The sequence below is a fragment of the Streptomyces sp. NPDC002776 genome, assembly GCF_053592195.1.
In genome coordinates this window covers 336,845-393,473 of the sequence record NZ_JBSFVG010000002.1, presented here as the reverse complement: position 1 = coordinate 393,473, position 56,629 = coordinate 336,845, and the positions used below count along the sequence as shown (strand labels likewise).

Below are 56,629 nucleotides of genomic sequence, written 5' to 3'. Positions count from 1 at the left end.
ACTTGTCGACGCGGTCCGCCGTACCGCCGTCGGCGACCCGGTGTTCACCCCGGGCCTGGCCGGACTGGTCCTCGGCGAGTACCGGCGCCTGGCCTCCGAACCCGCGCCCGCCGACCGCGACGCCGGCCGGCCGGGTGCCCCGCAGCTCACCGACCGCGAGACCGAGGTGCTGCGGCTGGTCGCCAAGGGCCTGAGCTACAAGCAGATCGCCGAACGGCTCGTCATCTCCCACCGCACCGTGCAGAACCACGTCCAGAACACCCTCGGCAAGCTCCAACTGCACAATCGCGTGGAACTCGTTCGGTACGCGATAGAGCGCGGACTTGACGACGAGTAAACGAACATCCTGACGTTTCACCGGAATTGCGGCTCCGACCCATCCCTGAGTGACCTGGATCACTATTAGCGTGGCCTTTCCAGGCAACCGCGGCGAAGGGACATTTCCATGCGGGTCGGAGTACTGACCGGAGGCGGCGACTGCCCCGGTCTCAACGCCGTCATCCGGGCCATCGTCCGCAAGGGCGTACAGGAGTACGGCTACGACTTCACCGGCTTCCGGGACGGCTGGCGCGGTCCGCTCGACGGCGACACCGTCCGTCTCGACATCCCCGCCGTGCGCGGCATCCTGCCCCGCGGCGGCACCATCCTCGGCTCCTCGCGCACCAATCCGCTCAAGCACGAGGACGGGATCCGGCGGATCAAGGAGAACCTGGCCAAGCAGGAGGTCGACGCGCTCATCACGATCGGCGGCGAGGACACCCTCGGGGTGGCCGCGCAGCTGTCGGACGAGTACGGCGTGCCCTGTGTCGGCGTCCCGAAGACCATCGACAACGACCTGTCCGCCACCGACTACACCTTCGGCTTCGACACCGCCGTCGGGATCGCCACCGAGGCCATCGACCGGCTGCACACCACCGCCGAGTCCCATATGCGCGTCCTCGTCGTGGAGGTGATGGGCCGTCACGCCGGGTGGATCGCCATCCACTCCGGCCTCGCGGGCGGCGCCAACGTCATCCTCATCCCCGAACAGCGCTTCGACATCGAGAAGGTGTGCGCCTGGGTGACCTCCCGCTTCAAGGCGTCGTACGCCCCCATCGTGGTCGTCGCCGAGGGCGCCATGCCGAAGGACGGCGACATGGTCCTCAAGGACGGGTCGCTGGACTCCTTCGGGCACGTCCGGCTCTCCGGCGTCGGCGAGTGGCTGGCCAAGGAGATCGAGCGGCGCACCGGCAAGGAGGCCCGTACGACCGTGCTCGGGCACGTCCAGCGCGGCGGCACCCCCAGCGCCTTCGACCGCTGGCTCGCCACCCGCTTCGGGCTGCACGCCATCGAGGCCGTCCGCGACGGCGACTTCGGCAAGATGGTCGCCCTGCGCGGCACGGACATCGTCCGCGTCCCGATCGCGGACGCCACGGCGAGGCTGAAGACGGTCGATCCGGAGCTCTACGAGGAGGTCGGGGTCTTCTTCGGCTGACCGGGCAGCCGGGGGTCATGGGCCGTATATTCGGCCCATGACCCTCTGAGCCGGGAGCCTGACGTGGAGATTCTCGCCTTCGGTGTCCAGGCGGACGAGAGGCCCCTGATCGAGCACGCCTTCGCCGGCCACCACGAGGTCCGCTGCCTGGACGTCTTCCTCAACGAGGACACCGCTCCGATCGCGGCCGGCTACGAGACCATCTCCACCAGCGTCAACGCCGACCTCGGCGCGCGCGTCCTGGAGCTCCTCGCGGCGGGCGGCACGCGGATGGTCGCCCAGCGCTCCACCGGGTTCAACAACATCGACCTTGACGTCGCCGAACGGCTCGGCATGACGGTCGCCCGGGTGTCGTACTACTCGCCGTACTCGGTGGCCGAGTTCGCCTGGACCCTCGCCATGGCCGTCAACCGCCGTGTCGTGCGCGCCTCCACCCGCACCCGGGACTTCGACTTCCGGCTCGACGGGCTGATGGGCCGCGACCTGCACGGCCGTACCGCCGGAGTCCTCGGCACCGGCAAGATCGGCGAGGCATTCGCCCGCATCGCGCACGGCTTCGGCATGCGGCTGCTGGGCTGGGACATCGCCGAGAACCCGGCCTGCACGGAACTTGGCATGCGCTACGTCCCCAAGGACCAGCTGCTCGCCGAGTCCGACCTGGTCAGCCTGCATGTGCCGCTGATGCCCGAGACCCGGCACCTGATCGACGCACCCGCCCTGAAGGCGATGCGGGACGACGCGATCCTGGTGAACTCCAGCCGCGGCGGCCTGATCGACACCGCGGCCCTCGTCGCGGAACTGCGCGAGGGCCGCTTCACCGGCGTCGGCCTCGATGTGTACGAGGCGGAGGCGGGCCTGTTCTTCCTCGACAAGTCCCTCCAGCCGATCGAGGACGACGTCCTGGCCCGGCTGGTCACCTTCCCGAACGTCCTGGTCACCTCGCACCAGGCGTACTACACCGTGGACGCCGTCGGCCAGATCGTCGACGCCACGGTGCAGAACGTCCTGGACTACACGGAGGGCCGCCGCTCGGAGAACGTGCTGGTGCCGCGCAGCTGACCGACCAGCTCCCGCACGATCGAGGCGCCGTTCAGGGTCAGCACCGACTCGGGGTGGAACTGCACCCCGGCGAAACCGGGCCCGCGCAGCGCGTGGACCTCGTACGACGGGCTCCGGCTGATCTCGACGCCGTGCGCGGCCAGTTCGCCGGCCGCCTCGTCGTCGCAGCGGGCCACGAAGCTGTTGTAGAAGCCGACGGTCTCCGGCCGCCCGAACAGATCGACTGACGTCTGCGCCCCCTGGTACGGGATCTCCTTGCGTACGATCTCCAGCCCCAGCTCCGCCGCGATCAGCTCGTGCCCGAGGCAGACGCCGAGGACCCCGTGCCGGTGGCCGCGGAGCACCTCCGCGGTCAGGGCCCGCAGCAGGCGCATCTTGGGATCAGCGGTGTCGGCCGGGTCGCCGGGACCCGGGCCGAGCACGAGAGGTCCCTCGTGCGCGCGGACGGCTTCCGTGAGGCCCGGCTCGTCGTAGCGCCGGACGGTGACCTCCAGCCCGCCGGAGCGCAGCACGTGCGCGAGCATCGCGGTGAAGGTGTCCTCGCCGTCGACGACCAGGGCGTGCCCGGTCAGCTCCGCGGCCCGCTCCTGCATCCGCAGCCAGAACGGCGCGAGGAACGCACGGCGTCCGTCGAGCGCGGCACGCACGCGGGGGTCGTCGGCCAGCCCGGGGCGCGCGCTGTCATGGCGGGGCCGGGACGGGCGTACGCCGAGGGCGGCCAGCACTCCCGCCGCCTTGGCGTGGGTCTCCGCGACCTCGCTCTCCGCGTCCGAGCCCCGCACGAGGGTCGCGCCGACCGGCACCCGCAGCCGCCCGTCCGCGTCGATGTCCGCGGTGCGGATGAGGATGGGGGAGTCGAGGGTCTGCGCGCCGCCGGAGTCCCGGCCGAGCAGCGCCAGGGCGCCCGCGTAGTAGCCGCGCCCGCCGACCTCGTGGCGCTCGATGACCCGGCAGGCGTTCTGCACGGGGGAGCCGGTCACGGTGGCCGCGAACATGGTCTCCTTCAGCACCTCCCGCACGTCCAGCGAGGACTTGCCCCGCAACTCGTACTCGGTGTGCGCGAGATGGGCCATCTCCTTCAGCCGGGGCCCGATCACCACCCCGCCCATGTCCCCGACGGTGCACATCATCTTGAGCTCCTCGTCGACGACCATCGACAGCTCCTCGATCTCCTTGCCGTCGGCGAGGAAGTCCAGCAGATGCTCCGGGGTCGGCCCCTCGGCGGGATAGCGGTACGTCCCGCTGATCGGGTTCATCACGACGGTGCCGCCGGACATCCGCACGTGCACCTCGGGGCTCGCGCCGACCAGGGTCCGCTCCCCGGTGTGCACGACGAACGTCCAGTACGCGCCCCGCTCGCCCTCCAGCAGCCGCCGGAACAGCGCGAGGGCGTCGGCCCTGCCGAACCCGGGGATGTCCCCCTCGTACGTCCGCCGGATCACGAAGTTCGCGCCCTCGCCGCGCCCGATCTCCCCCCGCAGCACGCGCCCGACGATCTCGGCGTACTCCTCGTCGCCGACGTCGAACCGGCCGCCCTGGACGTGTACGTCGTGGGCGGGGAGCTGGTCCAGTGCCTCGGCGATCGGGATCTCGTGGGTTTCCCGGGGGATCAGCACCGTCAGGGGCGTGCCGTCGTCCCGGACGTCGAAGCCCCGCTCCCGGATCTGGCGGAAGGGCACGAGCGCGAGGCCCTCGTCGGGCAGGTCGGCGAGGTGGTCGCAGGAGCGGACCGGGCCGAGGAGGACCTCGACGGTGTTCTCGTCATGGCCCGGCGTGCGGCGGCGCAGCAGGGCGAACGGGCGGGGATCGTCGAGCAGGTCGAGCAGCTGCATGGGTCCGTCTTCCTTCTCCTGAGAGGACGCCTGAGAGGACTCTCCCGAGAGGAACGGACCCCGGAAAACACCGAAGGCCGCCCCTCGGGCGGCCTTCGCGAAGTCTGAGTACGCGCAGTCAGCGGGCCGCCGGAGAAGCGGTCCACCACCAGTTCTGGTTCTGGGTCGAGTGCGCGAACATGCCCCGACCCTAACGCATCAGCAGCAGATCCAGGGCGCGGTCGAGATAACCCGTCAGCCCGTCCCCCTCCGGCAACGTGGCCGGGACGGCGTGGGCGAGCTGGGCGTGCCCCAGGTAGACGCTGTACGCGAGCAGTCCGCGGCGCCGGGCCTCCGGCTCGGGGAAACCTGCCTCGGCGAAGAGCCGCGCCACATAGGCGACCCGGCGCTCGGTGACCCGGCCGAGCACCGCCGCGACGCGCGGGTCGTCCGCGGTCGCCAGCAGGGTCACCTCCAGCACGTCGTCCGCGGCCGCCCCGATCGCCTCGGCGAACAGCAGGCGCAACCGCCGCTCGGGGTCGGGCTCCGTCTCCAGCTCGGTGATGAGTGCCTCGGTCTGGGTCTCGGCCCAGCGTTCCAGCGCCGCCTCGATCAGCGCGTCCCGGTTGGCGAAGTGCCAGTAGAAGCTGCCCTTGGTGGTGCCGAGCCGGGTGGCGAGCGGTTCCACGGCGACCGCGGCGAGGCCGCCCTCGCCCATCGCGAGGAGCGCGGCGTCCGCCCAGTCGTCGGCACTGAGCCGGGCCTTGCCGGGGGTCTTGCCGGGGGTCTTGCGAGGGGGGCGTTGCACCATGACCGTACGGTACCGTACGGTTGACCATACGCCACCGTATGGAGGTGCTCCGATGGGCACTGTACGCAATGTTCACGACCGCATCCTGGCCGCGCCCGCCGAGCGGGTCGGCCCCCTCCTGGACCGCCTCTCCGGCCCCGACGACCCGCTGTTCCCGACCCCCGCCTGGGCCCCCCTCCGCCTCGACCGGCCGCTCGCCGTCGGCGCCGCCGGCGGACACGGCCCGGTGCGCTACTCGGTCGCCGAGTACGACCCCGGCCGCCGGGTCCGCTTCGCCTTCGACCCGCCCGGCACCGGGTTCCACGAACTCTCCGTCGAGCCGCTCGGCCCCGGCCGCTGCCGCATCCGGCACGTTCTGGAGCAGTCCCTGCCGCCCCGGGAGCGCCTGGGCTGGCTGCTCGCGGTGCGCGCGCTGCACGGCACGGTCATCGAGGAGCTGTTCGACAACGCCGAGCGGGCCGCCACCGGCTCCGTGGCCCGCCCCGTGCGCCGGGGCCGCTACGTGCGCCTGCTCCAGCGGCTCACCTGGGACCGCCCGACGGCCGTCGCGGTGCCCGAGGAGGCCGCCCTGCTGCACGCCGCCTTCCCCGCCACCGACTACGCCGACGCCTACGCCCTGGACCTGCGCCCGGGGATGCCGACCGACGCGGAAGCCTGGGAGGGCACCCTGCCGGGCACCCCGGTGTTCGGCCGTACGGACCACGAGGTCCTGCTCGGCCAGGACGCGGGGCATCTCGACTACCGGGTCTCGGTCCTGATGGACCCGGCGGCCCGGACGGTGACCCTCGGCTCGGTGGTCCGCATCCACAACCGGCGGGGCCGTCTGTACTGGTCGGTGGTCCGCCACGCGCACCCCTTCATGGCCCGGCTGATGCTCCGGCGCACCCACCGGCGGCTGGCCCTGGCGGCCCGCGGCGCGTCTCACTTGGTGAGCCAGGGAATGGACGGCGGGGACAACCCCGTAGTGTTGACGTCGTGACCGTGAACGCTAAGACCAGCGCGAGCGCTGGCAACACCTGGCGAAACCTGCCCGCGGCGCAGCAGCCCGAGTACCCCGACACCGAGGCTCTGCGCGCAGTGATCGCGGACCTCGAGTCGTATCCGCCGCTCGTCTTCGCGGGCGAGTGCGACCAGCTGCGCGCCCGGTTGGCGGCCGTCGCCAAGGGAGAGGCGTTCCTCCTCCAGGGCGGCGACTGCGCCGAGGCGTTCGACGCGGTGTCCGCCGACCAGATCCGCAACAAGCTCAAGACCCTGCTCCAGATGGGCGCCGTGCTGACGTACGCCGCCTCGGTGCCGGTCGTGAAGGTCGGCCGCATCGCCGGTCAGTACTCCAAGCCGCGCTCCAAGCCGACCGAGACCCGCGACGGCGTGACGCTGCCGACCTACCGCGGCGACTCCGTCAACGGCTTCGACTTCACCGAGGCCGCCCGGATCCCGGACCCCGAGCGCCTGAAGCGGATGTACAACGCCTCCGCCTCCACGCTCAACCTGGTCCGCGCCTTCACCACCGGCGGTTACGCCGACCTGCGCCAGGTGCACGCCTGGAACCAGGACTTCGTGAAGTCGTCCCCGTCCGGCCAGCGCTACGAGCAGCTCGCCCGCGAGATCGACCAGGCGCTCAACTTCATGCACGCCTGCGGGGCCGACCCGGAGGAGTTCAAGACGGTCGAGTTCTACTCCTCGCACGAGGCGCTGCTGCTGGACTACGAGTCGGCGCTGACCCGAGTGGACTCCCGCACCGGCCGGCTCTACGACGTCTCCGCGCACATGGTGTGGATCGGTGAGCGCACCCGGCAGCTGGACCACGCGCACATCGAGTTCGCCTCGAGGATCCGCAACCCCATCGGCATCAAGCTCGGCCCGACGACGACGGCCGAGGAGGCGCTGCAGTACATCGAGCGCCTGGACCCGGAGCGCGAGCCGGGCCGGCTGACCTTCATCGTCCGCATGGGCGCCGACAAGGTCCGCGACAAGCTCCCGGAGCTGATCGAGAAGGTCACCGCCTCGGGCGCCACGGTGGCCTGGGTGACCGACCCGATGCACGGCAACACCTTCGAGGCGGCCTCCGGTCACAAGACCCGCCGCTTCGACGACGTGCTCGACGAGGTCAAGGGCTTCTTCGAGGTCCACAAGGCGCTGGGCACCCATCCGGGCGGCATCCATGTCGAGCTCACGGGTGACGATGTCACCGAGTGCGTGGGCGGTGGCGACGAGATCTTCGTCGATGATCTCCACCAGCGCTACGAGACGGCCTGCGACCCCCGCCTGAACCGCAGCCAGTCCCTTGACCTGGCCTTCCTGGTCGCGGAGATGTACAGGGACCAGTAGCCGGTTCGGCTGTTGCACAGGAGCTCAGTGGGGCGCGGATCACATACGATCCGCGCCCCACGCCACTTTTCGGGTTCCTGTGCGCCGGGTAAGGTTAGGTTAGCCTCACCGACCATGAATCGGGACGGCACCACGTATCGATCCCGGCGGGAGGTGAACCGCGTGTACGTCTGCAGTTGTTTCGGCATCACCGAGCAGCAGGTGAAGAAGCACGCGGAGGACGGTGCCTGCACCCCCCGCCAGATAGCGTCGGCCTGCAAGGCGGGCACCGACTGCGGTTCGTGCGTACGCCGGATCCAGGCGCTGCTGGGCCGGGGCGCGTGCCCCCGCCGTGAGCTGGCCGACCAGGGTCGTCCGGTCCTCGCCGGGCTGGAGCAGCTGGAAGAAGTCGCGTAGCGGTTCGGCCCGGGGGCGCTGCTCAGGGGCTCCCGCTCAGCTCGGCTGCTCGATCTGCTGGGCCAGGTAGAGCGCCTCGCCGAGCTTGTCGATCAGCTCCAGCTGGGTGTCCAGGTAGTCGATGTGGTGCTCCTCGTCCTCGAGGATCGACTCGAAGAGATTCGCGGACGTGATGTCGCCCTTGGTGCGCATCACCTCGATCCCGCGCTTGAGGCGGTCGATCGCCTCCACCTCCACCTGCCGGTCCGCCTGGAACATCTCGGTGACCGTCTGGCCGACCCGGACATGGAACAGCCGCTGGTAGTTGGGCAGACCGTCGAGCATCAGGATGCGCTCGGTGATCTTGTCCGCGTGCTTCATCTCGTCGATGGATTCTTCACGCGTGTACTTGGCGAGCTTGGTCCAGCCCTTGTTGTCCTGGATCCGGTAGTGCAGCCAGTACTGGTTGATCGCCGTCAGCTCGCCGGTGAGCTGCTCATTGAGGAATTCGATGACCTCGGGGTCGCCCTGCATCGCAGAGGCTCCTTCCAAGAGAACGGGGGAACTGGGGAACTGGCAGGTTGCGCCGCATCCTTGCACCGGTATCGAAGATCGTCCAGTAAGTCTTCACTTAGTAAGTAAGTGCATGCTTAGTTTGAATCTGACCGCTTTGCCTCTTTTGTCGCACCGCTGGTCAAGTGCACTGCCTCGGGTCTGTCAGGATGGATACATGGGTCAGCCGGTGGAGAGCGCATCTGGAGGAGCGGTACAGCCGGAGCTCCCGCCGGGGCAGCGCCTGCAGCGCGGCTGGCCGGTCACCCACTACGGACCGGTCCCCAAGTTCCGCCCCGAGCGCTGGGAGTTCAGGGTCTTCGGCGCCACCGCCGACGGCGAGAAGCGCTGCTGGAGCCATGAGGAGTTCGCGGCCCTGCCGTACACCACCGTGGTGGCCGATCTGCACTGCGTCACCAAGTTCAGCATGCTCGGCGCCGAGTGGGGCGGGATTCCGGCCCGGACCATCCTGGAGCTCGCCCCGCCCGCCGACACCGTCACCCATGTGATGGTCTGGGCCGAGTACGGCTTCAGCTCGAACCTCCGCCTGGAGGACTTCGCCGACGAGCGCGCCATCTTCGCGACGCACAAGGACGGCGAACTGCTCACCGCGGAACACGGCTTCCCGCTCCGGCTGGTGGTGCCTCACCTGTACGCCTGGAAGGGCCCCAAGTGGGTCCGGGGCGTGGAGTACATGACCACCGACCGCCGCGGGTTCTGGGAAGAGCGCGGGTACCACAACATCGGCGACCCCTGGAAGGAACAGCGCTACTCCTACCAGGAGGGGCCGGGGGACGGGCCCGAGCTCTAGGTCCCCTCTAGCGCTTCCCGCTTTCCCGCAGCTTCTTCAGGCGCTCCACGTCCGCCGCGTGCCCCTCCTTGCCGCCGGGCGTCTCGATGATCAGGGGTACGCCCTCGGTGGCGGGGTGGGTCATCAGTGCGCGGAACGGGTCCTCGCCGATGTGTCCGGAGCCGATGTTCGCGTGCCGGTCCTTGTGTGCGCCGACCACATCCTTGGAGTCGTTGGCGTGGATCAGCTTCAGCCGCCCCTCGCCGACCGTCTCCACCAGCAGATCCAGGGTCTGGTGCATGCCGTCCGGGCCGGTCAGGTCGTGCCCGGCGGCGAAGATGTGGCAGGTGTCCAGGCAGACGCCCAGCTTGGGATGGGCGTCCAGCGCCTCGAAGTACGGCCCGAAATCCCAGGTGCGGGAGCACAGCGAGGAGCCCTGGCCGGCCGTCGACTCCAGCAGCAGGAACGGGTCGTCGTCGTGGGTCAGCTCGTCCAGCAGCGGCAGCAGGTACTCCCGGACCTGCCGCAGCGCCACCGAGCGGTCCCGGCCGCCGGTCGCGCTGCCCGTGTGCGCGACCACGCCCAGCGCCCCGATCTCCCGCCCGCGGCGCAGGGAGTGCCGCAGCGACTCCACCGACCGCTCGGCGGTCGCCTCGGTGTGCGAGCCGAAGTTGATCAGGTACGGGGCATGGACGTACGCCGGGATGGATCCCTGCGCGCAGGCCGCGCGGAACTCCTCGTCCTGCCGCGGGTTCCCGGCGGGCGTGGCCCAGCCGCGCGGGTTGGCGACGAAGACCTGCACGGTCTCCGCCTTGAGGTCACGGGCGTAGGCCAGGCCGACGGAGTTCAGTCCGCCGGCCACCGGGACATGGCCGCCGACGGGGTTGCGGAGGTGCGGAACGGTCATCGGTGCGTGCGTCCTGTCAGCGGATCTCGATGGTGATCGTCGAGCCCTTGGGAGCGGTGTCGCCGCCCTCCACGGACTGGCTCTCGACCGTGTCGCCGAACAGCCCCAGCAGCCCGCGGTCCTCGTCGACCTCGAAGCCCGCGGCCTCCAGAGCGGCCGTGGCGTCGTCGACGCTGTCGCCGACCACGTCCGGGACCTCGATCATCTCCGGGCCCTTGGACAGCGTCAGCGTCACGGTGTCGCCCGCGACGGCCTGGGTGTCGGCCTGCGGCGTCTGCTCGGCGACCTCACCCTTGTCGTACTCGGACGAGGTGACCTCCTCCGTGGCGACGCGCACCTTCAGGCCCGCCTCCGTCAGCTCGGCCCTGGCGTCCTCCAGGCTCTCGCCGGTGACGTCCGGGACGTCGACCGGGCGGCCCTTGCTGAGCACCAGCGCGACGGCGGAGCCCGAGCGGCGCTCGGTGCCGGCCTCGGGGCTGGTGGAGATCACGGAGCCCCGGGCGACGCTCTCGCTGAACTCCCGGGTGACCATGCCCGGCTCCAGACCCGCGCTCTTCAGCAGCTCCTTCGCCTTGTCCAGCCGGTAGCCCTCCAGGTCGGGCACCTCCACGACCTGCGGGCCCTTGGAGACGACCAGATTCACCGCGTCGTTGTGCCGGATACGGCTGCCGACGCCCGGGTCGGTGCTGATGACCCGGCCGCGCTCGACGGTGTCACTGAAGGCACGCTCGACCGAGCCGACCTCCAGACCGGCATCCCCCAGCCGGTCCTTGGCCTTCGCCTCGGTCTGGGTCAGCAGCGCCGGGACCCGGGTGAACTGGCCGGAGTTGATGTACCAGACGCCTGCGCCGACGCCGAGGACCAGCAGCACGGCGACGACCAGGGCGAACGGGCCGCGCCGCGACACCCGGCGTCCGGCCGGGGAGGGCGGGAGCGGGGCGGCGGACTCCAGCCGGCTAGTGCGGTGGAACCGGTCCTCGTCCTTGTCGACCGGCAACGGGCTCGGCACCGTCAGCGAGCGCGGGATCACGCTCGTGCGGTTCTCGGCGCCGTCGTGCTCGGCGGACAGGGCCTGCGGAGGGAGCGCGTCCAGCTGGGCCTCGCTGAGCGTGGCGCGGGCCGCGAGGGCCTCGGAGAGCAGCGCCACCGCGTCGTGCGGGCGGACGTCAGGGGTGCGCGCGGTGGCCGAGGCGACCAGCGCGTCGAGCTCGTACGGCAGGCCGGGCACGGTGGCCGACGGCGGCGGGACGTCCTCGTGCAGATGCTTGTAGAGCACGATCGCGGGGGAGTCCCCGTCGTGCGGCTTCTCGCCGGTCAGCATCTCGTACAGCACGACACCGCACGCGTACACGTCGACGCGGGCGTCGGCGGTGCCCGGCTGCTCTATCTGCTCCGGCGCGAGGTAGGAGACGGTGCCGAGGACGGCACCGGTGGTGCTGGTGACCGAGCCCACGGAACGCACCAGCCCGAAGTCGGCGACCTTGACCCGGCCGTCGTCCCCGATGAGCACGTTCTCCGGCTTCATGTCCCGGTGCACGAACCCCGCCCGGTGCGCGGCGCCGAGCGCGGCGAGGACGGGCTCCAGGATGTCCAGGGCGGCACGCGGCTGCAGCGCCCCGCGGTCGCGCAGCACGTCACGCAGGGTGCAGCCGGCGATGTACTCCATGGCGAGATAGACGTACGACCCGTCGGTCCCCTGGTCGAAGACCTGCACGACATTGGGGTGCGCGAGCCGGGCGACCGACTTGGCCTCGCGGATGAACCGCTCCACGAAGGTCCCGTCGGCGGCGAGCCCGGGGTGCATCACCTTCAGCGCGAGCACACGGTCGAGCCGGGTGTCCACGGCCCGGTAGACCGTGGCCATCCCACCGACGGCGATCCGCGCATCGACGCGGTAGCGTCCGTCGAGCACCTGCCCGACCAGCGGGTCCTGAAGGGTCGTATCCACGCAGGCGAGTGTACGAGCAGCGACTGACACCCCCGGCTCTCCGTCCGGGACAGTGGCGGGACTGAAGCCGACCTGTGACGCAACCCACGGCCGTTCAGAACGCCGGCCGCTCCGGATCCAGCACCGCCCGTCCCGCCACCGGGGAGGACGCCTCGGCGAAGTGCCGCCGGGGAATCCGGCCCGCCCGGTACGCCAGCCGGCCCGCCTCCACCGCGTGGCGCATCGCGTCGGCCATCAGGACCGGCTCCTTGGCCCGCGTCACCGCCGAGGCGAGCATCACACCCGCGCACCCCAGCTCCATCGCCAGCGCCGCGTCCGAGGCCGTACCTGCTCCGGCGTCCAGGATCACCGGCACGCGCGCGTGCTCCACGATCAGCTGAAAGTTGTGCGGGTTGCGGATCCCGAGCCCGGAGCCGATCGGCGAGCCCAGCGGCATGATCGCCGCACAGCCCACGTCCTCCAGCTTGCGGGCCAGCACCGGGTCGTCGTTGGTGTACGGCAGCACCGTGAACCCGTCGTCCACCAGGGTCTCCGCCGCGTCCAGCAGCTCGATCGGGTCCGGCAGCAGGGTTCGCTCGTCGGCGATGACCTCCAGCTTGACCAGATCGGTGCCGAGGGCCTCCCGCGCGAGGCGGGCCGTCAGCACCGCTTCCCCGGCCGTGAAGCACCCCGCCGTGTTCGGCAGCACCCGGATGCCGAGCCGCTCCAGCACCGACAGCACCGAGCCGTGCACCGAGGCGTCCACCCGCCGCATCGCGACCGTGGTCAGCTCGGTGCCGGACGCGGCCAGCGCCCGCTCCAGCACCTCCAGGGAGGGCGCGCCGCCCGTCCCCATGATCAGCCGGGACGAGAAGGACGTACCGCCGAGGACAAAGGCATCGTCGGCCATGGGTCAGCCTCCTTGGACGGCGGTCAGGACCTCGACGCGGTCCCCCTCGGAGAGGGACGTCGAGGACCACTGCGCGCGCGGGACGACGGTTTCGTTGAGCGCGGCGGCCACTCCGGAGGGCGCCGCGGTGAGGGACTGCACGAGCGTGTCGAGAGCCGTGCCCGGCTCGATCCGCCGACGCTCGCCGTTGACCGAGATGTTCATACGGGCTGCTCCGTGCGTGCGAACCGCTTCGGACTGAAGGGACGGGCCTCGTCGGTGAGTTCACCGGTGGCCAGGGCGTGCGCGAGGGCGTCCCCGGTGATCGGGGTGAGCAGCACGCCGTTGCGGTAGTGCCCGGTCGCCAGCAGCAGGCCGTCCAGCTCGGTCGGGCCCAGCAGGGGCGCGTTGTCGGGGGACCCGGGACGCAGCCCCGCGCGGGTCTCGGTGAGCGGCAGCTCGGTGATGCCGGGCATCAGCTCGTGCGCGTCGCGCAGCAGCTCGTACACGCCTCCCGCGGTCACCGTCGTGTCCCAGCCCAGCTCCTCGCTGGTCGCGCCGACGACCAGCTCGCCGTCGGCCCGCGGCACCAGGTAGACCTGGCTGCCGCGCACCACCGCGCGGACGGTCCGGCTCAGGAACGGCGCCTGCCGCTTCGGCACGGTCAGCCTCAGCACCTGCCCCTTGACGGGCCGTACGGGAGGCAGCACGGCCTCCGGGACGCCCGCCAGCCGCCCGCTGAGGCTGCCGGCCGCCAGGACCACCTGCCCGGCGCCGAGCACGGTGCCGTCGTCCGTCACGCACCCGGCCGCCCGCCCCTGCACCACCGACAGCCGCGTCGCCCACGCCCGGTGGAAGACCACGCCCGCCCGCTCACAGGCCGTCACCAGCGCCCGCGCCAGGCGCCGCGGGTCGATCTGGTGGTCGCCGTCCACCCGGAGCCCGCCGCGCACGCCCGGCGCGAGCATCGGCTCCAGCCGCCGGCACTCCCGCCCCGACAGCCACTCCGAGTCGAGGCCCGACTCCCGTTGCAGCGCGTGCAGTTCCCGCAGATGCGCCCGGTCGTCGGCGTCCAGCGCGACCGCGAGGGTGCCGCACTGGCGGTACCCGAGGTCCTGTCCGGTGAGGTCGGTCAGCTCGGCCGCGAACGCGGGATAGCGGCGCGCCGAGGCCAGATTCAGGCCGAGCAGCGTCTGCTCGCCGTAGTGCAGTTCCGTGACGGCGGCCAGCATGCCGGCCGCCACCTGGGCGGCGCCGCCGCCCGGCTCGGGGTCCACCACGGCCGTGGCGAACCCGCGCTGTGCGGCCCGCCACGCCGTGACCAGGCCGATGATTCCGCCCCCGAGGACGAGGACGTCTGACGAACGCGTAGGCGACATGGGCGTCCAGCCCCTCCCTTCGCCGGCATGACCCGGATCAGGTTCGTACGGTCGGAGGCCGCCAGCCTCCCTCTCAGCCCGGTGCGTCCGGGCTCCCGCGAGTGCTTGTACGTTGGCCACCCTAACCGCTCGTTCCGCGCCTCTGCAGGGAGCCTCGCCCCATGCCCCGCTCGCTCGACGGCCTCGTCCTCGCCCCTGTCGCCGACCAGGCCCCAGGTCAGGTGGGCACGCGGACCCGCTTCACCTACCACGAGAAGGACGGGGAGATCTGGGCCGATTACGCGGGCGGCGATGTCGTACGCGGGCATCTGGTGGGCACGCGCGAGGGTGACCGGCTGGACTTCCGGTACGTGCAGCTCAAGCGGGACGGGACCACTGCGTCCGGGCACTGCGTGTCGACGGTCGTGGAGCTGCCCGACGGGCGGGTGCGGCTGGAGGAGAGCTGGCAGTGGGAGTCCCGGCCGGGCCGGGGAACCAGCGTTGTGGAGCAGGTCACGCGGCACGACGGCTGACTGACAGTTTGTCAGTTGACTATGGTGATCAGGTGAGCGAGCAGACGACGATGTCGCAGCGGCGGGTGGTGGTGGTCGGCGCGGGCATGGCCGGCGTGCAGACCGCGGTCGCCCTGCGTGAACAGGGCTTCACGGGCACGGTACGGGTGATCGGCGCCGAGCCCCACCAGCCCTACGACCGGCCCCCGCTGTCCAAGGCCGTCCTGCTCGGCAAGGCCGAGGGATCCGCCTTCGACGTGGACTTCGAGGCACTCGGCATCGAACTCGACCTCGGCCGCGAGGTCCTGGGCGTCCGCCCGGCCGACCACGAGCTGGACACCGCCGCGGGCCCGGTTCCCTACGACGTCCTGGTCGTCGCCACCGGCGCCGAGCCGATCCGGCTGCCGGGCGCCGAGGGCGTGCCCGGAGTCCATCTGCTGCGCACCCTCGACGACGCCGAGCGGCTGCGGCCCGTGCTCGCCCGCCAGCACGACGTCGTGGTCGTCGGTGCGGGCTGGATCGGCGCCGAGTTCGCCACCGCCGCGCGTGAGGCGGGCTGCTCGGTGACGGTCGTGGAGGCGGCGGACCGGCCGCTCGCGGGCGCGCTGCCCGCCGAGGTGGCCGCGCCGATGACCGCCTGGTACGCCGACAGCGGGGCCGAACTGCGTACCCGCGCGCGTGTGGCGCGCGTCGAGCCCGGCGCGGTGGTCCTCGACGACGGCTCGGTGCTGCCCGCGGGGGCCGTCGTGGTCGGCATCGGCGCCCGCCCCGCCACCGCCTGGCTGGCCGGCTCCGGCGTCGAGCTCGGCGCGCACGGCGAGGTGGTGGCCGACGACCATCTGCGCACCGGCGTCCCCGACGTGTACGCGGTCGGCGACTGCGCCTCCTTCCCCTCCGCCCGCTACGGCGAGCGCCTCCTGGTCCACCACTGGGACAACGCGCTGCAGGGCCCGCGCACGGTCGCCGCCGACATCGTCGGCGAGGACCCGCTGGTCTACGACCCGGTCCCGTACTTCTGGTCCGAGCAGTTCGGCCGCTTCGTCCAGTACGCCGGCCACCACGCGACGGCCGACACCACCGTGTGGCGCGGCGACCCGGCCGGCCCCGCCTGGACGGTCTGCTGGCTCCGCGAGGGCCGCCTGATCGCCCTGCTCGCGGTCGGCCGGCCCCGGGACCTGGCCCAGGGGCGCCGCCTGGTCGAATCGGGCACCCGCATGGACCCGGCCCTGCTGGAGGACCCGGCCAGGCCCCTGAAGAAGGCGACGGCCTAGGTTCTCCCGTCCGGACCATCCTGAGGTCCTGGCTCGGAGCGGCCTGGCTTCCTGATGTCAGTGCGGGATGGCAGGCTTGGTTCCGTGACCGAGATTGACGCAAAGATCGATGCTCTCGTCCCCGCCTGGCTCACCCTCCCCGACATCGCCGAACAGCTCGGCGTCGAGGTGACGCGTGTGCGGCAGCTGGTCAAGGACGGCCAGCTCATCGCCGTACGCCGTGGTGAGAACCGCGCGCTGCACGTCCCCGCCGCCTTCATCGACGGAGCCGAGCAGAAGGTCGTCAAGGGCCTGGCCGGGACCCTGACGCTGCTCCGGGACGACGGCTTCACCGACGAAGAGATGCTGGAGTGGCTCTTCACGCCCGACGAGAGCCTGCCCGGCACCCCCGCGCAGGCCCTGAGCGAGAATCGCGGCACGGAGGTGAAGCGCCGCGCCCAGGCGCTCGCCGTCTGAACCGATCAACAGTCCCGGTGTACGGGCCGCGGGTCGCCCGGGGCCCGTACACCACCGAGCACGGGGGAACACATATGCCCGCCACCGCACGCGACCGCTTCAGCGACGCCCGGCTGTACCTCTGCACGGACGCCCGCAAGCGCCAGGGAGACCTCGCCGAGTTCCTGGACGCGGCCCTGGCGGGCGGGGTCGACATCGTGCAGCTGCGCGACAAGGGCATGGAGGCCGCCGAGGAGCTGGAGCACCTGGCGGTCCTCGCCGACGCCTGCGCGCGCCACGGCAAGCTGCTCGCGGTCAACGACCGCGCGGACGTCGCCCATGCCGCGGGGGCCGACGTCCTCCACCTCGGCCAGGGCGATCTGCCCGTGTCGGCCGCCCGGGCGATCCTCGGCGACGACGCCCTCATCGGCCGCTCCACGCACGCCCTGGCCGAGGCCGAGGCCGCCGCGGTCCAGGAGGGCGTGGACTACTTCTGCACCGGCCCCTGCTGGCCCACGCCGACCAAGCCCGGCCGTCATGCCCCCGGCCTGGAGCTGGTCCGGCAGACCGCCGCCCTCGGCACCGGCCGCCCCTGGTTCGCCATCGGCGGCATCGACCTGGGCAACCTCGACGAGGTGCTCGAAGCGGGCGCCCGGCGGGTCGTCGTCGTCCGGGCGATCACGGAAGCGGACGACCCCGGCGCCGCGGCGGCGGAGTTCGCCAAGCGGCTGCGGCAGGGGTAGCGGCTCCTCCCGGGCCACCGTCTGTCCACGGACTGGACAACAACCCGACAATTCGGGCAAATATCCGGCATCCGGTTGGGGGACCGTCGCCCCCTGGCTAACCTGCGGGTATGGCCCTCGGCACCGCATCCACCAGGTCGGACCACGCTCGTACCGTGCGCGACATGCTCGCGACCGGCAAGACGACGTACTCGTTCGAGTTCTACGCCCCCAAGACGCCGAAGGGCGAGCGGAACCTGTGGAACGCGCTGCGCCGGGTCGAGGCCGTGGCGCCCGACTTCGTCTCCGTGACCTACGGCGCGGGCGGCACCACCCGCGCCGGCACGGTCAAGGCGACCGAGGCCATCGCCTCCACCACCACGCTCACCCCGATCGCCCACCTCACGGCGGTCGACCACTCGGTGGCGGACCTGCGCAACATCATCGGGCAGTACGCCGACGCCGGGATCCGCAACATGCTCGCGCTGCGCGGCGACCCGCCCGGCGACCCCATGGGCGACTGGGTCCCGCACCCGCAGGGCCTGACCTACGCCGCCGAACTCGTCGAGCTGATCAAGGCGTCCGGCGACTTCTGCGTGGGCGTCGCGGCCTTCCCGGCGATGCACCCGCGCTCCGCGGAGTGGGAGACGGACGTCCGGCACTTCGTCGACAAGTGCCGGGCCGGCGCGGACTACGCGATCACCCAGATGTTCTTCGACCCGGAGGACTATCTGCGGCTGCGCGACCGGGTCGACGCGGCCGGCTGCCCGACCCCGATCATCCCCGAGATCATGCCGATCGCCAGCGTCAAGACGCTGGACCGGATCCCGTCCCTCACCAACGCGGCCTTCCCGGCGGCCCTGAAAGAGCGGATCCTCACAGCCAAAGACGATCCGGCCGCTGTACGCTCCATTGGCATCGACTTCGCCACGGAGTTCTGCGCACGGCTGCTGGCCGAGGGAGTGCCGGGTCTGCACTTCATCACGCTGAACAACTCCACGGCGACCCTGGAGATCTACGAGAACCTGGGCCTGCACCATCCTCCGCAGGCCTAGACCGGCCGCACCGGTGTACGACACACTGCGTAACGGCCACTGGGAGAGGGGCGTACATGGGCTGGACGGTCCTCTACATCGCGTTCGGCATCGTCGCGCTGTGGCTGCTCGGTGAGGTGCTGCTGCAGTACAAGGCACGCCTGCGCTGGCGGCTGCTCGCCTTCGTCGGCTTCCTGGGCGTAGTGCTCGGGGTGTTGATCCCGTCCGTGATCGTCATCGGGCTGGGCGCCGCCGCCTTCGCGGTCGGCCAGACCTACGTCACGCTGTCGTTCCGCCGCGGCTTCGCCTCCGGCTGGGCGGTGAACGCTCCGGCGCTGGCCGGCTCCAAGCGCCGCCGCGGCGAGCCGGAGCACCAGGAACCGACCCTGGAGGTCTCCGGCCTCGAAGCGGGCGAGGGCCGCTACGGCGACGACGGCGGCTACGGCCGGGACCGCGCCGACTACGGCCAGGACGACTCCTACGACCGCGACGACGTCTTCACGCCCGCCCGCCCGGCGGGGCCCTCGGCCGCCGAGACCACCGCGATCTACGAGCCGCAGCCCCTCCCGGACGACACCGGCTCCTACGGCGTCTACGGCACCCAGCCGGACCCCTCCTACGCGGCGGCGGCCCAGCCCCAGGACCAGTACGCCGCCACCGCCCAGGGCGCCGACCAGGGCTACGGCTACGACGGCTACACCGGGTACGACCAGCAGCAGTACGGCTACGACGCGACCGGTCAGCAGCAGTACGCCGCCTACTCCGACCCGTACATCGGCACCCAGACCTACGGCGGCGGCTCCTACGACGCGGGCTACGGCCAGCAGTACGGACAGCAGGGCTACGCCCAGGACCAGTACGTCACCGGCACCTACACCGGCGAGGGCACCCCGCCCGGCGGTGTGTGGGTCCCGCAGCAGCGCAACACCGACGACCCCTACGGCGGTGAACTCCCGCCGGAGCAGCCGTATCCCTACCAGGGCGGCCAGGGGCAGCAGGGCGGGTACGACGAGCAGTACCGCTTCTAGCGGCCTTTCCGGCGGCCCGTCGTCACTGAGAGCCCCGGAAGTCCGGTCCCTCCACGATCAGTCCGGCGACCAGCGCGCCCGACATGCCCGCGTGCGCCAGGCCGCCGCCGGGGTGCGACCAGCCGCCGACACCGAACAGGCCCGGTATCCGGGTGCTGTTGGACGGGTACAGGAAGCTCCCCTCCGCCGCGGCCAGCGCGGGCGCGGGCACCCCGCCGCCCTCGGCGCCCGTCTCCGCCTCGGTGTGCACCGGGGTGCGCACCTCACGCCACAGGGTCCGCTCGCGCAGTCCCGGTACCGCGCGCTCGGCGGCCTCGGCCATCCGGTCCGCGAAGGAGCCGGCGGCGCCGGGCGCGGCCCAGTCGTACACCGCCCGTGAGGGCACCGTCGCGGTGAGGACCACCGACTCGTGCTCCTCGTCGGGCCGCAGGGCGGGGTCGTCCGGGCGGTCGACGCGGACCGTCGGCCGGGCGGGCGGCTCACCGCGCCCGAGGGCGTCCAGCTCGGCCCTGCGGTCCGGGGCATGCACCACCGTCCGGTGCGCGGCACCCGCCTCGCGCGCACCGCGCAGCGCCAGGCAGACCACGACCCGGCCAGGGGCGGCCCCCTCCGGCCGGGGCCCGACGTCCGCCGTCCCGTACAGCTGATGGCCGGTCAGGCGCCAAGGCCGGGTGCCGACCACGAAATCCGCCTCCGCCACGGTCCCGTCCGCCAGCTCGACCCCCGCCGCCCGGCCGTCCTTCTCCAGGACCCCGGTCACCTCGGCGCCGAAGTGAAACGCGACCTTCCGGGCCAGGCACCGCTCGTGCACCGCGCGCGCCAGCTCCCGGGCACCGCCGAGGACGTACCAGGTGCCGAAGGCGTGCTCCATGTACGGCAGCACGGCCGCGCTCGCCGGGGCGGCCTCGGGATGCAGGCCGTACCCGAGCGCGTGGCTCTCCAGCAGGGCGGTGAGCCGGGGGTCGCGCAGCTCCCAGGCGCCGACCTCGGCGAGGGTGGCGGCCCGGCGGGTGCGCAGCAGCCGCTTGTGCGGGACCGCCGGATAGGGCTCACGCCCGGCCAGCACCTCCCAGTTGGGCCACAGGGGCTCCTCCAGGAGCGGTCTGCGGCTGCGGTCCCAGGCCTCGCGGGCCCGCACCAGGAAGTCGCCCCAGCGTCCGCCCGCGCCCGCGCCGAGCGCCTGGTCCAGGGCCGCGACCACTCCCGCGCGCGAGGCGTTCGGCAGGGACACCTCGGTGCCGTCCGCGAAGACATGCCGCGAGGACGGGTCGACCTGGACCAGCTCGACGCAGTCCTCCACGGGCTCCCTGCCGGTCTTGACGAACAGATCGCGCCAGACCGCGGGCAGGGTCAGCAGACCGGGGCCGGTGTCGAAGGCGAAGCCGTCCCGCTCGAAGCGGCGCACCGCTCCGCCGTACGTCTGCGTACGCTCGTACACCGCCACCCGGTGGCCCGCGACGGCCAGCCGGGCGGCGGCCGCCATCGCGCCCGTCCCGGCGCCGATCACCGCAATCCGTGCCATGCCAGGGACTTTATCCGCCACCACTGACAGTCACGGCGGCGGAGGCGGCCCGGACCCTGCCGCCAGCCGTCTCTCCTCCCGCCGCTGGGCCCTGCGCCGCAGGAACCGCCGGATCCGCGAGGCGAGGAGGACCAGCACGGTGAGACCGGTGAGCAGCAGCACACCGGCGATGACCGCGGCCGCCTCCGGGTTGAACATCGCGAAGGTGACGATCCCGGCGACCCCGAGATCCTCGGCGACGCTCACGATCACGTTGCTGAACGGCTCCGGGGAGGTGTTGACCGCCATCCGCGTCCCGGCCTTGACGGCATGGCTGGCCAGCGCCGAGGAACCGCCGACCAGGCCCGCCGCCACGTCCGACAGCGAGCCGCTCTGCCCGGCGAGCAGCGCGCCCACCCAGGCGCCGGCGGCCGGGCGGATCACGGTGTGCACCGAGTCCCACGCCGAGTCGACGTACGGGATCTTGTCGGCGACCGCCTCGCACAGGAAGAGCACGCCCGCCGCGATCAGCACCTCGGGGCGCTGGAGCGACTCGGGGACCTCGTCGCTCAGTCCCGTCGCGCCGAACAGGCCGAGGAGCAGCACCACCGCGTACGCGTTGATGCCGCTGGCCCAGCCGCTGGTGAAGACCAGAGGGAGTACCGACACGGACGCGATCGTAACCAGTGGGCGGCGGCCCGGTGTGGGCCCGCGCACGCAGGGCTGAGTACGCGTACCTAGCCGGTGAGATGAGTACGCGCGCGGATGGGCCGCGACCTGCGGGAACGAGACAGTGGAGGCACGGAGAAAGGGACCGGCTCCGGCACCGGCGACACGGGGCGCCGGAACGGAGCCGCCCTGGATCCGCTCCTTCCGCCGGCCCGCGCGTCGGCGGAAGCGAGACACGGGGAACCCGGGGGAACGACCGGACGGGGGCCGACGGGGGAACGGGGGAGTACGGCGGAAGCGCCGGTTCGCATGGCACGCGGGGGACGCTGCCACCGCGGACCGGCGCTTCCGTATGCCCGGTTCGGATCCCCCGGCGTCGCGGGCCTAGCCCCGGCCGCTGACCCGGCCCTGGAGCAGCCGGGACAGGGCCGCGTGCACGTCGTCCAGGGAACGCTCCGGCTGGAAGGACTGCCAGTCCAGGGCGGCCACCAGGACCATGCCGACCAGGGCGGCCGCGGTCAGCGGGATGTCGATCTCGTCGCTGAACTCGCCGTTGGCCACCCCGTCGCGCAGCACGCCCTCCACCACGGCGACGACGTCCTGCCGGACCACCATGAGCGTGGACTGCCAGGCCCGGTTGGTGCGCCACAGCTCGGCCACGTAGAGCTGGGTGAAGGCTGGGTAGGCGGCGATGAAGCCGAGCCCCGCGCGGATCATCGCGTCCAGGGCGTCCACCTTGCTGCCGCCGTCCCGGGCCGTGCCCTCGGCCGCCTCCTTCAGGGAGGCGGCGAGCAGGCCCACACCGTGCCGCAGCAGCTCCTCGAAGAGGACGGACTTGCTCGCGAAGTTGTAGTAGACGGTGCCCTTCGCGACCCCCGCCCGCTCGGCGATCTCGTCCACGGTGGTGGCGGAGAAGCCCTGCTCGGCGATGAGCGTGACGGCGGCCTCGTAGAGCTTCTGCCGGGTGGCCTCACGGCGGGTGTTGCCGCCCGACGCGGCGCTGCTGCTTTCCATGGCCACGATTGTCCCGCGCGCGGTCACAGGGTCAGCTCCGGGTGCAGCCGGTCGAGCGTCCACACCTGGCGGCGGCGGGCCGACAGGGCGGTCAGCGCGAGGGCGCCCGCGGTGAAGGCGACGAGCACCACGCACGCGTGCCAGACCGGTCCCAGGCCGCCGCCCGTGATGAGCCTTCTGAGGGCCTCCACGACATAGCTCATCGGCAGGAAGGGGTGCAGGGCGTTGAAGAAGCCCGGGCTGGTCTGTACGGGGTAGGTGCCGCCCGCGGACGTCAGCTGGAGCATCAGCAGGGCGAGGACGAGGATCCGGCCCGCCGCCCCGAAGCGGGCGTTCAGCCACTGCACGAGGGCCGCGAAGCACGCCGTCACCAGGAACAGGAAGCCCACCGTCCCGGCCGCGCGGGCCATCTGCAGCCCGACCGCCCAGTGCAGCACCGACATCAGGGCCACCGTCTGGGCCACCCCGATCACCACCACCGGAAGCCAGCCCGCCAGCGCGATCCGCCACGCGGAGGCGCCCGCCGCGAGCGCACGCCGGTTCATCGGCGCGATCAGCATGTACGCCACCATCGCACCCACCCACAGGGACAGCGGGATGAAGTACGGGGCGAATCCGGTGCCGTAGTTGGGCGCCTTGTGCAGGTCCTCGGAGACGAGCCGGACCGGGTCCGACATCACCTCGGTGCGCTCGTCGCGGTCCCGCTCGTCGTAGTCGGGGATCTGCCCGGCGCCGTCGTGCAGCCCGTCCGAGAGGTCCCCGGAGCCGTCGACGAGCTTGTACAGGCCCGCCTCGAGGTCCCCCGCGCCGGTCTTGAGGTCGCCGACGCCCTTGTCCAGGTCGGTGGCACCGGTGTGGGCGGTGCCGAGGCCCGTGTGGAGCTTGTCGGCACCGGCGGCGACCTTCGCGGCGCCCTCATTCAGGTCGTTGATCTTGGTGACGGTGTCGTCGAGGTCCTCGGAGAGGTGGGGCGCGCGGTCGGCGAGGGCCTGCGCCTGCTTCTCCAGGGTGGCCAGGTGCTTGTCGAGCTTGTCCAGGCTGCCGTCCTGGTCGCCGATCAGCGTGTTGACGTCGTCGGCGATGCCGGCCACGTCCGCGGCGGCGTCCCGGGCGGTCTTCAGGTCCGCGCAGGCGGTGTCGGGCAGGGCGGCGTCCTCGCAGCGCGCCTTGTGGACGCTCGCGAGGTCGTCGGCGGACGCGCGGGCCTCCTCGGCCGCCGTCGGCGCGCGCTCCACCAGGGCGTCGAGGTTGTCGCGGATCGCGCCGGAGGTGTCGGCGACCAGCTGGGCGGTGTCCCCGATGCCCTTCTCGTTGTCCTTCAGGAACGGGCCCACCTTCTCAGCGGTCGCGTTGACCTTGTCGGCGAGCGCCTGGGTGCCCTCGGCGACCTTCTTCGAGCCGTCCTCCAGATCGCCCGCGCCCTTGTCGAGCTTCTTCAGCCCCTTGGCCAGCTTGCCGCTGCCGCTCTTGGCGTCCTTCAGCCCGTCGGCGAGGTCCCGCGAGCCCTTCTCGGCCTTCCCGATGCCGGTCTCCAGCTTGTCGGCGCCCTTGGCGGCCTTCACCGTCGCGCCGTGGATGTCGGAGAAGGAGATGAAGATCCGGTCCAGGAAGGACCGCGAGGCCTTGGTCGACGCGGCGTCGCGCACCTCGCTGAAGACCGTCCGGGAGATCTGCCCGACGATGTAGTTGTTGGCGTCGTTGGTGCGCACCTGGAGGGCGCCGGTCTCCGGGGAGTCGCCCGAACTGGACGCGATCCGCCCGCTGAAGTCGGCCGGCAGGGTCAGCGACAGGTAGTACCTGCCGTCCTCCACGCCCGCGCGTGCCTCCTCGGCGCTCACCTCGTGCCAGTCGAAGACCTCGCTCTCGTGCAGGCCCCGCACGATGTCGTCGCCGGCCGTGATCTTCTTCCCGTCGGCCTTCGCGCCCTTGTCGTCGTTGACCAGAGCCACCGGGATCCGGTCCAGCCGGCCGTACGGATCCCAGAAGGACCACAGGTACAGGGCGCCGTAGAGCAGGGGCAGCACGAGCAGCGCGACCAGGGCGGCACGCGGCAGCTTGCCGCGCCCGAAGCGCCGTATCTCAAGCGCGGCCAGCTTCGGCGAGCGCATCGGCGGGCACCTCCTCCGTCTCGTTGCGGGGCGTGGTGGACACCGCGACGGCGTCCTCGGGGGCCTCGCTGCACACCGCCGCCACCGTGGTCCCGGCCTGCGCGATCGACCTCAGCAGCACCCAGACCTCGGCCCGCTCGGCCGCGGAGAGCTTGAGGTCGGTGTCGTCGACGCCGAGCAGCCCCGGCTCGCCGATCAGCGCCAGCGCCACGGACAGCCGCAGCGCCTCCACCCGCTCCAGATCGCGTACGGCGGTCCTGGAGCCCTTCGGCAGGGCCTCCCGGTCGAGCCCGGCGGCGGCCAGGGCACGCTCCATCCGCAGCCGGGTCAGCGCGGCCCGCTCCGCGCGCGGGCGCAGCAGCCCGCGCAGCGAGCCGCCGTACCGCCGCTGGAGCAGCGCCCGCTCGTGCAGATGCTCGGCGACCGTGAGGGCCGGGTCGAGATCGGTGACGCCCGGGACATGGGCGACCGCGGTGAACCGCCGTACCGCCGACAGCTGCTTCGGCAGCCCGGCCCCACCCACGGTGGCGGTGCCCTCGGTGGGCTTCATCCGTCCGGTGAGCGCGAGCAGCAGACAGGTGCGCCCGGATCCGGACGGCCCCTCCACCGCGATCAGTGAGCCCGGCTCCGCCTCGAAGGAGACCCCGCGGAACGCCCATCCGCGGGGCCCTTCGGCACCGAGGCCCCGGACCGTGACGCCGACTCCGGCCACGGTTCCCCCACCCCCCTGCTTTTGAACTGACTGGTCAGTGCAAAAGCTAGCCCGAACTGTCGATCGAGGCAAAAGTCCAGGTCAGAACGGATTGTCAGTGCCATACCTCACGATGGGCACATACGGCACCCATTGCCGTCACGACGACAGGAGGTTCGTCATGGCCAGCTACCACGCAGCCGCCGCCCGCCGGCGCCGCGCCACCGGCCCTGCCCCCTCACTGACCGGCCCGGCAAGCGATGTGCACCCCGTGCTGCGCCGGGCCACGGCCCCGCCCGCCGCCCTCGACCTGCTCGCCCAGGCCCGTGCCGGACTCGACGAGGCCGCCGTCCTGGAGACCCCCAATGAGCGCTATGCGACCGCCCACCTCGCCGCCCTGCGCACCGCCGCCGCGGTCCTCGCCGCGCGGGGACGCCCGGAGCCCACGTCCCGACGCCGGGCCCGCATCCGGAGCGCCTGGGAAGTGCTCCCCGAGATAGCGCCCGAGCTCTCCGAGTGGAGCGCGCTGTTCGCCTCGGGGGCCCGGCGCCGCGCCCGGGCCGAGGCGGGCATCCAGGGCGCGGCAAGTCGCCGGGACGCCGACGACCTGATACGCGACGTGGCGATGTTCCTGCGCCTCGTCGAGCGGATGCTGGTCCTCCAGCCGGTCCTGCCGCAGCCCCGCCAGGACACCGATCACGAGGAGGGGGAGGCCCCGGGCCACCGCTTTCCGGACGTGGGGTGACGGCACCGCGGTGACCAGGACCGGCACCGGAGGCAATAGGGTGGGACACGCCTGAAGCCGTCCCGCTCCGGTACTCCGGGCCGGTCGGCACCCCGATCGCTCCGCCGTACCAGAGGCGGTGCCGCGCCGAGGAGTCAACAGCCGTGTCGGACCCGATGCGACCCCGCGCCTCTCTCCGTACCGCCGTGGTCTGGGAGGTCCTCAAGGACGCCCTCGACCGCCAGGTCAAGGCCACGGGCCGGGAGGCGCTGGACGTCCTCGACGCCGGCGGCGGCAGCGGCAGGTTCGCCGTGCAGGTCGCCCGCCTCGGCCACCGCGTCACCGTCGTCGACCCCAGCCCCAACGCCCTGTTCGCGCTGGAGCGCCGCGCCGCCGAGGCCGGCGTCGCCGACCGGGTCCAGGGCGTCCAGGGCGACGCCCACGGCCTGCTCGACGTGGTCGAGCGCGGCGGCTACGACGCGGTGCTGTGCCACGGCGTCCTGGAGTACGTGGACGACCCGGCCGAAGGGGTGCGCAACGCCGTGGCCGCCCTGCGCCCCGAGGGCGTCCTCAGCCTGCTCGCGGCCGGGCTCGGCGGCGCCGTCCTCGCCCGCGCCCTCGCCGGTCACTTCAAGGAGGCCAAGCAGGCCCTGGAGGACCCGAACGGCCGCTGGGGCGCCGGCGATCCCATGCCGCACCGCTTCACCGTCGAACAGCTCACCGCGCTGGTCGAGGGAGCGGGCCTGCGCGTCGGCGCCGTGCACGGCGTCCGCGTCTTCGCCGACCTCGTGCCCGGCGTCCTGGTGGACACCGAACCCGGCGCCATGGAGGCGCTGCTGAAGCTGGAGGAGGCGGCGGCCGAGCTGCCCGCGTTCCACTCCGTTGCCACCCAGCTCCATGTGCTCGGCGAGACTCGAGGGACCGTCGAGGCGTGAGCCGGCTCCTGAGGGCGCGCCGCTGATCAGGTACTTGGCTGCACATGGAGTACGCCACAGGCCCCCCGATCGGGCGCTCAGCGCCGTATGATCGAGGGAGACCGCCCGGCATGACGGGTCGGCCTCTGGGGAATGCAGACCTCAGCGGGCCGGGACGCCCATGGCGGGATCCCGGTTGGCCAATTGGCGTAGAGGGGCGGGTTTCACGGGGGCGATTCCCTGCCTATCCTTAAGGGACCCCCCGGGTCGCCCCGGCGACTGCACGATGAGGAGGACTCCGTGCCGCTCTCGGAGCACGAGCAGCGCATGCTCGAGCAGATGGAGCGAGCGCTGTACGCCGAAGATCCCAAGTTCGCGACAGCGCTTGAGGGAAGCGGGCTGCGCACGTACACCCGTCGCCGGGTGTACCAGGCGGTGGCCGGCTTCCTCGTGGGTATCGCGCTCCTCATGGCTGGAATGGTCGCCAAGCAGGTCTGGCTCAGCGTGGTGGGCTTCCTGGTCATGCTGGGCTGTGCGGTTCTCGCCGTGACCGGCTGGCGCAAGGCCCCCAAGCCGGGTGAACAGCCGGCAGGCGGTCCCCAGGCCAGCCCTCAGGGCCGGACCAAGCGCTCCATGATGGACCGTATCGAGCAGCGCTGGCAGCGGCGCCGCGACGAACAGGGCCACTAGCGCTACGACCCGCAGCTCCCGCGTGAGGGGGCGACCGCCTCAGGGTGGTCGCCCCCTCACGCGCGCTCTCGCGCGGGGTCTCAGCCCCGCTGTCCCGAGGGCTTGCCCACCGGCGGCCGGGCCGCGGCGGCCCGCGTTGTGACCCCGGCCCACCATCCGGCCGCCGCCCACACCACACGCACGGTCGAACGCGGCAGGAACAATGCTCGAAGCCGGGTGCTCCGGCTCAGCGTGGTCGGCAGGGCGGCGACCACCCGGCGGGCGTCCGCCGCGAGCCCCGCCACCGGAGTCGGCCGCGGCGCGTACAGCACCTGCTCCACGGCGTCGGCCACCCGGTGCACCGCGGCCGCGGCCTCCGGGTCGAGGTGTCCCAGCCGGACGATCCGCGCCGCCGCCTTGCGCGGGGTCTGCGATTCGTCCGGCGCGATCCCGTAGTCCCATGCCGTGTCGGTCAGCTCCTGCCAGACCGCCAGGACGTGCGGGGCCGTGTCCGCCTCGCCGCGGCCGTGCGCTCCGAGCCGTACCGCCCGGGTGCGCAGCCGCCACAGCAGCGGAGCGAGCGGGATCAGCAGGGCCGCGAGTCCGGCGAGGGACCAGGCCAGGGCGACGTACCACTTCGGGCCGTCGTCGTCCTTGGCCAGCGCGGCCTGCGGTGCCTCGCTCGCGCAGAGCTCGGGGTTGCCGCCCGCCGCGCAGCTCTCGCTCTCCGAGGGTGCCGCGCTGGGGGCCGAGCTCGCCGACCGGGTCGGCCGCCCCACGTCCGGCAGGGTGCTGCCGGGCGCCTCCGTCTGGGTGTACGACGGCACCGAGCCCCGGGTCGGGGTCGGCTCGAAGCGGGTCCAGCCCACGCCCTCGAAGTACAGCTCGGGCCAGGCGTGGGCGTCCTTCAGGCCCACCGACACCGTGTCGTCGCCCTGCGGGGTGCCGGGCGCGAAGCCCACCGCCACCCGGGCCGGTATCCCCAGCGAGCGGGCCATCGCCGCCATCGAGAAGGAGAAGTGGACGCAGAAGCCCTGCCTGTCCCGCAGGAACCGGACGATCGCGGAGGAGCCGCTGCCGACCTGCACCTCGGTGTCGTACTGGAAGCCGCCGGTGACGGCGAAGTACTCCTGGAGCCTGACCGCCTGCTCGTAGGGGCCGGCCGCGCCGTCGGTGACCTCGCGCGCGGTCCGGGCCACCTCCTCCGGCAGCGACGAGGGCAGCTCGGTGAACTCCCGCTTGATGGCGGCCGACGGTTCCGGCGCGTCGGCGAGCTGCTCCGCGGTCGGCTGCACGTCGAGGCTGCGCACCGTGTAGGTCAGCCCGCGGGTGTTCTGGCCGTGGTCCCCGACGAGGGTCATGCCGAGCGGTTCGTAGCGCCAGTTGCCCTCGATGTCCACGCCGCTCGGCGGGTAGGGCATCGGCAGCCAGTCCTGGGCGTACCAGTTCGCGGCCGAGATCCGGGTCTCGATCTCCGCGCGCTCGGTGTCCGGGCCGAGCCCCATGGGGGTGGGGAACTCCCGCGGCACCGAAGTGATGTTCCGCTTGGACGGCTTCCAGGTGGTGCCGTCGAAGTCGTCCAGGGAGACGATCCGCAAGTACATGTTGGACAGGTCGTCGGTGCTGGTGCGCAGGGAGAGGACCTGGCGGTCCTCGTCCACGTTCAGGCTGTCGCGCAGCGACACCAGCGGGTTCACCGCGGAGATGGTGCCGCCGCCCCCGGGCCCGGAGCCCACCCCGGTCCCGGCGCCGTCCAGCAGGCCGCCGTTCATCGCGGGCAGCCCGAGCGGCACCACCAGGGCGATGCCGAGGGCCACCACGCCGATCCGCCGCCCGGCGCGCACCGGCGCGACGGCGCCGCCCGGCTCGCCGCCCGGCGTGCGCGGGGTGCCGCCGAAGATCCGGCCCCACTGCGAGAGCCGTTCCCGGCCCTCGGCCAGCAGCAGCATCAGATAGCCGGCCGCCGCGACCAGGAACCACAGCCAGTCGGCGCCGCCGTCGGACAGGCCCGCCGCGATCGAGTACAGGGCGAGCAGCGGCAGCCCGGCCGGGGCCGCGCTGCGGAAGGTCACCGCGAGGATGTCCACCGCGAGCCCGATGACCAGCACACCGCCGACGAGCAGCAGCCGGATGCCGTCGGACAGCGGCGCCGGGATGGCGTACCGCCCGACGTCGTCCGTGCCCGTCTGGAGCAGGTCGCCGAAGTGCGCGAAAGCCTCGGGGCCCGGCACCAGCCCGAACAGGGCCTGCTCGCGGGCGAAGGCCAAGGTCAGCAGCAGCAGGGTCACCAGGGCCTGCGCGGCAACCGTCAGCGCCCGCGCCAGCGGCACCCGGCGGGCCGCCATGCCCACGCCGGTCTGCACGGCCAGCAGGAAGAGAGCCTGGAAGAGCCAGGTGGGCTCCTCGACGAGCGGCAGCAGGGCGCAGGCCGCGGCCAGTGTGGCCACGGCGGCGCACAGTGCCAGTCGTGCCCGCCCGCTCATACCGGTCCCTCCCCACCACTCGCGACGACGACGCCCGTGCGCTCACGGTCCGCCTGCCGCCACAGCTCCTCCAGGGAAGCGCCCCGCGGCACGCTCAGGGCCGTCCAGCCCGCCTCGCGCAGCATCCGCAGCCGCTCCCCGCTGTGGTCCGGCGCAGCGGCCACGTCGGCCGGTTCCCGCACCCAGGTGTCGCTGTCCAGCAGGAACGCGACCGCGCCCCCGCTGCGCCGGCGCATCCTCGCGGCCACCGCGGCCTGCTCCTCGTCGAGGTCGCCGAAGAACGCCACCAGCAGCCCCTCGTTCCCGCCGCGCAGCACGTCGTAGGCCCGGGACAGGCCGGTGCCGTCGGAGTGGTCGATCAGCGCGAGGGTGTCCATCATCAGCCCGGCCGCGTCCGCCGTCTCCTGGCTGGCACCGGCGAACCCGTCGGCGCCCTCACCGGGCACCGAGCTGCCGGTGTCCGTCAACAGCCGTACCGAGAAGCCCCGCTCCAGCATGTGTACGAGGACGGAGGCCGCGCCGGACACCGCCCACTCGAAGGCCGAGTTCGGGCCCGCGCCCTGGAAGGCCAGGTCCCGGCTGTCCAGCAGCACCGTGCAGCGGGCGCGCTGCGGCTGCTCCTCGCGGCGCACCATCAGCTCGCCGTAGCGGGCGGTGGAGCGCCAGTGCACTCGGCGCAGATCGTCGCCGTAGCGGTAACCGCGCGGGATCACGTCGTCCTCGCCGGCCAGCGCCAGTGAGCGCTGCCGTCCGTCGCCGTACCCCTTGGCCTCGCCGCTGAGCCGTACCGGGGGGAGCGGCTCCACGCGCGGGATCACCGTGAGGGTGTCGTACGTGGAGAAGGACCGGGTCAGTTCGCACATGCCGAAGGGGTCGCTCAGCCGCAGCTGGAGCGGGCCGAGCGGATAGCGGCCGCGCAGGTCGGAGCGGACGCGGTAGGACACCTCGCGGCGGCCGCCCGCCTCCACGCGGTCCAGCACGAAGCGGGGGCGCGGGCCGAGGACGTAGGGGACCCGGTCCTGGAGCATCAGCAGGCCGGTGGGCAGCCGGGAGACGTTGTCCATCCGCAGATGGACCCGGGCCTCGCTGCCGGCGGGCACGCGCGCGGGGGAGAGCCGGCGGCTGCCGGCGACCCGGTAGCGCGTGCGGTAGAGCACGGACGCGCAGACCAGCGGCAGCACCGCGAGCAGCAGCCCCACCCGCAGCAGGTCGCTCTGCCCGAGGACGTACGCGCAGATCGCGGCCGCCACCCCGGCGGCCAGGAAGGAGCGGCCGCGGGTGGTCAGACCGGACAGCGCGGTGCGCATCCCGCCCTGCTCACCCCGGTCCGCCTCCGCCGGCCCCGTCCCCCCGGTGCTCATCACAGCCTCCGCGGCGGCTGCTGGGGATACGCCGGGGCGCCGCGGCCGAGGCCGCCGAAGCCGCTCTGCTGCTGCGGAGCGGCGGGCACCGGGGTGCGTTGCAGGATTTCCTGGACGACCTGCTCCGACGTACGGCGGTTGAGCTGGGCCTGGGCGGTGGGCAGCAGCCGGTGGGCCAGCACGGCCACGGCGAGCGCCTGCACATCGTCCGGCAGGGCGTACTCCCGGCCGCTCAGCGCGGCGGACGCCTTCGCCGCGCGCAGCAGATGCAGCGTCGCGCGCGGGGAGGCGCCGAGTCTGAGGTCCGGGTGGGTACGCGTGGCGGCGACCAGGTCCACGGCGTAGCGCCGCACCGCTTCGGCGACATGGACACCGCGGACGGCGTCGATCAGCTTCACGATCTCGTGCGCGTGCGCCACCGGCTGCAGGTCGTCCAGCGGGTTCACCCCGCCGTGGATGTCGAGCATCTCCAGCTCGGCCTCCGGGCTCGGATAGCCGATGGAGACCCGGGCCATGAAGCGGTCGCGCTGGGCCTCGGGCAGCGGGTAGGTGCCCTCCATCTCGACCGGGTTCTGGGTGGCCACCACCATGAAGGGGCTGGGCAGTTCGTAGGTCTGCCCGTCGATGGTGACCTGGCGCTCCTCCATGGACTCCAGCAGCGCCGACTGGGTCTTGGGCGAGGCGCGGTTGATCTCGTCGCCGATCACGATCTGCGCGAAGATCGCGCCCGGCTTGAACTCGAAGTCCCGGCGCTGCTGGTCCCAGATGGACACACCCGTGATGTCCGAGGGCAGCAGGTCAGGGGTGAACTGGATACGCCGTACCGAACAGTCGATCGACCGTGCCAGCGCTTTGGCCAGCATTGTCTTGCCGACGCCGGGGACATCCTCGATCAGAAGATGTCCCTCGGCGAGCAGCACGGTCAGCGAAAGCCGTACGACCTCGGGCTTGCCCTCGATCACTCCCTCCACCGAACTGCGGACACGCTCGACGGTGGCGGTCAGATCAGTGAGGCTCGCTCGATCGTCATAGGTCGTCACCCGGCCCTCCTCGGCCCGTTCTGTCCGGGCCGACGCTCTGCGTGCGGACCGGCCCACCCCGAAACACGGACATCACCCGGGAAAAGTTCCGCGTGACGCCACACCCGCATTCTTGCTGCCGTTACCGTTTCGTGTCACTCGCCTGTGGACAACTGCCCGCGATATGTCGCTCTTACCGCCTTTTGGACAGCCCCAAGCCGGAAATCAACAGCGAAACGACAGCTTCAGCGGCAGGTTACGCGGGGTCGATCTCGCGCAGCAGGCCGGTTTTCACATCGAAGACGAAGCCGCGCACATCGTCGGTGTGCAGCAGGAACGGGGAGGTCCGCACGCGCCGCATGGACTGCCGTACGTCCTGGTCGACGTCCCGGAAGGACTCCACCGCCCAGACCGGGCGCTGGCCGATCTCGCGCTCCAGGTCGTGCCGGAAGTCCTCGGTCAGGGTCTCCAGACCGCAGCCGGTGTGATGGATGAGGACCACGCTGCGGGTGCCGAGGGCCCGCTGGCTGATGGTGAGCGAGCGGATCACGTCGTCCGTGATCACGCCGCCCGCGTTGCGGATGGTGTGGCAGTCGCCGACCGCCAGGCCGAGCGAGGGGAACAGGTCGATCCGGGCGTCCATGCAGGCCACCACGGCCACGTTCAGTGCCGGCCGGGCCTCCAGGCCCGGGTCGGTGAACGCGGCGGCGTACCGCTCGTTCGCCTCGACGATACGGTCCGTGACCGTGCCGCCGGCGGTGGCGCCTTGGGGACTCGCGGGAACCGATGCAGAAGTCGTCATATCCATGACGGTACTGGTCACCCCGGGTCCCGTCCCGTTGTGAGAGGGGACAAAGAACGTCAATGAGAGCTGTTGTGAGGTAACCCACAAGGGGCACGCGACCAGGCCTGTAGGAGTGAATTCCCCCCTCGTCCCGCTTCGCGCCGACCCCGGGCCGCGACGCGCAGGCCGGTTGATTGACCGCGAGACAGGGTGGACTAAAGTGACGCGAAGCGGGAGGCGAGGCCTCCCCGCTGGACCGAACTTCCCGTAGGACCCGGCGCGCCCGCCGGAGATTCTCCCCACGTGCGCGGCGCGTACGTACGGCTCGGCCTCCTCCCGCTCCCGGCGGCTGACGCTCCTGGCGCCGGCAGGTCCCCCGTCACCGGGGGAGGGCGGGGACCCCGCCCGGTGCGTACCGCCACGCCGGACCTGAGAGGGCCCCTTGAGCCAGAGTCGACATGTTCCGGTGATGCTCCAGCGGTGCCTGGACATGTTGGCCCCCGCCCTCCAGGCCCCCGGAGCCGTCGTCGTCGACTGCACCCTCGGCCTCGGCGGCCACAGCGAGGCCCTCCTCCAGCGGTTCCCCGAGGCCCGGCTCGTCGCCCTGGACCGGGACACGGAGGCGCTGCGGCTGTCCGGCGAGCGGCTCGCCCCCTTCGGCGAGCGGGCCACCCTGGTGCACGCCGTGTACGACGAACTGCCCGAGGTGCTTGAGCGGCTCGGCCTCGCGCGCGTGCAGGGCGTCCTGTTCGACCTCGGGGTCTCCTCCATGCAGCTCGACGAGGCCGACCGCGGCTTCGCCTACGCCCAGGACGCCCCCCTGGACATGCGCATGGACCAGACGACCGGCGTCAGCGCCGCCGAGGTCCTCAACACCTACCCCCCCGGGGAACTGGTCCGGATCCTGCGCGCGTACGGCGAGGAGAAGCAGGCCAAGCGGATCGTGTCCGCCATCGTGCGCGAACGCGAGAAGGAGCCCTTCTCCCGCAGCGCACGGCTCGTGGAGCTGATCCGGGACGCGCTGCCGCAGGCCGCCAAGCGCACCGGCGGCAACCCGGCCAAGCGCACCTTCCAGGCCCTGCGCATCGAGGTCAACGGCGAACTCTCCGTGCTGGAACGGGCCGTACCGGCCGCCGTGAAGGCCCTCGACGTCGGCGGGCGGATCGCCGTGCTCTCCTACCACTCGCTGGAGGACCGGCTGGTCAAGCAGGTCTTCGCGGCCGGCGCCGCCACCACCGCACCGCCCGGTCTGCCCGTCGTCCCCGAGCAGTACCAGCCGCGGCTCAAGCTGCTCACGCGCGGTGCCGAACTTCCCACCGAGGAAGAGGTCGCCGAGAACCGCCGGGCGGCACCGGCGCGGCTGCGCGGGGCGGAGCGCATCAGGAAGGACGTCGAGTGAGCCGTACTCACGGGAGGGCGTGTGAGTAGGAAACCCGAACTGAGGGGCAGGGCCGCCCGGCTCGCGCGGCTCTTCCCGACCGGACGGGGGCAGGCCGCCCGCACCCCCTTCGTCCTCCTGGTCGTCCTGCTGCTCGGCGGCGGGCTGATCGGACTGCTGGTGCTGAACTCCGCCCTGAGCGAGGGCGCGTTCCGGCTCGCCGACCTCCAGAAGGAGACCAAGAGCCTCACCGACGAGGAACAGGCGCTCCAGCGGGACGTCGACGCCTACTCCGCTCCCGAGGCCCTCCAGCGCCGGGCCCTCGAGCTCGGCATGGTGCCGGGCGGCGACCCCGCCTTCCTCGACCCCGACGGTACGGTCCGGGGCGTCCCCGCTCCGGCCCCCGCCGACGTCCACCAGACCGCCGTACAGGATCCGCTGGTCCTGGCCCCCGAGGCGTTCGCGACCCCGCCCCCGACCCCCACGATCCCCGGCAGGTGACGGAAGAGTGGCCGACTCAGGCAAGCAACCGCCGCGCCGCCGGGTGCCCGGGCCCGCACGGCCCGGCCGCCCGGCCGGCCGACGCGTCCCGGGCCCCGGCGCCCGCCCGCGCCGCCCGGCGCCGCCCCGCCCCGCGGCCTCCCGGACGCTCCGGCTGGGCAGCCCCCGGCCCCGGCTGCGCATGGTCAGCCTGGCGCTGACCCTCGTCCTGATCGCCTTCGTCGTACGCCTCCTCCAGGTCCAGGCCGTGGACGCCGGCACCTACGCCGCCAAGGCCGAGAAGAACCGGTACGTCGGCTACACGCTGGCCGCCGAGCGCGGCGGCATCACCGACCGCAACGGCGTGGCCCTCGCGGCCAGCGTGGACGCGTACGACATCACCGCCGACCCCACGCTGTTCACGCGCAAGGCGCTGAAGGTCGGTGACGGGCCCGAGCAGGCCGCCGCCCTGCTCGCCCCGATCCTCGGCCAGGACCAGGCGGCGCTGACCAAGAAGCTCAAGGCGAAGGGTCAGTACGTCCTGCTCTCCCGGCGGCAGATGCCGCAGGTCTGGCAGCAGATCAAGGACCTCAAGAGCGCGCTCGCCACCAAGGCGGAGACCGACCCCGGCACCGCCAACGTCCTCGCGGGCGTCTTCTCGGTCGCCAGCAGCAAGCGGGTGTACCCCAACGGCGAGCTCGCCGCCGGGATACTGGGCTGGGTCAACCACGACGGCAAGGGCGGCGGCGGCGTCGAGCAGCAGTTCGACAAGGAGCTGGCCGGCAAGGACGGCAAGATCCGCTACGCCCAGTCCGGCGGCCGCCAGGTCCCCACCGCCGGCGGCTCCACCGAGACGCCCGCCGTGCCCGGCAGCGATGTCGAGCTCACCATCGACCGCGACATCCAGTGGGCCGCGCAGAACGCGATCAGCGAACAGGTGGAGGAGTCCAAGGCCGACCGCGGCTATGTGATCGTCCAGGACACCAGGACCGGCGAGATCCTCGCCATGGCCAACTCACCCGGCTTCGACCCCAACGACCTTTCCCAGGCCGACGGGGCCTCCCTGCACAACTGGAGCCTGGAGGACGCCTACGAGCCCGGCTCCACGGCCAAGGTGATGTCGATGGCCGCCGTGCTGGAGGAGGGCGTCGCCACCCCGGCCACGCATGTCGTGGTGCCCAACCGGCTGCACCGCGGCGACCGGCTCTTCAAGGACGACATCGACCACGAGACCTGGTACCTCACGCTCAACGGCGTGCTCGCCAAGTCCAGCAACATCGGCACCATCCTGGCCACCGGACAGCTCGGCAAGACGCAGCCGCAGTCCAACAAGGTCCTCTACTCCTACCTGCGCAAGTTCGGCCTCGGCAGCTACACCGGGCTCGGCTTCCCCGGCGAGACCAAGGGCATCCTCGCCCCGCCGGACCAGTGGTCGACCTCGCAGCAGTACACGATTCCTTTCGGCCAGGGTGTCTCCATCAACGCGATGCAGGCGGCCTCCGTCTACTCGACCATCGCCAACGGCGGCGTACGCGTCGAGCCCACCCTGGTGCGCGGCACCAAGGGGGCCGACGGACGCTTCACTCCCGCCCAGAAGCCCGAGAAGACCCGGGTGGTCAGTGCCAGAACCGCGAAGACGCTCGCCCGGATGCTGGAGTCGGTGGTGGACGACCGGGAGGGCACGGGCACCAAGGCCCGCATCGCCGGCTACCGGGTCGCCGGCAAGACCGGTACGGCCAACCGTGTGGATCCGGCCACCGGCAAGTACCGCGGCTACACCTCGTCGTTCGCCGGATTCGCCCCCGCCGACAAGCCGCGGATCACCGTCTACTGCGCCATCCAGAACGCCACCGAGGGCAACTACTTCGGCGGCCAGATCTGCGGGCCCGTCTACAAGCAGGTCATGGAGTTCGCCCTGAAGACCCTCCAGGTCCCGCCGACCGGAGCCCCGGCCGCCAAGCTCCCGGTCACCTTCACGCCCTGATCAGCCCCGAGCAGCCAGGAACCACCTCGTGACAACGATCACCCCCGATCCCGGGAACCACGGACCCTCCGCCGCCTCGCTTCGCTCCGAGGCGGGTGGGCCCGGTACGCTCACCGCCGTGCCACACGCTGATCAGTCCCAAATCACCCAGAAGGGCGCACCCGTGACATATCCCGGGCCGCCCAGGCCGGTCCAGGTCTCCGCCGCACCCCTCGCGGAACTCGCCGACCAGATGGGTGCCGCGCGGCCGGGTCAGGACGCGGAGGTCACGGGCATCACCCATGACTCGCGCGCCGTCCGCCCCGGCGACCTGTACGCCGCTCTGCCGGGCGCCCGGCTGCACGGCGCCGACTTCGTCACCCAGGCCGCGGGCCTCGGCGCGGTCGCCGTCCTCACCGATCCGACCGGCGCCGAACGCGCCGCCGCCACCGGCCTGCCCGTGCTGGTCGTGGACGACCCGCGCGGCCGGATGGGCGAACTGGCGGCCACGATCTACGGCCACCCCGGCCGCGATCTGCTCCAGATCGGCATCACCGGCACCTCCGGCAAGACCACCACCGCCTACCTCGTCGAGGGCGGCCTGAAGACCGCCAGGTCCACCGGCCTGATCGGCACGGTCGAGATGCGCATCGGTGACGAGCGCATCAAGTCCGAGCGCACCACCCCCGAAGCCACCGACCTCCAGGCCCTCTTCGCCGTGATGCGCGAACGCGGTGTCGAGGCGGTCGCCATGGAGGTCTCCAGCCACGCGCTGGTCCTCGGCCGGGTCGACGGCTGCGTCTTCGACATCGCCGTCTTCACCAACCTCAGCCCGGAACACATGGAGTTCCACTCCGACATGGAGGACTACTTCCGGGCCAAGGCGCAGTTGTTCACACCGCGGCGCAGCCGGCTCGGGGTCGTCAACCTCGACGACGAGTACGGCCGCCGGCTCGCCAAGGAAGCCACGGTCCCCGTCGTCACCTTCTCCGCCGAGGGCCACCCCGACGCCGACTGGCGCGCCGAGGACGTCCAGGTCGGGCCGATGGACTCGACGTTCACGGTGATCGGCCCGAAGGGCGAGCGGATCAACGCCCGTTCGCCGCTGGCCGGCCCGTTCAACGTGGCCAACACCCTCGCCTCGATCGCCGCCCTGGCCGTCGCCGGCCTCGACCCGCAGGCCGCCGCCGACGGCATCTCCGCCGTCCCCGGCGTGCCCGGCCGGCTGGAGCGGGTGGACGCGGGCCAGCCCTATCTCGCGGTCGTCGACTACGCCCACAAGACCGACGCGGTCGAATCCGTGCTGCGGGCCCTGCGCAAAGTGACGAGCGGTCGCCTGCACATCGTGCTCGGCTGCGGCGGCGACCGGGACCGGACCAAGCGGGCGCCGATGGGCGCCGCCGCGGCCCGCCTCGCCGACACCGCCGTACTGACTTCTGACAACCCCCGCTCCGAGGACCCCCTCGCGATCCTCGCGACCATGCTGCAGGGTGCGGCGTCCGTGCCCTCCCACCAGCGCGGCGAGGTCCAGGTCTTCGAGGACCGGGCCGCCGCCATCGCCGCCGCCGTCGCCCGGGCCCGGCCCGGGGACACCGTGCTGATCGCGGGCAAGGGCCACGAGCAGGGCCAGGACATCGCCGGGGTGGTGCGTCCCTTCGACGACCGCCAGGTGCTTCGCGAAGCTATCCAGCAGACCCAGGGATGAACTTGTGATCGCCCTCTCTCTCGCCGAGATCGCAGAAGTCGTCGGCGGGCAGACGTACGACATACCGGATCCGTCGGTACTGGTGACCGGACCGGTCGTCCGGGACTCCCGTGAGGTGGAGCCCGGCAGCCTCTTCGTCGCCTTCGTCGGCGAGCGGGTCGACGGCCACGACTTCGCGGCCCAGGTCGTCGAGGCGGGCGCGGCGGCCGTGCTGGCCTCCCGGCCCGTCGGCGTGCCCGCGATCGTCGTGGACGACGTCCAGAGCGCCCTCGGCGCCCTCGCCCGGCACGTCGTACGGCGGCTCGGCGCCACCCTGGTCGCCCTCACCGGGTCCGCGGGCAAGACCAGCACCAAGGACCTGATCGCCCAGGTGCTCCGGCGCAAGGCGCCCACGGTGTTCACGCCCGGCTCGCTCAACAACGAGATCGGGCTGCCGCTGACCGCCCTGTCCGCCACCGAGGAAACCCGCTTCCTGGTCCTGGAGATGGGCGCCCGGGGCATCGGCCACATCCGCTACCTCGCCCAGCTGACGCCCCCGAAGATCGGCCTCGTGCTCAACGTCGGCAGCGCCCACATCGGCGAGTTCGGCGGCCGCGAGCAGATCGCCGTGGCCAAGGGCGAACTGGTGGAGGCACTGCCGCCGGCGGCGGACGGCGGCACCGCGATCCTCAACGCGGACGACCCCTTGGTACGGGCCATGGCCTCCCGTACGCAGGCGAAGGTGCTCCTTTTCGGAGAGTGCGACGAAGCGGACGTACGCGCCGAGAACGTGCGAGTCACGGACAGCGGACGGCCCGCCTTCCTGCTTCGCACACCCTCCGGTGCAAGCGAAGTGACCATGCGCCTGTACGGTGAGCACCACGTGTCGAACGCGCTCGCCGCGGCCGCCGTCGCCCACGAGCTGGGCATGTCCGCGGAAGAGATCGCCACCGCGCTCTCCGAGGCGGGCTCCCTCTCCCGCTGGCGGATGGAGGTCACCGAGCGCCCGGACGGCGTGACGATCGTCAACGACGCCTACAACGCGAACCCCGAGTCCATGCGAGCCGCCCTGCGCGCGCTCGCGGCGATGGGCAAGGGGCGTCGTACGTGGGCGGTGCTCGGCAAGATGGCCGAGCTCGGGGACGAGGCGCTCGCCGAGCACGACGCGGTCGGACGGCTCGCCGTCCGGCTCAACGTCAGCAAGCTCGTCGCGGTCGGGGGCAGGGAAGCGTCCTGGCTGCAACTGGGCGCATATAACGAGGGTTCGTGGGGTGAGGAGTCGGTGCACGTGTCCGACGCACAGGCGGCGGTCGACCTGTTGCGCAGCGAGTTGCGCCCAGGGGACGTCGTACTCGTGAAGGCGTCCCGGTCGGTCGGCCTCGAGAGCGTGGCGCAGGCGCTCGCCGAGACCGGTGCCGAGGGTGAGGTTTCCGCCCGATGATGAAGCAGATCCTGTTCGCAGGAGTCATTGGCCTCTTCCTGACGCTGATCGGCACCCCGCTGCTGATCAAACTCCTCGCCCGTAAGGGCTACGGCCAGTACATCCGGGACGACGGCCCGCGCACGCACGGCAGCAAGCGCGGTACGCCGACCATGGGCGGTATCGCCTTCATCCTGGCCACGGTCGCGGCGTACTTCCTGTCGAAGCTCATCACGGGCAAGCCGCCGACCTACTCCGGCGTGCTGGTGCTCGGCCTGATGGTCGGCATGGGTCTGGTCGGCTTCCTGGACGACTACATCAAGATCGTCAAGCGGCGGTCGCTGGGTCTGCGGGCCAAGGCGAAGATGGCCGGGCAGCTGCTCGGCGGTATCGCCTTCGCGGTGCTCTCGCTGCAGTTCGCCGACGCCCGCGGCAACACCCCGGCCTCCACGAAGCTTTCGTTCATCACGGACTTCGGCTGGACGATCGGTCCGGTGCTGTTCGTGGTGTGGGCGCTGTTCATGATCCTCGCGATGTCGAACGGCGTGAACCTCACCGACGGTCTGGACGGACTGGCCACCGGCGCCTCCGTGCTGGTCTTCGGCGCCTACACGTTCATCGGTGTCTGGCAGTACCAGGAGTCCTGCGCCAACGCGAACACGCTCACCAACCCCGGCGCCTGTTACGAGGTCCGCGACCCGCTCGACCTCGCCGTGGTCTCCGCCGCGCTGATGGGCGCCTGCCTGGGCTTCCTGTGGTGGAACACCTCGCCGGCCAAGATCTTCATGGGGGACACCGGTTCGCTGGCGCTCGGCGGTGTGCTCGCCGGTCTCGCCATCTGCTCCCGCACCGAGCTGCTGCTCGCCATCCTCGGCGGCCTGTTCGTGCTGATCACCATGTCGGTGGTCATCCAGGTCGGCTCCTTCCGGCTCACCGGCAAGCGGGTCTTCCGGATGGCGCCACTCCAGCACCACTTCGAGCTCAAGGGCTGGTCCGAGGTGCTCGTGGTGGTCCGTTTCTGGATCATCCAGGGCATCTGTGTGATCGTCGGCCTGGGTCTCTTCTACGCGGGATGGGCAGCAGAAAAGTGACCTCCTCGGAGTCCTTCGACTGGCAGGGCAAGCACGTCACCGTCGCCGGGCTCGGCGTCTCCGGCATCCCGGCGGCCAAGGTGCTGCACGGTCTGGGCGCGCGGGTCACCGTCGTCAACGACGGCGACGACGCACGCGCGCGTGAACAGGCCGCGGAACTGGCCGCGCTGGGCGTCACGGTCCGCCTCGGCGACGGCGCGACCCTGCCCGAGGGCACCGAACTCATCGTCACCGCCCCCGGCTGGAAGCCGGACAAGCCGCTGTTCGCGGCGGCCGCCGCGGCGGGCGTCCCGGTGTGGGGCGACGTCGAACTCGCCTGGCGGCTGCGCGGCCCCGACGCCGCGCCCTGGCTCGCGGTCACCGGCACCAACGGCAAGACCACGACGGTCCAGATGCTCGCCTCGATCCTGACGGCGGCCGGCCTGCGCACGGCCGCCGTCGGCAACATCGGCGTCTCCCTGCTGGACGCGGTGCTCGGCGACGAGGAGTACGACGTCCTCGCCGTGGAGCTGTCCAGCTACCAGCTCCACTGGGCGCCCTCCCTGCGCGCCCACTCGGCCGCCGTGCTGAACCTCGCCCCGGACCACCTCGACTGGCACGGCTCCATGGAGGCGTACGCCGCCGACAAGGGGCGCATCTACGAGGGCAATCGCGTCGCCTGTGTCTACAACGCCGCCGACAAGGCGACCGAGGACCTGGTGCGCGAGGCGGACGTGGAGGAGGGCTGCCGGGCCATCGGCTTCACCCTCGGCACCCCGGGCCCGTCCCAACTCGGCGTCGTCGAAGGCATCCTGGTCGACCGCGCCTTCGTGGAGGACCGGCAGAAGAACGCCCAGGAGCTCGCCGAGGTCTCCGACGTCACCCCGCCGGCCCCGCACAACATCGCCAACGCCCTTGCGGCGGCGGCCCTCGCGCGCGCCTTCGGCGTGCCCGCCAAGGCCGTACGCGACGGCCTGCGGGCCTTCACCCCGGACGCCCACCGCATCGCGCACGTGGCGGACGTGGACGGCGTCGCGTACATCGACGACTCCAAGGCCACCAACACCCACGCCGCGGAAGCCTCGTTGGCGGCGTACGAGTCGATCGTGTGGATCGCGGGCGGCCTCGCGAAGGGCGCCACCTTCGACGAGCTGGTCACCAAGTCGGCGGGGCGGCTCCGCGGGGTCGTCCTGATCGGCGCCGACCGGGCGCTGATCCGCGAAGCCCTCGCGCGACACGCCCCGGAAGTCCCGGTCGTGGACCTCGACCGGACCGACACTGGGGCGATGCTCGCGGCTGTCCAGGAGGCCCGGCGGCTCGCGACCGCGGGCGACACGGTGCTGCTGGCCCCGGCCTGCGCCTCGATGGACATGTTCGCCAACTACAACAAGCGCGGTGACGCGTTCGCGGAGGCCGTCCGCGAACTCGGAGCCGACGCCTGACGGCGGGGTCTCGGCAACCTAGGGTGCTTCGGGACCCTTGGAGGGACGGTGACTCGGATGTGGCTCGGGTTCGGTGGGTGCGGGCGAGGAGCCGGTGATGTCCAGTAGCCGTACGGGCCGTCCGCCGGCCCAGCGAGCCGTCCGGGGCCCCGCCGCTCCCCGGCTCCCGCGCGAGAACCCCTTCCTGCGGCTCTCCACGCGTGCCAGGAAGGCCTGGGACCGGCCGCTGACGGCGTACTACCTGATCCTCGGCGGCAGTCTGCTGATCACCGTGCTGGGTCTGGTGATGGTCTACTCGGCCTCCCAGATCAAGGCGCTCCAGATGTCGCTGCCCGGCTCGTACTTCTTCCGCAAGCAGCTGCTGGCCGCGCTCATCGGCGCCGGGCTGCTGTTCGCGGCCTCCCGGATGCCGGTCAAGCTGCACCGGGCGCTGGCCTACCCGATCATCGCGGGCGCCGTGTTCCTGATGGCCCTGGTGCAGGTGCCGGGGATAGGAGTCTCGGTCAACGGCAACCAGAACTGGATCTCCGTCGGCGGCCCCTTCCTGCTCCAGCCCAGCGAGTTCGGCAAGCTCGCCCTGGTGCTGTGGGGCGCCGATCTGCTGGCCCGCAAACAGGACAAGAAGCTGCTGACCCAGTGGAAGCACATGCTGGTGCCGCTGGTCCCGGTCGCCTTCATGCTGCTCGGTCTGATCATGCTCGGCGGCGACATGGGTACGGCGATCATCCTGACGGCGATCCTGTTCGGGCTGCTGTGGCTGGCCGGAGCGCCCACCCGGCTGTTCGTGGGGGTGCTGTCGATCGCCGGTCTGCTGGGCCTGATCCTCATCAAGACCAGCCCCAACCGGATGGCCCGCCTGCAGTGCATCGGCGCCACCGACCCGGGGCCGGGGGACAGCTGCTGGCAGGCGGTGCACGGCATCTACGCGCTCGCGTCCGGCGGGATCTTCGGATCCGGGCTCGGTGCGAGTGTGGAGAAATGGGGTCAACTCCCCGAAGCCCACACCGACTTCATCTTCGCCGTCACCGGTGAGGAACTGGGCCTGGCGGGGACGCTGTCGGTGCTCGCCCTCTTCGCGGCTCTAGGCTATGCGGGTATCCGCGTGGCCGGACGCACGGAGGACCCCTTCGTCAGGTATGCCGCGGGAGGCGTGACCACCTGGATCACCGCTCAGGCGGTGATCAACATCGGTGCGGTGCTCGGTCTGCTGCCGATCGCCGGTGTCCCTCTCCCGCTGTTCTCCTACGGAGGATCCGCCCTGCTGCCGACCATGTTCGCCATCGGGCTGCTGATCGCCTTCGCACGCGACGAGCCCGCTGCGCGGGCGGCGCTTTCGATGCGGCAACCCCGCTTTGGTAGAAAGCGGGGTGCCGGGGGCTCGGCTGCGATCAGGGAGCCCCGGAGATGGAACACGATGCGACGGCGCGCCTCGGCGGCGCGTTCGTCCGGAGAGCGGTGAATTTCGGTGCATGTCGTACTCGCCGGCGGAGGAACCGCGGGCCACATCGAGCCCGCGCTCGCCCTCGCGGACGCCCTGCGCAGGCAGGACCCGACCGTGGGGATCACGGCCCTGGGCACGGAGCGCGGTCTGGAGACCCAGCTCGTCCCACAGCGCGGTTACGAGCTGGCGCTGATCCCGGCCGTACCGCTGCCGCGCAAGCCGACCCCCGAGCTGATCACCGTCCCGGGCCGGCTGCGCGGCACGATCAAGGCCGCCGAGCAGATCCTGGAGCGCACCAAGGCGGACTGCGTCGTCGGCTTCGGCGGCTATGTGGCGCTGCCCGGTTACCTCGCCGCCAAGCGCCTCGGCGTGCCGATCGTCATCCACGAGGCGAACGCCCGGCCGGGCCTGGCCAACAAGATCGGCTCGCGGTACGCCGCCCAGGTCGCCGTCTCCACCCCGGACAGCAAGCTGCGCGGCGCCCGCTACATCGGCATCCCGCTGCGCCGCTCCATCGCCACCCTGGACCGGGCCGCGGTACGCCCCGAGGCCCGCGCCGCCTTCGGGCTCGACCCGAACCTGCCGACCCTGCTGGTCACCGGCGGCTCCCAGGGCGCCCGGCGGCTGAACGAGGTCGTCCAGCAGGTCGCGCCCTGGCTGCAGCAGGCCGGGATCCAGATCCTGCACGCGGTCGGCCCGAAGAACGAACTGCCGCAGGTGCACCAGATGCCGGGAATGCCCCCGTACATCCCGGTAAGTTACCTGGACCGGATGGACCTCGCGTACGCGGCGGCCGACATGATGCTCTGCCGCGCGGGCGCGATGACCGTCGCCGAACTCTCCGCCGTCGGGCTCCCGGCCGCCTATGTCCCGCTGCCCATCGGCAACGGCGAACAGCGGCTGAACGCCCAGCCGGTGGTCAAGGCCGGCGGCGGCCTGCTGGTCGACGACGCGGAACTCACGCCCGAGTGGGTGCAGCACAACGTGCTGCCCGTGCTCGCCGACCCGCACCGGCTGTACGAGATGTCCCGCGCCGCCGGTGAGTTCGGCCGCCGGGACGCCGACGACCTGCTCGTCGGCATGGTGTACGAGGCGATCGCCTCGCACCGACGCTAGGACCGTATGACGGAGGGCAGGAAGCGTGGCCGGATCGACGACCGCCGAACGCGGGGAACGTCAGCAGGAGTCGTCCGGCCCGCCTCCCGCCCGGCGGGTGCGGCCCCATCGGCTTCGTACGATCATCGTCCTGGCCGTCGCGCTCGTGCTGTTCGGGGCGGGCGGCGCCTGGGTGTTGTACGGGTCGAGTTGGCTGCGCGTGGAGCGGGTGAGCGTGTCGGGGACCCGGGTGCTGACGCCCGCGCAGGTGCGCGAGGCCGCCGACGTCCCGGCCGGATCGCCGTTGGCCTCCGTCGACACCGACGCCATCGAGGCCCGGCTGAAGCGGAAACTGCCGCGCATCGACACGGTCGACGTGGGCCGTTCCTGGCCGCATGGAATCGGGCTGGAAGTGACCGAGCGGACCCCGGTTCTGATTGTGCGAAAGGGCAAGAACTTCATCGAAGTGGACAAGAAAGGTGTCCGCTTCGCCACAGTTTCTGAAGCCCCGAAAGACGTTCCCGCACTGGAATTGGCGCTCTCCCCGTCCAGTTCCTCCGCGGCCAGCCTGCGCCGCTTCGGGGAGGGCCGGCTCGTGCACGAGGCGGTGCGGGTCGCCGGCGCCGTTCCGGCCACCGTCGCGCGGGACACCCGGACCCTCAAGGTCCGTTCCTACGACGACATCTCGCTGGAGTTGGCCGACGGACGGACCGTCGACTGGGGCAGCGCCGAGAAGGGCGGGGCGAAGGCTCGCACACTCCTGGCTCTGATGAAAGCCTCGCCGGATGCGCGGCACTTCGATGTGGGGGTTCCCACCGCCCCTGCGTCATCAGGGAGTTGACGCACATCAGCGCAGGCCAGCACCCTGGTTGGGCACTGCTACGGCTGATCACATAGGGTGAAAAGAAAAACGGGAGGTTCGGCGTGTTCGTTGAACGGGCGCCACTTGTCGACTTAGTGTCCTGTTCAGAAGACTTCAAGGAACGGACACACTGGTAACCCTAAACTTCAACGTTAGGGTTCGGGTCGGCGATACGGACCGTCCCATTCGGCATCAGTCGTCGGATCGCGGGCAACCGCGAAGCGGCGACACGTAACTCGAGGCGAGAGGCCTTCGACGTGGCAGCACCGCAGAACTACCTCGCAGTCATCAAAGTCATCGGTGTCGGCGGCGGTGGTGTCAATGCCATCAACCGGATGATCGAGGTCGGTCTCAAGGGCGTCGAGTTCATCGCCATCAACACTGACGCACAGGCGCTGTTGATGAGCGACGCCGACGTCAAGCTCGACGTCGGCCGTGAACTCACCCGCGGACTCGGCGCCGGAGCCAACCCGGCCGTCGGCCGCAAGGCCGCCGAGGACCACCGCGAGGAGATCGAGGAGGTCCTCAAGGGGGCCGACATGGTCTTCGTGACGGCCGGTGAAGGCGGCGGCACCGGCACCGGCGGCGCGCCCGTCGTGGCCAACATCGCCCGCTCGCTCGGCGCCCTCACCATCGGCGTGGTCACGCGCCCGTTCACCTTCGAGGGACGGCGCCGCGCGAACCAGGCCGAGGACGGCATCGCCGAGCTCCGCGAAGAGGTCGACACCCTCATCGTCATCCCGAACGACCGGCTGCTGTCCATCTCGGACCGCCAGGTCTCGGTGCTCGACGCCTTCAAGTCGGCCGACCAGGTCCTGCTCTCCGGTGTCCAGGGCATCACCGACCTCATCACCACGCCCGGTCTGATCAACCTCGACTTCGCCGACGTCAAGTCGGTCATGTCCGAGGCCGGTTCGGCCCTCATGGGCATCGGCTCGGCCCGCGGCGACGACCGCGCGGTGGCCGCGGCCGAGATGGCGATCTCCTCGCCGCTGCTGGAGGCGTCCATCGACGGCGCCCGGGGTGTGCTGCTCTCCATCTCCGGCGGTTCCGACCTCGGTCTGTTCGAGATCAACGAGGCCGCCCAGCTGGTCAGCGAGGCCGCCCACCCCGAGGCCAACATCATCTTCGGCGCGGTGATCGACGACGCCCTCGGCGACGAGGTCCGGGTCACCGTGATCGCGGCCGGCTTCGACGGCGGCCAGCCGCCCTCCAAGCGGGACACCGTCCTCGGCTCGTCCTCGGCCAAGCGCGAGGAGCCCACTCCAGTACGGCAGACCGAGAGCCGTCCGTCCTTCGGCTCGCTCGGCAGCGTCACGCCGAAGGAGGAGCCGGCGCCCGCTCCCGAGCCGGCCGCCGACCTCCCGGCCGCCCCGCCGGTCCCGCCGTCCCGGTCCTACTCGGACAGCGCGGCCGAGGAGCTGGATGTGCCGGACTTCCTGAAGTGATAGGACAGCGCGACACCGTGAGCGGCGCGCACTTCGCCTTCACCGACAGGTGGGGCGGGGTGAGCGCCGTTCCGTACGAGGAGCTCAACCTCGGCGGGGCGGTCGGCGACGACCCCGGCGCCGTACGGACCAATCGCGAGCTGGCGGCCAAGTCGCTCGGGCTCGACGCGGGCCGGGTCGTCTGGATGAACCAGGTGCACGGCAACGACGTCGTGGTGGTCGACCGGCCCTGGGAGGACCGGCCGGTGCCGGAGGTCGACGCGATCGTCACCGCCGAGCGGGGTCTGGCCCTCGCCGTTCTCACCGCCGACTGCACCCCGGTGCTGCTCGCCGACCCCGTCGCCAAGGTGGTCGCGGCGGCCCACGCGGGCCGGCCCGGCATGATCGCCGGAGTCGTCCCCGCCGCGCTGCGCGCGATGGCGGAACTGGGCGCCGAGCCGTCCCGGATCGTCGCCCGCACCGGGCCCGCCGTCTGCGGCCGGTGCTACGAGGTGCCGGAGGAGATGCGCGCCGAGGTCGCCGCCGTCGAACCGGCGGCGCATGCCGAGACGAGCTGGGGTACGCCCGCGGTCGATGTGACCGCCGGGGTGCACGCGCAGCTCGAACGGCTTGGGGTGCGCGACCGGGAGCGGTCGCCGGTGTGCACGCGTGAGTCGGGCGACCACTTCTCGTACCGCCGCGACCGGACCACGGGCCGGCTCGCGGGCTATGTCTGGCTGGACTGATGGGCATGACGGAACGCAGGGACGAACTCGCCGGGAATCTGGCGAAGGTGGAGGAGCGCATCGCCGCGGCGTGCGTGGCCGCCGGGCGCAAGCGCGAGGAGGTGACCCTGATCGTGGTCACCAAGACCTACCCCGCGAGCGATGTGCGGATCCTGTCGCAGCTCGGTGTGCGCCATGTCGCCGAGAACAAGGACCAGGACGCGGCACCGAAGGCCGCCGAATGCTCGGAACTGCCGCTTACTTGGCATTTCGTGGGGCAGTTGCAGACCAACAAGGTGCGATCGGTGGTCGGTTACGCGGATCTCGTGCAGTCCGTCGACCGTTCCAAGCTGGTGACGGCCCTCTCGAAGGAGGCGGTACGGGCGGAGCGCGAGGTGGGCTGTCTCATCCAGGTCGCGCTCGACGCCGGTGAGCGTGAGCGGGGGGAGCGGGGCGGGGTGGCGCCGGGCGGCATCGCGGAGTTGGCCGACCTGATCGCCGGGGCGCCGGGGCTGCGGGTCGACGGACTGATGACGGTCGCACCCTTGACCGGGGAGTACGCGGGACGTGAACGGGCGGCGTTCGAGCGGTTGATGGATTTGTCGACCGACCTGCGCCGAGCTCATCCGGCTGCGAACATGGTCTCGGCAGGTATGAGTGCGGACCTCGAACAGGCCGTGGCGGCCGGAGCGACACATGTGCGCGTCGGTACCGCGGTACTCGGAGTCCGCCCGAGGCTCGGGTAACGTCGCCAGGAAGTCGGACCACAGCAGAAAATATGGTCATTACCGCTGAACAGCGGGCGGAACGACCTCGTGGATCGCGGGCACTTGGCAGTCGTCAGCCGATCCACCACAGAGCGGAGGACTCAGAGAATGGCCGGCGCGATGCGCAAGATGGCGGTCTACCTCGGCCTCGTGGAGGACGATGGGTACGACGGCCGCGGTTTTGATCCCGACGACGACTTCGAACCCGAACTCGACCCTGAGCCCGAGCGGGACCACCGACGGCACGAGCCGTCGCACCAGTCGCACGGTTCACATCAGTCCCAAAGGGACGAATCGGTACGAGTGGTGCAGCCGTCCGTGCAGCGCGAACCGGTGTCCCACGCCGCTTCGCTGGGCGCGGAATCCGGGCGCCCCGCGCGTATCGCGCCCGTGGCATCCATCACACAAGAACGCCAGAGCCTGGAGAAGAACGCGCCGGTGATCATGCCCAAGGTCGTGTCGGAACGAGAGCCGTACCGGATCACCACGCTTCACCCGCGGACCTACAACGAGGCCCGTACCATCGGGGAACACTTCCGTGAGGGCACCCCGGTGATCATGAATCTGACTGAGATGGATGACACAGACGCGAAGCGACTTGTCGACTTTGCGGCCGGTTTGGTGTTTGGTCTTCACGGCAGCATCGAGCGGGTGACGCAGAAGGTGTTCCTGTTGTCGCCTGCTAACGTCGATGTCACGGCGGAGGACAAGGCCCGTATCGCAGAGGGCGGGTTCTTCAACCAGAGCTGAGACGCACAACCGGATCAGCAGTACAGAGCAACACAACGCAGTACCGCAGCAGCACGGAACATGGGGAGAGGGAAGCAAGGGTCATGAGCGTGGTCCTGGATGTCGTCTATATCGCGCTGATGTGCTTCCTCATCGTGCTGATCTTCCGGTTGGTCATGGACTATGTCTTCCAGTTCGCCCGCTCGTGGCAACCCGGCAAGGCGATGGTGGTCGTTCTGGAGGCCACCTACACTGTCACTGATCCACCGCTCAAGCTTCTGCGGCGGTTCATTCCGCCGCTGCGTCTCGGGGGCGTGGCGCTCGACCTGTCCTTCTTCGTACTGATGATCATCGTCTACATCCTGATCTCGATCGTGAGCCGGCTGTGAGCGATGTGAACTACCGTCTTGCCGAATGCCGACGACTACGTTGAGGTGAAGAGATGCCGTTGACCCCCGAGGACGTGCGGAACAAGCAGTTCACGACCGTCCGCCTCCGAGAAGGCTATGACGAGGACGAGGTCGATGCCTTCCTCGACGAGGTCGAAGCCGAACTGACCCGCCTGCTCCGCGAGAACGAGGACCTGCGCGCCAAGCTGGCCGCGGCCACGCGCGCTGCTGCCCAGAACCAGCAGAACATGCGCAAGCCCCCGGAGCCGCAGGACCAGCAGCAGGGTATGCCCCAGCAAGGTGGCATGCAGCAGCAGGGCGGTATGCAGCAGCAGGGTGGCATGCAGCAGCAGGGTATGCCCCAGCAGGGCGGTATGCCGCAGCAGGGCATGCGCGGCCCGGGCGCCCCGGTGCCGGCCGGCATATCGGGCCCGCCGCAGCAGCAGATGGGCGGCCCCATGGGCGGCCCGCCCCAGCTGCCGAGCGGTGCCCCGCAGCTGCCCGCCGGTCCCGGCGGACAGGGTGGCCCGCAGGGTCCCGGTCCGATGGGCCAGGGTCCCGGTCCCATGGGCCAGCCCTCGATGCAGCAGCACATGGGCGGTCCGATGGGCGGCCCCATGGGCGGTCCGATGGGCGGCCCCGGTCAGGGCCCCGGCGGCGACAGCGCCGCCCGTGTCCTCTCGCTGGCCCAGCAGACCGCCGACCAGGCGATCGCCGAGGCCCGTTCCGAGGCCAACAAGATCGTCGGCGAGGCGCGTTCGCGTGCCGAGGGTCTCGAGCGTGACGCCCGTGCCAAGGCCGACGCCCTGGAGCGGGACGCGCAGGAGAAGCACCGCGTCGCGATGGGCTCCCTGGAGTCCGCTCGCGCCACGCTGGAGCGCAAGGTCGAGGACCTGCGCGGCTTCGAGCGCGAGTACCGCACCCGGCTGAAGTCCTACCTGGAGTCGCAGCTGCGTCAGCTGGAGACCCAGGCCGACGACTCGCTGGCCCCGCCGCGCACCCCGGCCACCGCCTCGCTGCCGCCGTCCCCGGCGCCGTCGATGGCTCCCGCCGGTGCGAGCGCCCCGTCCTATGGCGGCAACCAGGGCATGGGCGGCGGCCCCGGCCAGGCCGGCCCGTCCTACGGCAGCCAGCAGCAGATGTCGCCCGCGATGACCCAGCCGATGGCTCCGGTCCGTCCGCAGGGCCCGTCCCCGATGGGTCAGGCTCCCTCGCCGATGCGCGGGTTCCTGATCGACGAGGACGACAACTGACGGCCAGTAGTACGCCTCAGGCGTCGGCAGCGTTCAAAGGGGCGAGCCCCGGACTCCGGTCCGGGGCTCGCCCCTTTTACTCGCGTTGACGGCTGAGGCGGTGAGGTGCAGAGAAGGGCCCGGCCTCCGCTCGGGAGACAGGGCCCTTCTCGTGCCGGTTACGCCTTGCGCAGGCGGAACGTCAGGGACAGCCCCTCGTCGGTGAAGGGGGAGCCGTAGCCGGCGTCCGCCTCGCCCTGGGCGAAGTCCGTCGACAGGACCTCGTCGGCGATGAGGTCCGCGTGCTCCGACAGGGCCGCGACCGTCGCCGGGTCCGTCGCCGTCCAGCGCAGGGCGATCCGGTCGGCCACGTCGAGGCCGCTGTTCTTGCGGGCCTCCTGGATCAGGCGGATCGCGTCACGGGCCAGTCCCGCGCGGCGCAACTCCTCGGTGATCTCCAGGTCCAGGGCGACCGTCGCGCCCGAGTCGGACGCCACCGACCAGCCCTCGCGCGGGGTCTCGGTGATGATCACCTCGTCCGGGGCGAGGGTGATCGTCTCACCGTCGACCTCGACCGACGCCGTGCCCTCGCGCAGGGCCAGGGAGAGCGCGGCCGCGTCGGCGTTCGCGACGGCCTTCGCCACGTCCTGGACGCGCTTGCCGAACCGCTTGCCCAGGGCCCGGAAGTTGGCCTTCGCGGTCGTGTCCACCAGGCTGCCGCCGACCTCGGAGAGGGACGCCAGCGACTCGACGTTCAGCTCCTCGGTGATCTGGGCGTGCAGCTCGGGGCTGAGGGCGCCGAAGCCGGTCGCCGCGATCAGCGCGCGCCGCAGCGGCTGACGCGTCTTGACCCCCGACTCCGCGCGTGTGGCACGGCCCAGCTCCACGAGCCGGCGGACCAGGACCATCTGCTTCGACAGCTCCGGGTCGATGGCGGACAGGTCCGCCTCCGGCCAGGAGGCGAGGTGGACCGACTCGGGCGCGCCCGGGGTGACCGGGACGATCAGGTCCTGCCAGACCCGCTCGGTGATGAACGGGGTCAGCGGGGCCATCAGCTTGGTGACCGTCTCGACGACCTCGTGCAGGGTGCGCAGCGCGGCCTTGTCGCCCTGCCAGAAGCGGCGCCGCGAGCGGCGGACGTACCAGTTCGACAGGTCGTCGACGAACGCCGAGAGCAGCTTGCCGGCCCGCTGGGTGTCGTACGCCTCCAGGGACTGGGTCACCTGGTCGGTGAGAGCGTGCAGTTCGGACAGCAGCCAGCGGTCCAGGACCGGGCGGTCGGCGGGGGCCGGGTCCGCCGCGGAGGGCGCCCAGTTCGACGTACGGGCGTACAGGGCCTGGAAGGCGACCGTGTTCCAGTACGTGAGGAGGGTCTTGCGGACGACCTCCTGGATCGTGCCGTGGCCCACGCGGCGGGCCGCCCACGGGGAGCCGCCGGCCGCCATGAACCAGCGCACCGCGTCGGCGCCGTGCTGGTCCATCAGCGGGATCGGCTGGAGGATGTTGCCCAGGTGCTTGGACATCTTGCGGCCGTCCTCGGCGAGGATGTGGCCGAGGCAGACCACGTTCTCGTAGGAGGACTTGTCGAAGACGAGGGTGCCGACCGCCATCAGCGTGTAGAACCAGCCGCGGGTCTGGTCGATGGCCTCGCTGATGAACTGCGCCGGGTAGCGGGACTCGAACAGGTCCTTGTTCTTGTACGGGTAGCCCCACTGCGCGAACGGCATCGAACCCGAGTCGTACCAGGCGTCGATGACCTCCGGCACGCGCGTGGCCGTCTTGGCGCACTGCGGGCAGTCGAAGGTGACGTCGTCGATGTACGGGCGGTGCGGGTCGAGGGCCGACTGGTCGGTGCCGGTCAGCTCGGTGAGCTCCGCGCGGGAGCCGACGACCGTGAGGTGGTCGTCCTCGCAGCGCCAGATCGGCAGCGGGGTGCCCCAGTAGCGGTTGCGGGACAGCGCCCAGTCGATGTTGTTGTTCAGCCAGTCGCCGAAGCGGCCGTGCTTGACCGTGTCCGGGAACCAGTTGGTGTTCTCGTTCTCCTGGAGGAGACGGTCCTTCACCGCCGTGGTGCGGATGTACCAGGAGGGCTGCGCGTAGTAGAGGAGCGCGGTGTGGCAGCGCCAGCAGTGCGGGTAGCTGTGCTCGTACGGGATGTGCCGGAAGAGGAGGCCGCGCTGCTGCAGGTCCTCGGTGAGCTTTTCGTCCGCCTTCTTGAAGAAGACGCCGCCGACCAGGGGGACGTCCTCCTCGAAGGTGCCGTCCGGGCGGACGGGGTTGACCACGGGCAGACCGTAGGAGCGGCAGACCTTGAGGTCGTCCTCACCGAACGCGGGGGACTGGTGGACCAGACCCGTGCCGTCCTCGGTGGTGACGTAGTCGGCGTTGACCACGTAATGGGTTCCGCCGTCGGTCTCCGGGAACTCGATCAGCTCGAAGGGGCGTTGGTAGGTCCAGCGCTCCATCTCGGCGCCGGTGAAGGACTGGCCGGTGGTCTCCCAGCCCTCGCCGAGGGCCTTGGCGACGAGCGGCTCGGCGACGACGAGCTGCTCCTCGCCGTTGGTCGCGACGACGTAGGTGACCTCGGGGTGGGCGGCGACCGCGGTGTTGGAGACGAGGGTCCAGGGCGTCGTCGTCCAGACCAGGAGCGCGGCCCGGCCAGCCAGCGGACCGGAGGTGAGCGGGAAACGGACGTACACGGACGGGTCGACGACCGTCTCGTAGCCCTGCGCCAGTTCGTGGTCGGACAGGCCGGTGCCGCAGCGCGGGCACCAGGGCGCGACCCGGTGGTCCTGGACCAGCAGGCCCTTGTTGAAGATCTCCTTCAGCGACCACCAGACGGACTCGATGTACTCGGGGTCCATCGTGACGTAGGCCTCTTCGAGGTCGACCCAGTAGCCCATGCGGGTCGTCAGCTCGGCGAAGGCGTCGGTGTGGCGCAGCACGGAGTCACGGCACTTGGCGTTGAACTCGGCGATGCCGTACGCCTCGATGTCCTTCTTGCCGCTGAAGCCGAGCTCCTTCTCGACCGCCAGCTCCACCGGGAGGCCGTGGCAGTCCCAGCCGGCCTTGCGGGCCACGTGGTAGCCGCGCATGGTGCGGAAGCGGGGGAAGACGTCCTTGAAGACGCGGGCCTCGATGTGGTGGGCGCCGGGCATGCCGTTGGCGGTGGGCGGGCCCTCGTAGAACACCCACTCGGGGCGGCCCTCGGACTGCTCCAGGCTCTTGGCGAAGATCTTCTGCTCGCGCCAGAAGTCGAGCACCGCGTGTTCGAGCGCGGGCAGGTCGACCTGGGCGGGTACCTGGCGGTACGTCGGCTGTGTCATCAGCGGGCTTCCTCCGGCGGACTTGCTGCCTTCCGTCCGGAGGGACGAGAGCTACGTCTGTCGTTGCGCCGTCTTCGGCGCGCTCCCGCGGTACCACCCTCCTTGGCCCGCCGACGGCTGGTGTGCCTCGGTGAGCCCCCTCATTGGGGTCGCGATGCCGGGTCTACTGGCCCTTGCGGGGCGTTCTTCCGGCGGCTCCGGGGTGATCTTCACGTCGCGCTCGCCCCCGGGCTTCCACCGTCCCCGGGTCGCTCTGGGCTGCGTACGCCGCTACTCGTCCCCATCCACGCTTCTCGCTGCGCCCAGTGTACGGCGCCGCGGGGACAGCGGCCGACCGGTTTTCCGGCGTCCCGGGGTGGGGGCCGGGGGTGGCCTGCGGTGACCCGAATGGCGCGGTGCGCGGGTTCGGGTTCCGGGGCGGCCGGCCCGGCGGATTACCCGGCGGGGAGCTGGGCAGTACGCATGCAGGTCGGCCGCGCGGCATCCGCGAGGCGGGCGAATCGGGCGGTGTGCCCCATTGCCGCGGGACTCAAGTCGATTTATCGTCCCAGCACGATTCGCGTGCAAGATCACAATATGTGAAGGGGCCGCGGCCATGGTGGCGAAGAAGACCGCCGTACAGCAGTCGGCGTCCGGCAGGGCCACGGGTGCCTCCGGCGGTGCGGCCAAGGATGTGAGCGGGACGAAGAGCACGCGGGGGGCGTCCGCCGGGCGGTCGGGGGAGGCTCTCAAGCCGGTGAGGACGGTGCGGGGGGATGGCACCGACGAGGGCGCGGCCGGGGCGGGGAAGAAGGCCGTGAAGAGGGCCGTGGCGGGGAAGACGGCCGCGAAGAAGGTTGCGACGGGGAAGAAGGCCGTGAAGAGGGCCGTGGCGGGGAAGACGGCCGTGAAGAAGGACGTGGCTACGAAGAGCGCGGCCAAGAAGAGTGCCGCCAAGGAGAACGCCGCCGGGAAGACCGCCGTCAAGAGGGCGACGGCTTCGCGGGCGGCACCGGGGAAGCAGGCGGCCGAGGAGGGGGCGGCGGAGAGACCGGCGGCGCGGACGGCGGCGCTGAAGGAGACGGCCGGGAAGAAGACGGCGGCCAAGAAGGTGGCGGCGAAGAAGGTGGCCACCAAGAAGGCTGTAACGAAGAAGGCTGCGGCCGAGGTGGCCGGGGCTGAGGGGGGCGGGGTCAAGGGGGCGTCGGCCATGGAGGCTGTGGCTGAGGGGGGCGGGGCCGAGAAGGTTGTGGCTGAGAGGGGCGGGGCCGATGAGGCACCGGCAAAGAGGGCTGTGGCTGAGGAGACCCCGGTCAGGGAGGCGTCGGCCAAGAAGGTGGCGGTGAGGAAGACGGCTGCCACGAGGGCCGTAGCGAAGAAGACCGCGGCCGAGGAGGCCGGGGGCAAGGGGGCTTCGGCCATGGAAGCCGTGGCTGAGAGGGCCCGGGCCGAGGAGGTGTCCGCCAAGAAGGTGGCGGTGAAGAAGACGGTCGTCAAGAAGGCTGTAGCGCAGAAGACCGCGGCCGAGGGGGCCGGGGCCGAGGAGGCGTCGGCCATGGGGGTCGTGGCTGGGGAGACCCGGGTCAAGGAGGCGTCGGCCGAGAAGGTGGCGGTGAGGAAGACGGTCGCCAAGAAGGCCGTAGCGACGGAGACCGCGGCCGAGGAGGCCGTGGCTGAAGGGATCGGGGCTGAGGAAGCACCGGCCAAGAAGGCGTCGGTCAAGAAGGTGCCGGGCGGCGAGGGCGTCGCTGGGGGTGAGGAGGGGTTGGTTGGGGAGAGGGAGGGTGCGGGGCTGAACGTGGATGGCCCGGCCGGCGTGCGGGAGGTCGGTGGGGGGAAGGTCGCAGGTCACGAGCGTGCCGTAGGCCGCTCGAAGAAGAGTACGGCCAAGAAGGCGGGCGCGGCCGAGGCCGCGGAGCAGACGGGAGCCACGACAGTGGTTGCGAAGAAGACTCCTGGCACGGCCACGGCGGCCACGACCGCCGTTCCCAAGGCGCGGG

At 71.6% G+C, this 56,629-nt stretch carries 52 protein-coding genes and 1 riboswitch (2 of these 53 cut by a window edge); of the genes, 33 read left to right on the top strand and 19 right to left on the bottom strand.

The genetic code is table 11. The features are described 5' to 3' along the window. From ACWD11_RS05950 to ACWD11_RS05940, 3 genes are all read left to right on the top strand, one after another. Positions 1-337 carry the 3' end of a response regulator gene (locus tag ACWD11_RS05950; RefSeq protein WP_389418519.1) on the top strand. The gene continues 344 nt to the left of window position 1, outside the view, so 337 of the gene's 681 nt are visible here — the last part of the coding sequence; its start codon lies off the left edge, out of view; it ends in the stop codon at positions 335-337. A 108-nt stretch (positions 338-445) separates the two neighbouring features. Then, a complete protein-coding gene (locus ACWD11_RS05945; RefSeq protein WP_389418520.1) occupies positions 446-1,474 on the top strand; it encodes a 6-phosphofructokinase in 1,029 nt (342 codons plus the stop codon). A gap of 63 nt (positions 1,475-1,537) precedes the next feature. Continuing rightward, on the top strand, positions 1,538-2,533 hold the full coding sequence (locus tag ACWD11_RS05940; RefSeq protein ID WP_451281511.1) for a 2-hydroxyacid dehydrogenase: 996 nt from the start codon (positions 1,538-1,540) through the stop codon (positions 2,531-2,533). On the opposite strand, the gene ACWD11_RS05935 is transcribed toward ACWD11_RS05940, so the two are convergent. The 3 genes from ACWD11_RS05935 to ACWD11_RS05925 all read right to left on the bottom strand — a co-directional run bounded on the left by ACWD11_RS05935 (position 2,485) and on the right by ACWD11_RS05925 (position 5,155). After that, the gene (locus ACWD11_RS05935; protein WP_451281509.1) at positions 2,485-4,365 is read right to left on the bottom strand and encodes an anthranilate synthase family protein; all 1,881 of its coding nucleotides are present in this window, start codon (positions 4,363-4,365) and stop codon (positions 2,485-2,487) included. The genes ACWD11_RS05940 and ACWD11_RS05935 overlap by 49 nt on opposite strands. Before the next feature lie 118 nt (positions 4,366-4,483). Further along, the gene (locus ACWD11_RS05930; protein ID WP_358864531.1) at positions 4,484-4,546 is read right to left on the bottom strand and encodes a trp operon leader peptide; all 63 of its coding nucleotides are present in this window, start codon (positions 4,544-4,546) and stop codon (positions 4,484-4,486) included. 9 nt (positions 4,547-4,555) lie between these two features. Continuing rightward, positions 4,556-5,155: a TetR/AcrR family transcriptional regulator gene (locus ACWD11_RS05925; RefSeq protein ID WP_389418523.1), complete on the bottom strand. Its 600-nt coding sequence runs from the start codon at positions 5,153-5,155 to the stop codon at positions 4,556-4,558. A 52-nt stretch (positions 5,156-5,207) separates the two neighbouring features. On the opposite strand from ACWD11_RS05925, the gene ACWD11_RS05920 reads away from it, so the two are divergent. The 3 genes from ACWD11_RS05920 to ACWD11_RS05910 all read left to right on the top strand — a co-directional run bounded on the left by ACWD11_RS05920 (position 5,208) and on the right by ACWD11_RS05910 (position 7,879). Continuing rightward, the gene (locus ACWD11_RS05920) at positions 5,208-6,134 is read left to right on the top strand and encodes a DUF2867 domain-containing protein (protein ID WP_389418524.1); all 927 of its coding nucleotides are present in this window, start codon (positions 5,208-5,210) and stop codon (positions 6,132-6,134) included. Continuing rightward, entirely contained in the window at positions 6,131-7,483 is a 1,353-nt protein-coding gene (locus ACWD11_RS05915) for a class II 3-deoxy-7-phosphoheptulonate synthase (protein ID WP_389418525.1), read from the top strand. The genes ACWD11_RS05920 and ACWD11_RS05915 overlap by 4 nt, the downstream gene beginning before the upstream one ends. A gap of 114 nt (positions 7,484-7,597) precedes the next feature. Continuing rightward, positions 7,598-7,879, top strand: coding sequence for a (2Fe-2S)-binding protein (locus ACWD11_RS05910; RefSeq protein ID WP_389418526.1), 282 nt, complete (start codon positions 7,598-7,600; stop codon positions 7,877-7,879). Between the two features lie 36 nt (positions 7,880-7,915). Here the strand turns inward: ACWD11_RS05910 and bfr are convergent, their stop codons facing one another. Further along, on the bottom strand, positions 7,916-8,392 hold the full coding sequence (gene bfr, locus ACWD11_RS05905) for a bacterioferritin (RefSeq protein ID WP_250070345.1): 477 nt from the start codon (positions 8,390-8,392) through the stop codon (positions 7,916-7,918). Positions 8,393-8,588: 196 nt separating this feature from the next. Between bfr and ACWD11_RS05900 the strand changes: the two genes are divergently transcribed. Further along, on the top strand, positions 8,589-9,221 hold the full coding sequence (locus ACWD11_RS05900; RefSeq protein ID WP_451281506.1) for a sulfite oxidase-like oxidoreductase: 633 nt from the start codon (positions 8,589-8,591) through the stop codon (positions 9,219-9,221). A 7-nt stretch (positions 9,222-9,228) separates the two neighbouring features. Here ACWD11_RS05900 and ACWD11_RS05895 read toward each other — a convergent pair whose 3' ends face one another. The 5 genes from ACWD11_RS05895 to thiO all read right to left on the bottom strand — a co-directional run bounded on the left by ACWD11_RS05895 (position 9,229) and on the right by thiO (position 14,302). Beyond that, positions 9,229-10,107 (bottom strand): deoxyribonuclease IV, encoded by an 879-nt coding sequence (locus ACWD11_RS05895; protein WP_451281504.1) that lies wholly within the window; start codon positions 10,105-10,107, stop codon positions 9,229-9,231. Between the two features lie 16 nt (positions 10,108-10,123). Further along, positions 10,124-12,055: a Stk1 family PASTA domain-containing Ser/Thr kinase gene (gene pknB, locus ACWD11_RS05890; RefSeq protein WP_451281503.1), complete on the bottom strand. Its 1,932-nt coding sequence runs from the start codon at positions 12,053-12,055 to the stop codon at positions 10,124-10,126. Between the two features lie 94 nt (positions 12,056-12,149). Then, complete coding sequence (locus ACWD11_RS05885; protein WP_389418530.1) at positions 12,150-12,944, bottom strand: thiazole synthase; 795 nt, start codon at positions 12,942-12,944, stop codon at positions 12,150-12,152. A gap of 3 nt (positions 12,945-12,947) precedes the next feature. Further along, entirely contained in the window at positions 12,948-13,148 is a 201-nt protein-coding gene (gene thiS, locus ACWD11_RS05880; RefSeq protein ID WP_389418531.1) for a sulfur carrier protein ThiS, read from the bottom strand. Further along, on the bottom strand, positions 13,145-14,302 hold the full coding sequence (gene thiO, locus ACWD11_RS05875; RefSeq protein WP_389418532.1) for a glycine oxidase ThiO: 1,158 nt from the start codon (positions 14,300-14,302) through the stop codon (positions 13,145-13,147). Before thiO ends, thiS begins: the two co-directional genes overlap by 4 nt. Next, positions 14,300-14,411, bottom strand: a riboswitch (TPP riboswitch). It overlaps the preceding gene by 3 nt. A gap of 52 nt (positions 14,412-14,463) precedes the next feature. Between thiO and ACWD11_RS05870 the strand changes: the two genes are divergently transcribed. The 6 genes from ACWD11_RS05870 (at position 14,464) to ACWD11_RS05845 (ending at position 19,283) form a co-directional block, all read left to right on the top strand. Continuing rightward, positions 14,464-14,814 (top strand): hypothetical protein, encoded by a 351-nt coding sequence (locus ACWD11_RS05870; protein WP_389418533.1) that lies wholly within the window; start codon positions 14,464-14,466, stop codon positions 14,812-14,814. 50 nt (positions 14,815-14,864) lie between these two features. Next, positions 14,865-16,064, top strand: coding sequence for an NAD(P)/FAD-dependent oxidoreductase (locus ACWD11_RS05865; RefSeq protein WP_451281868.1), 1,200 nt, complete (start codon positions 14,865-14,867; stop codon positions 16,062-16,064). Positions 16,065-16,148: 84 nt separating this feature from the next. After that, positions 16,149-16,520 carry an Rv2175c family DNA-binding protein gene (locus tag ACWD11_RS05860; RefSeq protein WP_351981965.1) on the top strand — a complete coding sequence of 124 codons (372 nt, stop codon included), beginning with the start codon at positions 16,149-16,151 and terminating at the stop codon, positions 16,518-16,520. Positions 16,521-16,594: 74 nt separating this feature from the next. Then, complete coding sequence (thiE, locus tag ACWD11_RS05855; protein ID WP_451281500.1) at positions 16,595-17,242, top strand: thiamine phosphate synthase; 648 nt, start codon at positions 16,595-16,597, stop codon at positions 17,240-17,242. 110 nt (positions 17,243-17,352) lie between these two features. After that, entirely contained in the window at positions 17,353-18,276 is a 924-nt protein-coding gene (metF, locus tag ACWD11_RS05850; protein ID WP_389418535.1) for a methylenetetrahydrofolate reductase [NAD(P)H], read from the top strand. Positions 18,277-18,332: 56 nt separating this feature from the next. Then, a complete protein-coding gene (locus ACWD11_RS05845) occupies positions 18,333-19,283 on the top strand; it encodes an SCO2102 family sporulation regulator (protein WP_451281498.1) in 951 nt (316 codons plus the stop codon). 22 nt (positions 19,284-19,305) lie between these two features. Here ACWD11_RS05845 and ACWD11_RS05840 read toward each other — a convergent pair whose 3' ends face one another. The 5 genes from ACWD11_RS05840 to ACWD11_RS05820 all read right to left on the bottom strand — a co-directional run bounded on the left by ACWD11_RS05840 (position 19,306) and on the right by ACWD11_RS05820 (position 25,287). After that, positions 19,306-20,805, bottom strand: a complete 1,500-nt coding sequence (locus ACWD11_RS05840; RefSeq protein WP_451281496.1) for a phytoene desaturase family protein — start codon at positions 20,803-20,805, stop codon at positions 19,306-19,308. A gap of 30 nt (positions 20,806-20,835) precedes the next feature. Continuing rightward, entirely contained in the window at positions 20,836-21,453 is a 618-nt protein-coding gene (locus ACWD11_RS05835) for a DUF4126 domain-containing protein (RefSeq protein WP_389418538.1), read from the bottom strand. Positions 21,454-21,837: 384 nt separating this feature from the next. Then, on the bottom strand, positions 21,838-22,467 hold the full coding sequence (locus ACWD11_RS05830) for a TetR/AcrR family transcriptional regulator (RefSeq protein WP_451281494.1): 630 nt from the start codon (positions 22,465-22,467) through the stop codon (positions 21,838-21,840). Positions 22,468-22,490: 23 nt separating this feature from the next. Next, a complete protein-coding gene (locus tag ACWD11_RS05825; RefSeq protein WP_451281492.1) occupies positions 22,491-24,575 on the bottom strand; it encodes a YhgE/Pip family protein in 2,085 nt (694 codons plus the stop codon). Continuing rightward, positions 24,547-25,287 (bottom strand): ATP-binding cassette domain-containing protein, encoded by a 741-nt coding sequence (locus ACWD11_RS05820; RefSeq protein WP_451281490.1) that lies wholly within the window; start codon positions 25,285-25,287, stop codon positions 24,547-24,549. Before ACWD11_RS05820 ends, ACWD11_RS05825 begins: the two co-directional genes overlap by 29 nt. A 160-nt stretch (positions 25,288-25,447) precedes the next feature. Between ACWD11_RS05820 and ACWD11_RS05815 the strand changes: the two genes are divergently transcribed. From ACWD11_RS05815 to ACWD11_RS05805, 3 genes are all read left to right on the top strand, one after another. Next, positions 25,448-26,011 carry an SAV_6107 family HEPN domain-containing protein gene (locus ACWD11_RS05815; protein ID WP_451281488.1) on the top strand — a complete coding sequence of 188 codons (564 nt, stop codon included), beginning with the start codon at positions 25,448-25,450 and terminating at the stop codon, positions 26,009-26,011. Between the two features lie 143 nt (positions 26,012-26,154). After that, positions 26,155-26,925: a methyltransferase gene (locus ACWD11_RS05810; RefSeq protein WP_451281486.1), complete on the top strand. Its 771-nt coding sequence runs from the start codon at positions 26,155-26,157 to the stop codon at positions 26,923-26,925. 279 nt (positions 26,926-27,204) lie between these two features. Beyond that, positions 27,205-27,594 (top strand): DUF3040 domain-containing protein, encoded by a 390-nt coding sequence (locus ACWD11_RS05805; RefSeq protein ID WP_389418544.1) that lies wholly within the window; start codon positions 27,205-27,207, stop codon positions 27,592-27,594. 80 nt (positions 27,595-27,674) lie between these two features. On the opposite strand, the gene ACWD11_RS05800 is transcribed toward ACWD11_RS05805, so the two are convergent. From ACWD11_RS05800 to ACWD11_RS05785, 4 genes are all read right to left on the bottom strand, one after another. Then, positions 27,675-30,056 carry a transglutaminase TgpA family protein gene (locus tag ACWD11_RS05800; RefSeq protein WP_451281484.1) on the bottom strand — a complete coding sequence of 794 codons (2,382 nt, stop codon included), beginning with the start codon at positions 30,054-30,056 and terminating at the stop codon, positions 27,675-27,677. Continuing rightward, positions 30,053-31,417 carry a DUF58 domain-containing protein gene (locus ACWD11_RS05795; RefSeq protein ID WP_451281482.1) on the bottom strand — a complete coding sequence of 455 codons (1,365 nt, stop codon included), beginning with the start codon at positions 31,415-31,417 and terminating at the stop codon, positions 30,053-30,055. The genes ACWD11_RS05800 and ACWD11_RS05795 overlap by 4 nt, the downstream gene beginning before the upstream one ends. After that, positions 31,417-32,457, bottom strand: a complete 1,041-nt coding sequence (locus ACWD11_RS05790) for an AAA family ATPase (RefSeq protein WP_389418547.1) — start codon at positions 32,455-32,457, stop codon at positions 31,417-31,419. Before ACWD11_RS05790 ends, ACWD11_RS05795 begins: the two co-directional genes overlap by 1 nt. Positions 32,458-32,692: 235 nt before the next feature. Continuing rightward, entirely contained in the window at positions 32,693-33,238 is a 546-nt protein-coding gene (locus ACWD11_RS05785) for a beta-class carbonic anhydrase (protein ID WP_389418548.1), read from the bottom strand. Between the two features lie 424 nt (positions 33,239-33,662). Here ACWD11_RS05785 and rsmH point away from each other — a divergent pair, with 424 nt between their 5' ends. The 16 genes from rsmH to ACWD11_RS05705 all read left to right on the top strand — a co-directional run bounded on the left by rsmH (position 33,663) and on the right by ACWD11_RS05705 (position 51,345). Next, complete coding sequence (gene rsmH, locus ACWD11_RS05780; RefSeq protein WP_389418549.1) at positions 33,663-34,619, top strand: 16S rRNA (cytosine(1402)-N(4))-methyltransferase RsmH; 957 nt, start codon at positions 33,663-33,665, stop codon at positions 34,617-34,619. Between the two features lie 21 nt (positions 34,620-34,640). Beyond that, entirely contained in the window at positions 34,641-35,099 is a 459-nt protein-coding gene (locus ACWD11_RS05775; RefSeq protein ID WP_389418550.1) for an FtsB/FtsL family cell division protein, read from the top strand. 7 nt (positions 35,100-35,106) lie between these two features. Beyond that, positions 35,107-37,062 (top strand): peptidoglycan D,D-transpeptidase FtsI family protein, encoded by a 1,956-nt coding sequence (locus tag ACWD11_RS05770; RefSeq protein ID WP_451281479.1) that lies wholly within the window; start codon positions 35,107-35,109, stop codon positions 37,060-37,062. Positions 37,063-37,225: 163 nt separating this feature from the next. Further along, positions 37,226-38,746, top strand: coding sequence for a UDP-N-acetylmuramoyl-L-alanyl-D-glutamate--2,6-diaminopimelate ligase (locus tag ACWD11_RS05765; RefSeq protein WP_451281477.1), 1,521 nt, complete (start codon positions 37,226-37,228; stop codon positions 38,744-38,746). A gap of 4 nt (positions 38,747-38,750) precedes the next feature. Further along, positions 38,751-40,166 (top strand): UDP-N-acetylmuramoyl-tripeptide--D-alanyl-D-alanine ligase, encoded by a 1,416-nt coding sequence (locus tag ACWD11_RS05760; protein ID WP_451281475.1) that lies wholly within the window; start codon positions 38,751-38,753, stop codon positions 40,164-40,166. After that, positions 40,163-41,236 carry a phospho-N-acetylmuramoyl-pentapeptide-transferase gene (gene mraY / locus ACWD11_RS05755; RefSeq protein WP_250070374.1) on the top strand — a complete coding sequence of 358 codons (1,074 nt, stop codon included), beginning with the start codon at positions 40,163-40,165 and terminating at the stop codon, positions 41,234-41,236. Before ACWD11_RS05760 ends, mraY begins: the two co-directional genes overlap by 4 nt. Next, complete coding sequence (murD, locus tag ACWD11_RS05750; RefSeq protein ID WP_451281473.1) at positions 41,218-42,657, top strand: UDP-N-acetylmuramoyl-L-alanine--D-glutamate ligase; 1,440 nt, start codon at positions 41,218-41,220, stop codon at positions 42,655-42,657. Before mraY ends, murD begins: the two co-directional genes overlap by 19 nt. A 97-nt stretch (positions 42,658-42,754) precedes the next feature. Further along, positions 42,755-44,116 (top strand): putative lipid II flippase FtsW, encoded by a 1,362-nt coding sequence (gene ftsW, locus ACWD11_RS05745; protein ID WP_389418555.1) that lies wholly within the window; start codon positions 42,755-42,757, stop codon positions 44,114-44,116. Between the two features lie 6 nt (positions 44,117-44,122). Then, on the top strand, positions 44,123-45,214 hold the full coding sequence (murG, locus tag ACWD11_RS05740; protein ID WP_250070377.1) for an undecaprenyldiphospho-muramoylpentapeptide beta-N-acetylglucosaminyltransferase: 1,092 nt from the start codon (positions 44,123-44,125) through the stop codon (positions 45,212-45,214). 25 nt (positions 45,215-45,239) lie between these two features. Further along, positions 45,240-46,034, top strand: coding sequence for a cell division protein FtsQ/DivIB (locus ACWD11_RS05735; protein ID WP_389418556.1), 795 nt, complete (start codon positions 45,240-45,242; stop codon positions 46,032-46,034). A gap of 278 nt (positions 46,035-46,312) precedes the next feature. Continuing rightward, positions 46,313-47,503 carry a cell division protein FtsZ gene (ftsZ, locus tag ACWD11_RS05730; protein WP_389418557.1) on the top strand — a complete coding sequence of 397 codons (1,191 nt, stop codon included), beginning with the start codon at positions 46,313-46,315 and terminating at the stop codon, positions 47,501-47,503. Further along, complete coding sequence (pgeF, locus tag ACWD11_RS05725) at positions 47,500-48,228, top strand: peptidoglycan editing factor PgeF (RefSeq protein WP_451281470.1); 729 nt, start codon at positions 47,500-47,502, stop codon at positions 48,226-48,228. The genes ftsZ and pgeF overlap by 4 nt, the downstream gene beginning before the upstream one ends. 5 nt (positions 48,229-48,233) lie before the next feature. Further along, complete coding sequence (locus tag ACWD11_RS05720; RefSeq protein ID WP_451281468.1) at positions 48,234-48,953, top strand: YggS family pyridoxal phosphate-dependent enzyme; 720 nt, start codon at positions 48,234-48,236, stop codon at positions 48,951-48,953. A gap of 129 nt (positions 48,954-49,082) precedes the next feature. Beyond that, positions 49,083-49,724, top strand: coding sequence for a cell division protein SepF (locus tag ACWD11_RS05715; RefSeq protein WP_451281466.1), 642 nt, complete (start codon positions 49,083-49,085; stop codon positions 49,722-49,724). 83 nt (positions 49,725-49,807) lie between these two features. Beyond that, positions 49,808-50,092 carry a YggT family protein gene (locus tag ACWD11_RS05710; protein ID WP_007448661.1) on the top strand — a complete coding sequence of 95 codons (285 nt, stop codon included), beginning with the start codon at positions 49,808-49,810 and terminating at the stop codon, positions 50,090-50,092. Positions 50,093-50,145: 53 nt separating this feature from the next. Then, positions 50,146-51,345 (top strand): DivIVA domain-containing protein, encoded by a 1,200-nt coding sequence (locus ACWD11_RS05705; protein ID WP_389418561.1) that lies wholly within the window; start codon positions 50,146-50,148, stop codon positions 51,343-51,345. 158 nt (positions 51,346-51,503) lie between these two features. On the opposite strand, the gene ileS is transcribed toward ACWD11_RS05705, so the two are convergent. Beyond that, positions 51,504-54,650 carry an isoleucine--tRNA ligase gene (gene ileS, locus ACWD11_RS05700; protein ID WP_451281464.1) on the bottom strand — a complete coding sequence of 1,049 codons (3,147 nt, stop codon included), beginning with the start codon at positions 54,648-54,650 and terminating at the stop codon, positions 51,504-51,506. Positions 54,651-55,245: 595 nt separating this feature from the next. Here ileS and ACWD11_RS05695 point away from each other — a divergent pair. Next, on the top strand, positions 55,246-56,629 hold the 5' portion of the coding sequence (locus tag ACWD11_RS05695; protein WP_451281462.1) for a histone H1-like repetitive region-containing protein. Its footprint extends 413 nt past the window's final position; the window shows 1,384 of its 1,797 coding nt (coding positions 1-1,384); the start codon lies at positions 55,246-55,248; the stop codon falls past the right edge of the window.

Bases quoted from the DNA above. Each gene is read 5' to 3' on its own strand.
- ACWD11_RS05945 (WP_389418520.1), top strand. From the start codon at position 446: ATGCGGGTCGGAGTACTGACCGGAGGCGGCGACTGCCCCGGTCTCAAC.
- ACWD11_RS05935 (WP_451281509.1), bottom strand. From the start codon at position 4,365: ATGCAGCTGCTCGACCTGCTCGACGATCCCCGCCCGTTCGCCCTGCTG.
- ACWD11_RS05925 (WP_389418523.1), bottom strand. From the start codon at position 5,155: ATGGTGCAACGCCCCCCTCGCAAGACCCCCGGCAAGACCCCCGGCAAG.
- ACWD11_RS05920 (WP_389418524.1), top strand. From the start codon at position 5,208: ATGGGCACTGTACGCAATGTTCACGACCGCATCCTGGCCGCGCCCGCC.
- ACWD11_RS05910 (WP_389418526.1), top strand. From the start codon at position 7,598: ATGAATCGGGACGGCACCACGTATCGATCCCGGCGGGAGGTGAACCGC.
- bfr (WP_250070345.1), bottom strand. From the start codon at position 8,392: ATGCAGGGCGACCCCGAGGTCATCGAATTCCTCAATGAGCAGCTCACC.
- ACWD11_RS05900 (WP_451281506.1), top strand. From the start codon at position 8,589: ATGGGTCAGCCGGTGGAGAGCGCATCTGGAGGAGCGGTACAGCCGGAG.
- ACWD11_RS05895 (WP_451281504.1), bottom strand. From the start codon at position 10,107: ATGACCGTTCCGCACCTCCGCAACCCCGTCGGCGGCCATGTCCCGGTG.
- ACWD11_RS05885 (WP_389418530.1), bottom strand. From the start codon at position 12,944: ATGGCCGACGATGCCTTTGTCCTCGGCGGTACGTCCTTCTCGTCCCGG.
- thiS (WP_389418531.1), bottom strand. From the start codon at position 13,148: ATGAACATCTCGGTCAACGGCGAGCGTCGGCGGATCGAGCCGGGCACG.
- thiO (WP_389418532.1), bottom strand. From the start codon at position 14,302: ATGTCGCCTACGCGTTCGTCAGACGTCCTCGTCCTCGGGGGCGGAATC.
- ACWD11_RS05870 (WP_389418533.1), top strand. From the start codon at position 14,464: ATGCCCCGCTCGCTCGACGGCCTCGTCCTCGCCCCTGTCGCCGACCAG.
- ACWD11_RS05865 (WP_451281868.1), top strand. From the start codon at position 14,865: ATGTCGCAGCGGCGGGTGGTGGTGGTCGGCGCGGGCATGGCCGGCGTG.
- thiE (WP_451281500.1), top strand. From the start codon at position 16,595: ATGCCCGCCACCGCACGCGACCGCTTCAGCGACGCCCGGCTGTACCTC.
- metF (WP_389418535.1), top strand. From the start codon at position 17,353: ATGGCCCTCGGCACCGCATCCACCAGGTCGGACCACGCTCGTACCGTG.
- ACWD11_RS05845 (WP_451281498.1), top strand. From the start codon at position 18,333: ATGGGCTGGACGGTCCTCTACATCGCGTTCGGCATCGTCGCGCTGTGG.
- ACWD11_RS05840 (WP_451281496.1), bottom strand. From the start codon at position 20,805: ATGGCACGGATTGCGGTGATCGGCGCCGGGACGGGCGCGATGGCGGCC.
- ACWD11_RS05830 (WP_451281494.1), bottom strand. From the start codon at position 22,467: ATGGAAAGCAGCAGCGCCGCGTCGGGCGGCAACACCCGCCGTGAGGCC.
- ACWD11_RS05825 (WP_451281492.1), bottom strand. From the start codon at position 24,575: ATGCGCTCGCCGAAGCTGGCCGCGCTTGAGATACGGCGCTTCGGGCGC.
- ACWD11_RS05815 (WP_451281488.1), top strand. From the start codon at position 25,448: ATGGCCAGCTACCACGCAGCCGCCGCCCGCCGGCGCCGCGCCACCGGC.
- ACWD11_RS05800 (WP_451281484.1), bottom strand. From the start codon at position 30,056: ATGAGCGGGCGGGCACGACTGGCACTGTGCGCCGCCGTGGCCACACTG.
- ACWD11_RS05795 (WP_451281482.1), bottom strand. From the start codon at position 31,417: ATGAGCACCGGGGGGACGGGGCCGGCGGAGGCGGACCGGGGTGAGCAG.
- ACWD11_RS05785 (WP_389418548.1), bottom strand. From the start codon at position 33,238: ATGACGACTTCTGCATCGGTTCCCGCGAGTCCCCAAGGCGCCACCGCC.
- mraY (WP_250070374.1), top strand. From the start codon at position 40,163: ATGATGAAGCAGATCCTGTTCGCAGGAGTCATTGGCCTCTTCCTGACG.
- murD (WP_451281473.1), top strand. From the start codon at position 41,218: ATGGGCAGCAGAAAAGTGACCTCCTCGGAGTCCTTCGACTGGCAGGGC.
- ftsW (WP_389418555.1), top strand. From the start codon at position 42,755: ATGTCCAGTAGCCGTACGGGCCGTCCGCCGGCCCAGCGAGCCGTCCGG.
- ACWD11_RS05720 (WP_451281468.1), top strand. From the start codon at position 48,234: ATGACGGAACGCAGGGACGAACTCGCCGGGAATCTGGCGAAGGTGGAG.
- ACWD11_RS05715 (WP_451281466.1), top strand. From the start codon at position 49,083: ATGGCCGGCGCGATGCGCAAGATGGCGGTCTACCTCGGCCTCGTGGAG.
- ACWD11_RS05710 (WP_007448661.1), top strand. From the start codon at position 49,808: ATGAGCGTGGTCCTGGATGTCGTCTATATCGCGCTGATGTGCTTCCTC.
- ACWD11_RS05705 (WP_389418561.1), top strand. From the start codon at position 50,146: ATGCCGTTGACCCCCGAGGACGTGCGGAACAAGCAGTTCACGACCGTC.
- ileS (WP_451281464.1), bottom strand. From the start codon at position 54,650: ATGACACAGCCGACGTACCGCCAGGTACCCGCCCAGGTCGACCTGCCC.